This is a genomic window from Candidatus Phytoplasma tritici (assembly GCF_000495255.1).
GTDB lineage: Bacteria > Bacillota_I > Bacilli_A > Acholeplasmatales > Acholeplasmataceae > Phytoplasma > Phytoplasma tritici.
Window position 1 is genome coordinate 288,358 of record NZ_AVAO01000003.1, and the last position, 57,456, is coordinate 345,813.

Below are 57,456 nucleotides of genomic sequence, written 5' to 3' on the forward strand. Positions count from 1 at the left end.
CTTCAATTTGTTTGTTAGTGATAAAAGAACCTTCTTTGGCAACCAAAGCGTGGTTTCCGTTGGCAATAACATTTTTACCTTTAGATTTTCCTTCAAAACTAACGCGGTGAGGACGACGATATTTAGTTCTTTTTGGCATTAACATGATTATTGTTGCCTCCTTTTAAATTGCGAGAACGTATATTAGGATTGTTAGAAGATTGGGAAGCAAACGGTTTTCTAGTGTCTAGAATGGTTTGTCCTGGTAAAACTTCACCGTGGAAAATCCATATTTTAATTCCTAAAACTCCATAATTAGTGTGAGCTTCAACAGCAGCGTAATCGATGTCTGCTCTTAGAGTGTGTAGAGGAACTCTGCCTTCAGCATGTCCTTCGCTTCGAGCTATTTCAGCACCACCCAAACGACCAGAAATTAAAGTTTTTACTCCTTTAGCACCTGCTTTTAGGGCTTTTTGGATTGCCATTTTTTGAACACGGCGGAAAAACATACGATTTTCTAGTTGTTCAGCCATATTTTGAGCAATTAATAAAGCGATTTTATCAGAGTTTTTAACTTCTAAAACGTTAAGATTAACATCTTTTTGGGTAAGCTCTTTTATTTTGGCAACTAATTTGTTGCGTGTATCGCCGTCTTTTCCAATAATAACGCCTGGTTTAGCGGTGTGGACAGAAATAGTGATACTGTTTTTATTTTTTTCTTTTAGGCGTTCGATGTCAATTTGACTGATAGCGCTTTTTTTAGCAAAATTATTAATTAGTTTACGAATTAAAAAATCTTCTTTAATTAAATTAGGAATTTCTTTATCATTAACAAACCATTGAGATTCCCAAGTTCTAATAATGCCTAATCTTAAACCGTTAGGATTAGTTTTTTGACCCACTTTGTTCTTCCTCCTTTGATGTTTGCAAGTTTGTGCTAGAAGTTATTACTAAAGTAATGTGGCTGGTTCTTTTTTTAATCATATCACCAGAACCTTTAGCTCTTGGAAACATACGTTTTAAACGCAAACCTTCGTTAACAAAAACTTCTTTAACATAAAGTTGTTCGCGGTTTAATTTTAAATTATTAACAGCATTGGAAACAGCACTGTTTAAAAGTTTTAAAATAACGGGAGCAGCTACTTTAGGGGTAAAAGTTAAAATTGCTTGAGCTTGTGCAATATTTTTTCCTCGAATTAAATCAACAACTAAACGTGCTTTTCGAGGGGCGATTGAAACTTTTCTAGCAATCGCTTTGGCGTTTTTGGTTTCCATAGTTATTCCTTCCCATTATTTTATTTTTTTTGGATTTTTTTGTCTTTTTTATTGTGTCCGCGGTAAGTGCGTGTAGGGGAAAATTCACCTAACTTATGTCCTACCATGTTTTCTGTAATATAGACTGGAATGTGTTCGCGCCCGTTATAAACAGCGATTTTGTATCCTACAAAAATAGGTGTAATTGTAGAACTGCGTGACCAAGTTTGGATCACTTTTTTGTTTTTTAAGTTTTTTTGTTTTTCTATTTTTGCTAATAGATGGCTAGCAACAATAGGTCCTTTTTTAACTGAACGTGGCATATTAACAACTCCTTATTTTGTACGACGTCTAATAATTAAAGTATTAGATGCTTTTTTACGATCACGAGTTTTGACCCCGCGAGCTTTTTTACCCCAAGGTGTCATTGGTGATTTGCGTCCAATAGGAGCTCTACCTTCACCACCGCCATGAGGGTGATCGTTCGGGTTCATAGCAGAACCTCTTACTGTTGGTCTTATACCTAAGAAACGTTTTTTTCCTGCTTTACCGTAATTAATTAGTTTGTAAGATTCGTTGCCGATCTCTCCGATAGTAGCACGACAAGTTCCAAGCAATTTGCGAACTTCGCCTGATTGAAGACGTAATAGTACGTATTTTTCTTCTCTACTAATAATTTGACAAGAAGAACCAGCACTACGAGCAATTTGTCCGCCTTTGCCTGGTTTTAATTCGATGTTATGAACGGTAGTTCCTACTGGAATATTCATTAAAGGAAGGCAATTGGCAACTTTAATATCTGTTTCTTTACCAGAGACAATTTGCATTCCTACTGTAAGTCCTTTAGGAGCAAGAATGTATCTTTTTTCGCCGTCTATATAGTGAATTAAAGCGATGTTAGCACTACGGTTTGGATCGTATTCAATGGTAGCTACTTTGCCAACAATGTTATCTTTGTTTCTTTTAAAATCAATTAAACGGTATTTTCTTTTAACACCGCCACCGCGATGTCTTACTGTAATTTTACCTTGGTTGTTGCGTCCAGCTTGATCTTTATAAGATACCAATAAGCTTTTTTCAGGAGTTTGGGTGGTGATTTCTGAAAAAGCAGAAACACTCATATTACGACATCCATTTGTAGTAGGCTTATATTTTTTAATTTCCATATTTATTACCTGCCTTGTATTTTTTTAATCGTTAATTGTTGTTTTGTTTGGGTTTGAGTTTATTCGTTAGCAAGGATTTCGATTTTTTGTCCCGGAGCTACTTTACAAATAGCTTTTTTATAACCAGAAGTATAGCCTTCGAATTTACCTTTTCTTTTGAATTGTGGTAAAACGTTACGAGTATTAACTGATAAAACTTTAACTTGGAAAATGCTTTCTAAAGCTTTTTTAATTTCTACTTTATTAGTTGTTTTGGCAACTTTAAAGGTGTATTTATTTTGTCTTTCGATCAATTTATTAGTTAATTCAGTAATGATTGGTGCTTTAACTAAATCATAGTATTTATTCATTATTTTAAAACCTCTTCAAAATATTTAACAGCATCAACAGTTAGGACTAATTGTTTGCAATTAAGGATTTGATAAACACTTGCATGAGAAGCTGTTTCTAAAGTAATATAAGATAGATTGCAAGAAGCAAAAGCTAATTGTTCTGTCATTTGAGTAACTAAAATTAAGGATTTGGAAGTGATGTTTAATTTTTGTAACATTTGTTGGAAATCTTTAGTTTTGTGAGTTGCTAAATTAATGTTGTCTACAACTACTAATTGATTATTTTGAGCTTGGAGCGATAAAGCTGATTTTAGAGCTAAACTGCGTACTTTTTGGTTTACTTTAACAGAATAATCTCTTGGGGATGGTCCAAAAGTAACTCCACCACCACGCCATAAAGGAGAACGAATAGAGCCATGACGAGCACGACCAGTTCCTTTTTGTCTCCATGGTTTTTTACCTCCGCCAGCAACTAAAGCGCGAGTTTTGGTAGCATGCGTGCCTTGACGCATTGCAGCTCTTTGAGCATTTACAACGTCGTATAAAACTTGTTGATTAGGCTTAATGTCAAAAACAGTAGTTGCTAAAACCTTTTCAGAAACGAAGTCGCCTTGTTGATTAAGAATATTAATTTTTGGCATTTGTTTGCTCCTTTGTCAATTTTTTTACAGCAGATTTGATCATTACAAAACCTTTATTAGGTCCTGGGACATTGCCTTTAATTAAGAATAAATTTTTTTCAGTATCAACCGAAAGAATAGCTAAATTTTGAATAGTAACAGTTTCGTGTCCCATGTGTCCTGGTAGTTTTTTACCTTTTAATTTGCCTTTAATAGGACCCATTGAACCTGGACGACGGTGATAACGAGACCCGTGACTTTCAGGACCTCTGCTTTGATTGTGTCTTTTAATAGAACCAGCAAACCCTTTACCTTTGGAAGTTCCTGTTACATCAACTAAATCACCTACTTGAAATAAATCGTTTTTGATTAGAGCGCCTACCGCTAAATTAGCTAGGTTTGAGTTGACATCCGAACTAAAATTAATTTCTTTAATGAAGCGCTTAGGGGCAGTATTTGCTTTTTTAAAATGTCCTAACATAGGTTTAGAAGTGTTTTTTTCTTTTTTATCGCAAAAACCTATTTGAGTAGCTTGATAGCCATCTTGGTCAACGTTTTTTTGTTGTAAAACAAAGTTGGCTGCAACATCTACTATTGTTACTGGAACTAATTCTCCTTGTTCGTTAAAAACTTGAGTCATTCCTATTTTTTTACCTAAGATTCCTTTAGCCATGTTCTTACTCTTTCTTTTTTTTAATTTTGGTTTTAAAGTTTGTAAAAAGTTTTTAAAAGTGATTTTCAAAAGTTGATTGCAATTGTAATTGTGATTCAACCAAATGAAATGATTTTAATATGAATAAATATTTATTCATATTAAAATGAATATTGTCTAAATTGTTTTCTTTTGCTATTGGTTTATTTTTTTAACAAAATATCAATTGCAGATGGTAAACTAATGTGCATTAAAGATTCAATTGTTTTGTTATTAGGATTAATAATTTGAATTAAACGTTTGTGAGTGCGTCGTTCAAATTGTTCTCTTGAATCTTTGTTAACAAAAGGGGAACGCAAAACAGTAAATACTTCTTTTCTGGTAGGAAGGGGTATTGGACCTTCAATATTTACTCCTGTTTTAGTGACAATATCAATAATTTTTTTAGCTGTTTGATCAATTAAATGATGGTCATAAGCTCTTAAAATTATTTTGATAATTTCTTTTTCTTTTTTGTTCACTTATATTCTCCTTTTTTAGAAATGTTTGAAAATATTGCCTATTAGACAAATATTTTGCTTAAATAATTTTTTTCTTAGACAACTGACATTAGTGTTTTGTTTTTTTTGGATTAAAAGAAAAAATATTTAAAACAAGCCTTTTTATTATACCTTAAAAAAGATTTTATTGTAAGTCATTTAAATTACAAAAGTTAAAAAAAGTAATTAATAATGTTCTTGAAAATAAAAAAGCTGTTTCAAATAAGTAAAATTATGAAATGATTTATTTATTTTGCATTTTTGTTTTTTAAAAAATATAATAAGTTAATTTAAATATCTTTATATTAAAAGATAAAATGAATTAACAAAAAAGTTCATTTTTATATTTATTGATAACTTTTTAACAAATTTAAAAAACTGTTTAAAAGGGTTAATTTTTGCAAAAAACATATAACCCATTAAATATTATAACTAACCCAAATAATAACTAATATAATAACTCTTAAACAAATTTTTTATACATTTGTTTTTTAGCAAGTTGTAATAATAAATTATAATTTGATAATTGTATTTATATTGAATTGTAATAAATATAGATATTGTTGTAAAACTTTTTGATTATTTAGATTTTCGAAAAACGTATATATCAAAAAAAGTAACAATCATTCCAAATATACTTAATAATAAAAAAATGATTTTAATAAATAAGATGTGTTTTGTTTAATATCAGAAATATTTTTTAGTTAATTGTTTTTCTTTAAGTGTTTTGAAATCTTCGTTATATTTTTCTGTATCTTCATTTTGTTTATGTGACAATTCATCTAATCTTTTATGAAAGTATTTATTTATTTTGTTATTAACAAAGAAATAAGACAAATACACACTTAAAAGTACAAAACTAACATTAAGTAAAAGTGTGATAATGATTTTTTAATAATATTTATGTTTCTCTTTGGTTTTATTTATTTTTTATCTTATATACTTATACACTTAAAAATAAAATAATTCTTTTAAAATAAATTAAATAGTAAATATCAAAAAATAAATAAAACCAAAATAATATTAAAACTATAAATTAAATAATATCCGAATAAGGAAAAAACAATATCATTGTCTAAGAAAAAAATTATTTAAACAAAATTAATTTGTCTAATAATAATAATGGTAAATTAATTGTCAGTTGTTTTTTGAGCTTTAGAAGGTTTGTTTTCTAAAATAAGTTTTCCTTTGTAATAACAACTATTTTTAGTAACTCTGTGAGACAAAGAAAAAGTATTAGTTTCTTTGCAAAGTACTAAAGCAGGATTACTTAATTTATAATGAGTACGTCTTTTTCTTTTTGCCGTTTTTCCGGTGCGTCTAAAAGGAACAGCCATTTTATCAAATCCTTTCTTTATAGTTTTGTTTGTTTTTAGTATTTATTATAATTAATAATAAAACTTTTAACAAATAAAAGGTTAATCAAAACCCAATTAATAACTGCCAAAAAATTATTATTAGCATTTTAATCAAGTTTAAAAAAATAATAATCACAAAAAAGTGGAAAAATTAATTTTAAACCTAAGTTTATTTTATCTTAAAAAAGCTGTTTTGTCAATCTATTTTGAGCTTTTTTTTACTTTTTGTTCTTATTTATTTGTCACTTTAATTATTATTTTGTCAAATTACAATAATATAATTAAATTGTTTTATAAATAACCAAATTTAGATAATTATTTTTCCTTTTAATAATTTTATAATTGTTTTTAATTCTTTTGAATCTTTTCATAATTGTTTTTCCCTTTTGTAATTGTTTTTCCCAAATTCAAACTTATTTTCCCAAATTTTACCTAAATATTTTATATCATATTAATTTATCATTTTTAAACCATTTTTAAACATTATTTAGCTTTTTTAACCCTTATTTTTTATTAAAAACAACAAAAAATGAAAAAAGTGAGCATATTTTAACATAAAAAAGAGTTATAATAAAGTCAAACACCAATGAAAATACTGAATGTTGAAATATTATTATCTATATTTTTTTAAATATTTTTTCATGAACTCCAACTACAAAATAAAAAAAGGAAAGGCGTCAAATATAATATAAATAATTTTTTAAATTACACAACAAAATAACTTGATAAAATGCATGAAGAAAAAACAACTTGCACCAATTTTACTTAAAAATATTTACTTGATAAATACATTAAAATAATTGCTTTTTAACTGAATTTAAATACTTGATAAAAAAAACATTTATTTAATATTGATTACATAATAAATTAATTTTTACACTATTTCCAATTTTTAAACAATTTTTTAAATAATTTTAATTGTAAAAAAATAAAAGAAAAAGGAGTAAACATAATAATTATGAATAAGACGAATAAATTAAAACTAAAAGATAAAAAGGTATTTTTAATAGGAAGTTTAATTATTGTAACTTTTATTTTTGCAATGATATGGGCAGCTAAAATGGCATTACAAAAAGATACTACAACTAAAGGTGGTTTAAAATCGGAACAATTCGGTTTAACATTAGATCATGAAGTTACCCAAGCATTTGACACTGACAACAAAGTGTTAGTGGCATTGGATGAGCTATTACAAGATGAAGGCACAGAAACCAAAAAGAAAACAGAAGTTCATAAAGTATCAATAAAAAGTAGTGTTCAAAAAGATAATACTAAACAATATTTACTAAAAATAGAAAAACCAGTATTAAAAGTTAACGGTCAAGATAAAACTAATAAATTTGGATTTAATGTCTTTGTTAAAGTAGAAGGAGACAGCGATTTTAAAATATATAAAGCAAGCGAAAAACCTAAATTTGTCAAAGATAAAAAATTTGTTCCAGCAGAAATTAAAATCGTCGTAGAATTAAATACACTTGAAGACTTATTGGGTGAAGGTGTTCAATTAGATAATTTTGAATTAACTATGTCATATGAAGTAGTTGATGAAGATGGAAAACAAATTGGAACCAATGACGAAAAACTAGATGAAGCACAAAAAACTCCATCAGTATTACAAGACAGCAACGAATTTTAACAAACCACCTTCAATTAACAAAAAATCATTTATAAATTGAATAAATTACTCTTTAATAAAATTATTTTATAATCTTTCATTAACTTAAATAATTAAAAAACCATCAATTTGAGAAAGAAAGAAAGAAAAGGGGATATTTTTACAAAAATTTATCAATTTTCTAAAAAAAGGTATTAACCAAAATGTTTTTATCCAATATTTATAACAAAAAAACTTTTATTTTTAATTATAAAGAATTAATTTGTATTTATCATGATGGAAAAATGCCATTTATTAAGGATAAAACACATACCTTAGAAGCCGAATCATAAACATGAAAAAATAAAAATAAAATCAATACCTTTCTTTTGTCTTTTTAATTATATATATAAATTTATATTATTTTTTTGGTAGCTTAATAATTTATAATTATAATTAATATTAACTACCTTTTAAAAAAAGAAAGGAGTCTGTTTTTTACATTAACAAAATTAACAAGACTTCTAAAAAAAGACCAAATATAAACTTTAATTCCTTTTTAATGCTTATAATTATAAATATTTTAATACTATTACTTAACATTGATTCTTATTTTATTAAAACACATTCAACATTTAAATTAAACTATCAAATCAAAAGTACTTTTAAAATAAAAATAAAAGAAGAGACTCTAAATAATGCAATTCATAGCATTAAAGTAAAAAACAATAATAAAGCTCTTTCTTATATACATAAAAATATTGATCCTAATTATTACAAAAAAGTCTCATTTCACAAAACAATTAATCAAAATAAAGGAGAATTAATGTCTAGATCAATTCTTAATTGTCCCCAAAATATTATATTTATCTATCACGATGGAAAAATGCCATTTATTAAGGATAAAACACATACCTTAGAAGCAATCATAAACATGAAAAATAAATACAATAATTTATATATTTTTTACTATAAACCAACTTTAATCCAAAAATATCTCTATAATAAAAAAACAACTTGGTATAAACCTTATCGTAAGAAATAATCATTTCCATATTTAAAATAAATTAATAAATTATTTAAAAAAATAAAATAATATAAATAATGCAAAAACTATCCTTAAGGATAGTTTTTTTGTTTTTAAGATCTAAATATAAAAACTAAGTATTCTTTTTTACATCCCAAATTAATTGGGTTTATGTTATGATAAAAGTAAATGATAAAATAATTTAGAACTTATTTCTTTGAAAAACCAAAATAATATAACATTACAAAACAAAATTAACAATAAACTATAATTAAGTTTTTTTATATTGTTTAATCAATATTTAGATTGAAGGAAAGATTTTATGTCATCATATTATAATATATTTTTGGCTTTATTCTTAAAACGCAATAAAACATTATCAAGCGATTTTTTCTCTCCTTTTTTATCCCAATTAGCAAACAATATCACAAAACTAAAAGACACCCAAGAAAAAAACACAACACCAAACATTATTACAAACAAACAAAATCAACAATTAAATCAAAGATTACAAAACCTAAATAACAAACACAATACCCAAACAAAACAATTACAAGAAAAATACAACCACATATTATTAAACATTTACGAACAAATAGAAAAACTAAAAACAAATAAAAAAACAATCCTCCAAAAATACAACTCACAACAAAAAAAAATCCAAACTCTTTTAACCCAAGAACTTATTTATCAAAAAAACAAAAACAACAATAAAAACCTCCAATTAAAAGAAATCTTACAAAAAGAACTCCAAGAAATTACCAAAAAAAACAATCAAAAAAAAAATACTCTTATAACTAATATAAACAGCAAAAATAACAACATTAATAATTTATTAATTCAAATTGAAAAAGACAAACAAAAATTAGAACTCAAAAACCAAAAACTTAACCAAGAATTCAAACAAAACTTTTATACTACTGATTTTAACCTCAATCAAAAAAACACTAATTTATTAAAACAACTAGAAACAACTCTTAATTTGCAAGAAAAAGACAAACAACAAGCAATTAACATCTTAGAACAAATAAAGACTACTAAAGAAAAAACTTATCAAAAAAACATTACCAAAACTCACAAACTATACCAAAATAAACTAAGTATAAATGACAAAAAACTAGATATCATAAAAGAAGCTTACCAACAAGAAAAAACTATAATCCAAGAACAAATGAAAGCTTTTTTTCTCCAAATAAGACCTTTTCCTTTTATAAATATGCCAATTATTTCCAATTACCAAATTGAAACATCCAAAAAAACTCTTTTTTACAAACAACAAACAAACTGCCTTTCCTACCAAAACCAAAAATCTTTATGGAGCCAACAATATCACCTCATCAATCTTTTACACCAAAAAGCAATTAATATGTGTCATTTAGAACATTACAAACAAAACAAATACAAACACATCTACCAACAAACCTTAGAAAAAATTTATCATCTAATCCACCAAAAAACAAATTATTTATTCTTCCAAAAAATAAACGGCATCAAAGAACAAATAAAAACAGTTCTTAACTTACATCTCCAAGAAACAGCTATCTTTGATAATCAAAAAGACTATCAAGAAACTTTCTTTGCTTATCAAAAAACTCTTTTAGCCTTACAACGTAAACAAAACAATTACCAAATAGATTATCATTATCATTTCTTTGAAAAAAAACAAGAATTTGATCTTAAAACTAAAAGTATTGCCTTACAACTAAAATTAGAAAAAACCAAAATCCAACATTATTATTTAGAACAAATAACTACTTTAAAAAAAGAAATTAACAACTTCCAAAACCAATTAACACTTAATAAAATATTTCAAAAAGATGATTTTATAAACTTCAAACTTATCCAAGAAAAAGAAAAACATCTCTTTTTACAAGACATAACTTTAATGAAAAAAGATATCTATTTATTATTACAAACTCAAAATATAGAACTTTTACAAACTTTAAACAATTTAATAAACACTTATCCATCTTGGAAAAAAGAAAGTACATTATTAGAACAAATTTTAGAACAAATCCAATTACAAATTAATACTTTTACAAGCAATTATAAAACTAAAACTTGTCTTATCGAACAAACTGTCTTAGACCAAATAAAAACTATAATTGAAAACAACTTATTTCCCATCATTCAAAAACAATTTAATCAAACAATTTATCTTTTACAAAAAAAACAACAATTAAACGAAACTACCCTACAAAATGAAATTGATCTTAACGAACAAATAATAGCTTTTTATAACAAACAATTAACCTTTATCAATCAAAAAATACACATTGAAAAAAAGAAAGGAATACAAGGATTTTTCCACAAATACAAACAAAAAGGAACCGACCTATATCCCCTTTTATACCAAATAAAAACTCACAAAGAACGTTATGAAAAAATTATCAAAAAACTAATACAAAAAAAAGATAAAGCAACCAAAAAACACCAACATATTTTAGAAAAAAAAACTAACAAACATCAAAAAAAAATCAATAAAACCAAACTTAAAATAACCAAACTTTTAACTTTATGGCACTATTTAAAACCTGTCTCCAAAAACATTGCAATTACTCCTTTAATCAATTTCAAAATATCAAACAAATCTTTTTTCAATGCTTGCCAAAAAACAATCACAAATGTTATCCAAGATATTTTGTTCTATAATAATTATAAAAAAAACATTTATAAATGTTTAAATACTTTGCTCCAAGAACAAATAAAAAAAGAACAAAGATTAATTCAAACAAATACAAATACCACTAATACAATTAAACACCTTAACAAAGTTTTTTACAACCAAAATGAATTAATAAAAAATGTTATTAATGTTTCTTTAGAAAAAACATTTAAACAAAATCAAATATCTTTATTACAAGAAATCACTAAAACAATTAAATCCAAAGAAAAAAGTTTAACCCAAACAACTAATTTAATGAAAGAAAAATTAGGATTATTAAACGAAAATCTAAACGATGCTATCATCAATCTTAATTTATCATGGCAAAAAACACAAAAAGAATTACACCAAAAACTATCAAACCTCAAAAAAGAAGCCCTCCTCAATTTTGAAAAAAAAGACAAATTATTTTTCGAACACAAAAAAATAGCCATCAAACAAAAAAACAACCAAATCTTTAAACATTTCACCAAACAAAAAGAAAAAATATCCCAATCATTTACTCACAAACAAAAATCTAATTACAAAAAAATAACCAAAATAGAAAAACAAATCAAAAAAACCAAAAAAAACTTACTTACTAAAATAAAACTAACTAATTTCCAAACCAAAATCAAAACTATCTTTTTAAAATGGTCTTTTTTTTGGCAAAAACAAAAAGGAAAATTCAAAATAAAACAACAACAAAAACAAATTACGAAACAAATAAAAAAAACTATTGCCCTTAATAAACAAATTTCTTAAAGCAAAAAAATATTAAAATTATAAATTATAAATAAATATAGTAATAAAACAATTTACCAAAACCACCCAAAAACATCATTTATTAAAACAATATTTAAAATCTAATTTGCATTTTTATTTTTTTTATTGTATAATTTAAGTAATTATTATTTTGCGATAAATATTAATTTCTCAAAAACATTTTAAATAATTATTTATCAAAATGATAATAATCAAGGATTAAGGCAAAAAGTAAATTTTTCACAAAATGGAGCAAAAAAATAATAAAGGAGGCAAAAATGACATCCTCAAATCAAGTTTTAATTGAAATTAAAAACTTATCCAAAAACTTTTCTATCAAAAAAAACTTTTTAAAACCAGATACCTTACTAAAAGCCAACCAAAATATTAATTTATCCATTTTCAAAGGAGAAACATTAGCCGTAGTTGGAGGTTCTGGTTCAGGAAAATCAACTTTAGGGAAAGTTATTCTACAACTTGTAAAACCTACTTTAGGCAATGTTTTTTATCACAAAGAAACAACCACTAAAGCCAAAGAATCCAAGGAAACAAAGACAAAAGACATTGAAAAAATTGATTTAACTACTTTAAGTAATAAAGAAAAACGCTTTTTAAGAAAAGATTTACAAATTATTTTCCAAGATCCTTTTTCTTCTCTTAACACTCATCTCAAAGTATCAGATATCATTGGCGAAGGACTTTTAATCCACAAAATGACAAAAGGTAAAAAAGACCCCAAATATCAAACAATGATTATAGCTATCATGAAAAAATGTGGCATTGATACTTCTCTTTATGACCGTTATCCCCATCAACTTTCAGGCGGTCAAAGACAAAGAATTGCAATTGCAAGAGCTTTAATCATTAAACCTAAATTTGTTGTTTGCGATGAAATAGTATCAGCATTAGATGTATCAATTCAAGCCCAAATTTTAAACCTTTTAAATAATTTAAAAAAAGATTACCAAATAACTTTCTTGTTTATTACTCATGATTTAGGAGTTGCTCGTTTTTTAAGTGACCGCATTTGTGTAATGCATTTAGGAAAAGTAATTGAAATAGCACCTTCAGAAAACATTTTTAAAAATCCTTATCATCCCTACACCAAACAACTTCTAAATGCTATCCCTAAATTAAAAACCCAAAATAAAGCTTTAGAAGAAATGCCAATCACCTATGAAACTAACAAATTTAGATTTTTATTTCACACTCAAAAACAAGACCTAGATTGGTATCAAGTAGCCCCTAATCATTTTATTTCTTGCACTTTAAAAAATAAAGCTACTAAAATATAAAGGAGTAAGAATATGATTTTATTAAAAGTTAGCAATCTACATACTTATTTTGAAACCCAAAAAGGTTTAATCAAAGCAGTTCGTGGTGTTTCTTTTGAAGTCCAAAAAGGAAAAACTTTAGGAATAGTCGGAGAATCTGGTAGTGGTAAAAGCCAAATTGCAATTTCTATTCTTAAATTATTTGAAAAAAACCAAAAAATTTACCAAGGCGAAATTACTTTTGAAAATCGTATTATTTCTCAATTTAGTGAAAAAGAAATGCAAAAAATCAGAGGAAACGAAATTGCTATGATTTTCCAAGATGCCGTTTCTAGCCTTAACCCTGTTTTTAAAATCAAAAATCAAATTATAGAAGTTCTAATGCTCCATCAAAAACTTGATTATACCCAAGCTTATCAAAAAACTCTTGATATTTTAGAAAAAGTCCAAATTCCTAACGCCCAAAGAGTAATGAATTCATATCCTCATCAACTTTCAGGCGGAATGTGTCAAAGAATAATGATTGCTATGGCATTAGTTTGTAAACCTAAACTTTTAATTGCTGACGAAGCAACTACTGCCCTAGATGTAATTGTCCAAAAAGAAATTCTTAATTTAATTGCTTGTCTACAAAAAGAACAAAACACTGCTGTTTTATTTATCACCCATGATTTAGGAGTAGTTTCTGAAGTATCCGATGATATTATTGTCATGTATCAAGGACAAATTGTAGAAAGCGCCAAAACATCCCAAATATTAAAAAATCCCCAACACACTTACACTAAAAGCTTACTTAATAATTTTTTAAAAACTGGGCTTGGTTATCATAATGTTTAGTTTTGATTTATCTTAATTATATAGTTATTACAAAACATATGATTAAGATATAATTAAACTATAAATTTAATTAAACATCACAATATTTTATAAAAATTTAAAAAAGAGAATAAAATTATATGATAAAAAAAAAATTATTGATATTAGGTTTTGTAGCTATTTTGATTATTGTTATTTTTACTTATCGCTTAGTTAAAGATTCAATAGCAAATAAAGACAATACGACTATCAAAATAACTTCTAATACCGATATTAATGGTCTAGATCCAACTAAAAAAGAATTCAGCCAAACAGCTGTAGGAAATCGTTTTTTTCGTTGTATACATGATACTTTATTATCAGTTAAAATTGATGAACAAAATAATGAAAAAATAATTACTAAATTAGTTGATAAGTGTGAAAAAAATGGCAAAGAAATTACTTTTACATTAAGAAACAATGCATATTTTCATAACGGCGAAAAAGTAACATTCGAAGATATTGAATTTTCCATTAATAGAGGAAAAGACAATAAAAATGATATGTATAGTTTTGTTGAAAATATTCAAAAAATAGATAATATCCAATTTAAAATCACCTTAAAAAATGATGTAGTTTTTTGGGATTTTTATTTCACTCATTTTATTAGAATCTTAAACAAAACAGCTGTAGAAAAAAACCCTAATGAAGGTCTTAAAATTGGTACAGGTCCATACAAATTAAAAGAATGGGTACCAAATGATTTTATCTTATTAGAACGTTTTGACAAATATTATAACGAAAAAACTCGCAAAAATGCTCCTGAAAAAATATTAATAAAAATTATACCAGACCCAGATACTGTTTTACAAGAAATAGAACAAGGAAATATTGATGCTACTTTTAACTATCCATTTGAAAGAATTACAGATTTAGAATCGCAAAAATTATCAAACATTAAAATTATTGAAGGCGAAGGTATTTCTGCTCAATATTGTTATATTAATAAACAATCTACACCTTTAAAAGTAAGAAAAGCTATCACAAAAGCTTTAGATATTCCTAAATATATTAAAGATTTACAATTAAAAACAAATCCTTTAGAAAGTTATATTCCAGATGGTTTAATAGGGTATGATAAAAACTTGAAACATCATCCAACCAATGTTGAAGAGGCAAAAGAAATAATTAAAACCCTTCCAATAGAAAACAAAACATTAAAATTAGGAATAGCACAAAGCAAACCCTTAGATTTAGCCAAAAAAATAGTAGAAGGTTTAAGGGAAGTAGGCTTTACAGTCGAATTAGAACAAATAGAATTTAATGCTCTTATAGAAAAATCAATAAATACCAATGATTTAAACATATTATTTATGGGAGAAAATTACGATTTAAAATACGGTCATAAAGTTTTATGTGATTATTTTATACAAGGAAAAGGTTATAATTTTTGTCATGTAGATGAAAAAGATGAAAATGAAATAAAAAATAATTTAGAAACTGCTTTAACAGCTAAGGATTCAAAAACATTTGAAAAATCAGTTCAAGATGTAAATAAATACATCCACGACCAATTTTATATCATTCCTTTATATTCTTCAAAAAATTTCGCCCTTACAACTAACAAAATCAAAAAAGGACTCAAAACCAATAAATTTGGTCATTTTAATATTACTCAAATAAAAAAAATAAAATAATTAAATAACGCATTTGTTTTATAAATATTAAGATTGTGAGGTTTATTTTGATTCAATACATTTGTAAAAAAATTTTTTACGCTTTTACTATTTTTATTGCAGTTATAATAATTAGTTTTTTTGTTGTTGCTTTAATTCCTGGAGACCCTGTTTCTGCCATGTTTGAACAACAACAACCAAACCCAGAAGAAAGAAAACGCATAACACAAGACCTAGATTTAAATCAAAGCTTTTACCAATATATACAAAAAATATTTTATAAATTTGATTTTGGGAAATCTTATCATAAAAATCAAAGACCAGCTTTAGAACTTTTTTGGGAAAGCTTTACAAAAACCTTTCAATTAACTTTTTTTAGCTGTTTGATAGGTTCTTTATTGGGTATTTTATTAGGTACCTTATCAACCTTTTTTGATAACACCAAGAAAAGCACTCTATTAGAATTTTATGCTATTTTAATGATTTCTACTCCTGCTTTTATTATAGGATACCTATTACGCGTTTATTTAGCTACCGATAGAGGTATTCCTATTTTTGCTATTTCAGGATGGAATAATTTAAGATGCAAAGTTTTACCCATTTTAACTCTATCTTTGGTAATTAGCGGTTCGGTATTAAAAACTACTAAAACCAAAATAAAAGAATGTTTAGCACAACCCTATATTAAAATAACCTATGCTAAAGGATTATCAAAAAAAAGCATCATTTTTAAACATGCTCTAAAAAACGCTTTAATCCCTATTATTGCTCATATTGGATTACTATTTAGTTTTTTAATTGGCGGTTCTATTATAACAGAAAAAATATTTAACATAAGAGCAGTAGGAACTTTAATGTTAGAATCTTTTGAAAATAGAAATTATCCTGTACTTCGTTGTTGTATTATTTTATTAGCTTTATTTGTAGCTATTTTTAATTTATGTCTGGATTTAGTTTATTTTTGGTTAAATCCTAAAATAAGCAAAGGGGATAAAAACCAATAGAAAGAGGTAATAAATTTGAATATTAATAAAAAATATCTATTCTTTTTTTCTATCAAAAATCAAATAACTAAATTTTTGCAAAATAAAAATATTGTAATTGGATGCTCTTTTTTAACTATTTTAATTTTAACCATTTTAATAATACCTTATCTACCTTATAATTATAAACCTTTTAATTCCCAAAACCAAACACCTTTACAACAAATAAGTTGGAATCATTTAATGGGCACTGATTCTACTGGATATGATTTATTTAGTCTTATTTTAGCAGGCGCCAAAATTACTTTACAAATAAGTTTTTTTGCTATTATGATTAGTGCTTTTGTGGGTGGTTTTTTAGGAATTCTATCTGGTTATTTTCGTGGTATGTTTGATAGTATTATTAATTTTATATGTGATATTTTAGTAGTATTTCCTGATATTATTTTAGCTATTTTAATTATGTGTTTTTTTAAAAAAGGGATTCTTGCTTTAATTATTGTTTTAAGTATTTCTCATATGCCTACATTTATTCGCTCTATTAGAACTAACACTATGCAAATCAAAGCTAAAAGTTTTATTCAAGCATCTAAAGCTTTAGGAGCAACCCACACACATATTATTTCCAAACACATTTTATCCCACATATTAGCTCCTTTTATAACCAGAATAATACTTAGTATGAGCAGTATTATTTTATCTATATCAACATTAGGAATGATTGGTTTAGGTCTTGATCCTAACGTTCCTGAATGGGGCAGAATTTTATTTGAAAGTAAAAGCCATTTTAGATTCCATCCTCATTTATTTTTTGGACCTTTCATTGTCATTTTATTAACTAGTTTATCCTTTAATTTAATAGGCAAAGGCTTAATCCAACTTTTCAATCCAAAAGAAAAAAATTAAAATTTAAAAACAAAAAGAACAAACACAAAAAAAACCAAAAAAAACAACAAATTCCAAAAAGGAATCCTTATATGATATGTCAATTAATTATCAAAAATTAGAACAAAGATTCGAAAAAATTGGTCGTTTAGAAAATATTATCAATATATTAAACTGGGATATGGCCTGCAACATTAAAAAAGGATCCCAAGAAAGTCGTACTTTGGAAATCATTGATTTAAAACAAATTATCAAAAAACTATTAACTTCCAAAGAAACCAAAAATTTGCTTTCACAAGCACAACAAGAACAAGAAACTCTCAATTCTTGGCAACAAGCTAATCTACGAGAAATAACATCAAAAATACAATCAGAAGAAATAATCCCTGAAGAAATACAAAATAATTTAATTTTAGCAACTACCAAATCAGAGCTAATATGGAGACAAGCCAAAAAAAATAATGATTATAACAGCTTCAAACCTTATTTTCAAAAAGTACTCAATTACACAAAAGAAATAGCAAACCTCAGATCCCAAAAATTAGGAGTATCTTTGTATGATTCTCTAATAGATCAATACGACACTGGAATGACTACTACCAAAATCAAAGAAAAATTTAACGTAATTAAAGAAAAATTACCACATTTAATGAAAACCATTTTGCAAAAACAAGAACAAGAAAAACACCTTTACAAAGATATTGCAATGCCTTTAGAAAAACAAAAAAAATTAAATCAAATAATTATGCCAAAAATAGGATTTAATTGCAATTATGGTCGCCTTGATGAATCAATCCACCCTTTTTGTGGAGGCACTCCTTATGACGTTCGCCTCACTTCCAATTATAATATAAACAATTTTTTAGATAGCTTTTTAGCAACTATACACGAAGTAGGACATGGTTTATACGCCCAAAATTTACCCCAACAATATAAAAATCAACCAGTAGGTACTCCAAGAAGCTTTTCTTTTGATGAAAGCCAATCTTTATTAATGGAAAAACAAGTTGCTAAATCTCAAGAATTTTTAACTTACTTAGTGAATATTTTAAAAACAGAATTAAATTTTTACAATCCTTCATTAACTCCACAAAATTTATTTAAACAAGCCAACCAAGTAAAACCTGATTTTGTTCGTATTTATGCTGATGAAGTAACTTATCCTTTCCATGTTATTTTGCGTTTTGAAATTGAAGAATTATTAATTTCTGATCAGTTATCTTTGGATGATTTACCTCACTTTTGGAATTTCAAAATGAAAGAATATCTAGGAATTACCGTACCCAATGTAGGTCTTGGATGCTTGCAAGATATTCACTGGCCTCAAGGAAGTTTTGGTTATTTCCCTAGCTATTTAAATGGAGCTATTTTGGCATCCATGATAATGAAAAACGTTAAACAAGCAAATCCCAATATTAAAAATGGCTTTAAAACAGGAAAATTTGAAACTTTAAATCAATATTTAAACCAAAACATAAGAAACTGGGGTTCTTTTTATACCAACCAAGAATTTGTTTTCAAAGCAACAGGCATGCACCAAATTAACCCTGAAACCTTTTTACAATATTTAGAAAATAAATATTTGAATAATTAATTTAATAATATAAACAAAAAAGACTCTTCTTGAAAGATTCTTTTTTGTTTTTTAATATCATCTAAATTTATGGCATTTACAATGAAAAAATCTTTTTTTTATTTCTACAAATAACAAAGGAAACAAAGATAGCAATAAAATAATTACAAAATCTTTTTTTGTTAAAGAAATTAATTGAAATAAATCTCTTAAAAAAGGGACAAAAATTATAATTAATTGGAAAAACACACTAATGGCAAACGCTTTAATCAAAAAGGAATTTATTTTTAACTTAAAAACAGAAGTACAAAAACTTCGCAAATTCCATACATGAATCAATTGTGAAAATGCCAAAACCATAAAAGAAAAAGTTTGAGCATATCTTATTTTATCACTATCATGATTATAATAACCTATCAAAGAAGCTACAAAAGCCAAAAGACCAATTAAAAATCCTTCCAAAATAATTTTTTGATAATTTTTTTTATTCAGTAAACTGCCTTTAGGATTATAAGTTTTTGGCGACATAGAATTTGTTTCTTGTGGTTCTATTCCCAAAGCCATTGCTGGTAATGAATCAGTTACTAAATTAATCCAAAGAATTTGTAAAGCAGTCAAAATTTTAAAATCACACCCAAAAAAGAAAATTCCTAAAAAATTACCAAGCAAAATCAAAATAATTTCACCAACATTACAACTCAAAAGAAAAACTAAACTTTTTTTAATATTATTAAAAATATTTCGCCCTTCTTCTAAAGCATTCGTAATAGTAGAAAAATTATCATCTGTTAAAATAATATCTGATGCCATTTTGCAAACATCAGTACCTGCAATTCCCATAGCAATTCCCACATTTGCTTGTTTAATGCTTAAAGCATCATTTATGCCGTCTCCTGTCATTGCTACCACAAAACCTTTTTTTTGCCAAGCTTGCACAATTTTTAATTTATGATAAGGATTAGTTCTTGCATAAACTTTAATTTGCAATAATTTTTCCAAAAATTCTTCCTCTGGCATTTGATTTAATTCATCTCCTGTAATAGCTAAATCTTGAGGTTGAGATAAAATATTTAATTTTTTGGCAATCACAAAAGCAGTTTTTAAATGGTCCCCTGTAATCATAATCGGAGTGATGTGTGCCTGATTGCATTTAAAAATGGATTGCAAAACTTCTTTTCGAATGGGGTCTTCCATCACCACTGCCCCTAAAAAAATAAGATCTTGTTCAAAAATATCAGGATTTTTTTTAAGATTTGTTTCTAAATCAATAGAAAATACACGATAAGCAACCCCCAAAACTCGCAAAGATTGCTCACTTAATTGACTAATTTGTTTTTCTAATGTGTTTGTTATTTTAGCATCTTTTTCAATGATTTGTTCTTGATATTGAACTTGACTACATTTTTGCAATAAAACTTCTGGAGCGCCTTTAGTAATAGCATAAATAAGTCCGTCTTTATGATGAAAAGTGGTCATCAATTTCCTTTGAGAATCAAAGGCAATTTCTGCAAAGCGAGGATATTGCTTTTTGAGTGCAAAAACATCATATTGATAAAACAAAGCTAAATTCATAAAGGCTTTTTCAGTAGGATCGGCAATAATTTCTAAGTTGTTTGAAGTTGTATCTTTGGTTATTTTTGCAAAGCTAATCAAAGCATCATTACATAAAATACCAAATAAAAGTAACTTTTCAAAATTAAAGGGTTTTGGTGAATTAATATCTTCCACACAAAAAGGGGTTATTTTTTCCAAAGAATTACAAACTATAATTTTTTTAATAGTCATATTATTTTGGGTTAAAGTTCCTGTTTTATCAGTACAAATGACGTTAACAGCACCCAAAGTTTCTAAGGTTTTTAAATTTTTAACAATAGCTTTTTTAAGAGAAAGTTTTTTCATCCCCAAAGCCAAAATTAAAGTCATAATAATTAATAAACTTTCAGGAATAGCAGCAACTGCAAGAGCAATGGAATCCAAAAAAGTATGTTTCAAAATGTGGGAACTAAAAGTTGATTTATAAATGTTTTTGAAAATCGTCCATAAACCATTAAGGAAAATAATAATACCAATTATAAAAGTTAAATTTTTAGTTAATTTGGCAATATTTTGTTCCAATGGTGTTTTTTCTTGTTGAGGTTGAGTAATAAACTGGGTAATTTTTCCAATTTCGGTTTGCATTCCTGAAGCACAAACCACTCCTTTGGCTCTTCCTTTTAAAACAACGGTATTCATAAAAACCATGTTTTGATTAGTAAGAACTGCATTTTTGAAACAATCACAAGCACTTTTTAAAACAGCTTGTGATTCTCCCGTAAACAAAGATTCATCTACATATAAATTAAATGTTTCTAAAAGTATCATATCAGCTGGAATAATATCTCCAGTTTCCAAAATAACAATATCTCCTATCACTAAATTTTGAATAGGAATTAAAAAAGTTTTACTATCTCTTATTACTTTGGCATTAAGGGAAGTTTTTTTTAACACATCGGCTAAAACTTTTTGAGTTTTGGTTTCATAATAAATACTTAAAAAAGTGTTAAGAAAGACAATAATCAAAATAAAACAACCTTCCAAAAGTTCTTCTTTGTTGTTTTGTAAAATACCAATTACAAAATTAATTGTAGCTGCTAACAGAAGGACAATAACTAAAAAATCTTTAAATTGTTGTTGAAATTGATGCCAAAAAATTGGTTTGGTAAGGGATTGAATTTGATTTTTACCATTAATTTGTAGTCTTTTCAAAGCTTCTTTGTCAGTAAGCCCTTTTGTTATTTTGGTTTGTAACAATGATTGCAATTGTTCAGGGGTTTTTTGAGTAAATGAATGTTTCATTAAAATTCCTTTATTTAATATAAATATAAAAAAATGTTTTGTGCAAAGCAAAAAGTAAAAATTTTAATTTGTTTTGCATGTATTATGAAGTTGGGTTCTACAAATAATAAAAATAAGTAAAGTGTGCAAATAAAATAAAAAAACTAAACTGTTTTAGCAGTTTAGTTTCGTTTCTTTTTTGGGAACAAAAGTTATTAATCCCATAAATAAGGCAGATAATTTAATACGTAAAACAGTATAAAAAAGCGATAAAAACATTTGTGTAGTAAGTTCTTTGAAACCTGTTTCTTTATAAAAATATTCAATAATAAAAACACCCACAGAACCAAAAATCATAAGAATATAGCCAAACATTTCTACTAAAAAAGAAATATCTTTTTTCTTATAAACAGATAAATATTTAGCAATAATATCAAGTCCTCCAGTAGAAGCACCAATTCTTAAAGGAATACCATTAAAAATACCTATTAAAATACCTGCAAAAAAAACTCTGAGAAGATCACTTAAAAAATCACTTTCAGTTTTGAATATTCCAAAAAATCGTTCAGTATGATATAAAAAACCTTGTTTAACTTGATTTTCAATAAAAAACACCGAAACAAAAAGAAGGATAGTTGCAAACGCAGTAGTAATGGTAAAATATTTACCTAAATAACGACGAGAGATAAAAAACAATAAGAAAACATTAACAACAAAGTAAAAAGTACCAGCAATAACTATAATATTATGGGTTTCAATCTTTCCTGCTTTATGTAATAATTTACCTATTACATCGCCTAAACCAATAACCCCAGTAGGAAAAAGATCAGTTTTATATCCGCCATCTCGGGTACAATCAAAAGCCCAAACAGAAACTAAAACATATACTATCAAAGATAAAGATAAAAGTAATATTTTTTTAAATTCTTGACCATATTGAATTTTTTTCTTTGTTGGAGAAAATTTTTCAATATTTTCCATACCATTTTTCATAATACACCTATTTCTTTTATTTTAATATATTTTGGCAACGTGTGCACAAATGAGTAAGGGGTTTAGTGATAACTACGTTCCAACATCTTTGACAAGCATATCCAGAAGCCTTAGAAATTATAACATCAAAAGTATCTTTTAATTGAAGTGTTACTTTAGAGACTATAAAAAGTTGATGCAATTTATCTTTAATTTGTAAAACATCCAAAGCATACATTTCTTCTTGGGTTAATGATAACGCAATATGTGCTTGCAAAGAAGAATTAATAAGTCCACTTTGTCTTGCTTTTTCCAAATATTGTAAAACTTTTTTTCTTAATGTTAAAAATTTATGATATTCTAATAAAAGATGAGAAGTTGAACGTGTTTTGGGTTGTGGCATTTTTTCTAAATAAATATCTTTTTCCACAGTAAAAGGAAAAAAGCCGTAAACTTCAGAAGTAGTATGAGGAATGATTGGAGTTAAAACTTGTAAAAGTGATAACAACAAATCATAGATAGTTGATTGAATCATCTTTCTTTCTTTGTGATCTTCTTTTTCAATGTATAAAATATCTTTGGAAAAATCTAGATAAAAAGCACTAATTTTATTAGTAATGAAAGGGAATAAATGTCTTAACACACCTTCAAAATTATAAGTATCATAAGAATGTAGTACGTTTTTTAAAACTTCTTCAAAATCTAGCATCATTGCTTGATGGATAAAAGTTCTTTGTTCAAAGACAATATAATTAGTGTCTTTTTTAAAATTATATAAATTGCCTAACATAAAACGAAAAGTGTTTCTAATTTTGCGATAAATATCTTCTACTTGTTTTAAAATGGAAGGGTTAATGCGGACATCCAGATTATAATTAGTGTTTGCAACCCATAAACGAATAATATCTGCTCCTTTTTGTTCAGCAACAGTTAATGGATCAATGACATTGCCCAAAGATTTAGACATTTTTTTGCCTTCTCCGTCAAAAACAAAACCATGAGTAATAACAGTTTTATAAGGAGCTTGATTTTGAGTGGCTACAGAAGTAATTAAAGAAGAATTGAACCAACCACGATATTGATCAGAACCTTCCAAATAAACATCACTTTGTAAAACTTGATTACGTTTTTGAAAAACACTATAAGAAGTTCCTGAGTCAAACCAAACATCCATAATATCTAGTTCTTTGGTAAATAAATTGTTAGGATTTTGGGGATGGGTGTAGTTTTCAGGAAGTAGTTTTTTAACATCCCATTCATACCAAATATCCATTCCGTGCTGTTCGAATAAATTAGCTACATGATTAATTAATTTTAAATCTAGAATAGGTTGTTGGGTTTCGGTGTAAAAAATAGGAATGGGAATTCCCCAAGTTCTTTGACGACTAATATTCCAATCCTCGCGATTAGCAATCATATTAGTCATTTTTAATTCTCCCCAACGTGGAATCCACTTAACTTTTTGGGTTTCTTCTAGCAAAAGAGATTTAATTTTTTTAATAGAGACAAACCATTGAGGAAGTGCAAGAGAAATAACTGGTTTTTTAGTGCGCCAATCATGAGGATAGGAGTGCAAAATCACATCTGATTTAAGCAAAGAATGATCTTTTTCTAAATCAGAGATGATAGCTTCGTTGGCTTTGGTATAAAATAGACCTCGATATTTAGAAACATTTGTCATAATACCTTTTTTATCAACACTACAAACAACATCTAAATTATATTTTTGACCTACTAAAAAATCGTCCAAACCGTGTCCTGGAGCGATGTGGACTAGCCCTGTTCCTTCTTCATCCAAAACGTGTTGTGATAAAATAATTTTTCCGGTTTTGGAAACAATGTGATTTTGGTAAGTTAAATGTTCTAAAGTTTTTCCTTCAAAAGTAGCAATAACTTTAATGTGTTTTGGGTTCCAAGCAAAAACTTTTTGAAGAAAAGGAATGTTTTTAGTTCCTACCAAATAGCGTTTTTGTAAAATTTCAATTAATTGATATTTTTTTTCAGGATGCACCGCAATTGCTACATTGGCAGGCAAAGTCCAAGGAGTAGTTGTCCAAATCACCAAAGCCACATTATCGAAAATATCTAGTTTTTTCATGATAAAAGCAACATAGACAGAAGGAGATTGGTGATTGTGGTATTCTAATTCTGCTTCTGCTAAAGCAGATTCTAAAGTAGGTGACCAATGAATGGGTTTAAGGGCTTTAAAAATTAAACCTTTGGCAACCATTTGTCCAAAAATTCTTACCTGATCAGCAACAAAAGTTTTATCCAACGTTAAATAAGGATTTTGCCAATCTCCCAAAATACCTAATCTTTGAAATTGATGTTTTTGATTATTAACATTTTCCAAGGCAAATTCTTGGCATTTATCTAGGAAAGATTTTCTGGTAAAAGCATTTTTGGAAGTTTTTTTAAGAACTGCTGCCTCAATTGGCAAACCATGAGTATCCCAACCAGGAATTAAAGGAGTGTAAAAACCTTGCATACTGCGCAAACGAACAATAAAATCTTTTAAAATTTTGTTTAAGGCATGTCCCATATGAATATTGCCATTAGCATAAGGAGGTCCATCGTGCAAAATAAAAGGGGTATTGTCTTGATTTTGTTGTAATTTTTTTTGATATAAGTTAAGTTTTTGCCAATGTTTTTGAATGTTGATTTCGTTTTTGCCTAAATTTCCTTTCATAGGAAAATCGGTTTTTGGCATCAAAAGAGTTTTTTTATAATTTGTTGTCATATCCTTTTTTATCTCCTTATTTTTAGGTTGTTAAATTGCTTTGTTTGTTATTTGGACTTAAAGTTTAAAATAAATGAAAAAATCAAAAATCAAAATTAAATATTAAATCTAAAAGTAATAATATCGCCATCTTTAACTATGTATTCTTTACCCTCAATGCGAACTTTGCCTTTTTCTTTACTTTTTTGAAAAGTTTGAGCTTCTAATAAATCAAGGTAAGAAACAACTTCAGCTTTGATAAAACCTTTTTGTAAATCAGTGTGAATAATACGAGCACATTCGGGAGCTTTAAGACCCTTTTTAAAAGACCAAGCGCGAACTTCTTTAGGTCCTGCAGTAAAATAAGTTTGGAGCTCTAAAAGAGCATAACTTTCTTGAATTAATTTAGTAAGTCCTGATTCCACAAGACCATAGTCCTTTAAAAAAAGTTGCTTTTCTGCAAAATCTAAAGACGATATTTCTTTTTCTAATTGAACACACAAAGGAATTGCTTTTTTGGATTCTTTAGTAGCATACGCTAAAACTTGTTGGTAAAAAACGTTGGAATCCAAAGATAATAAATCATGTTCTTTAATGTTGGCTAAATAAAGGGAAGGTTTTAAAAATAACAAATTAAAGGTTTTGACAAGCTTTAATTCTTCATCCGAAAAAACCAATTTTTTTAAATCTTGGGTAGTTAAATGAGTTTTAATTTTGGTTAATAAAGCTTTTTCTTGCAATAATTCTTTGTCAAGTTTATTTTTTTGTTTACCCAATTTAATTAAGCGTTTTTCAATTTGTTCTAAATCTGCTAAAGCTAGTTCTGTTTGAATAATATCAATTTCTTCTACAGGATTATTCGTTTCTTTCACATGAGTAATATTTGGATCTTCAAAACATTTAACCACATGACAAATAGCATCTACATCGCGAATATGATTTAAAAATTGATTGCCAAGCCCTTCGCCTTTAGAAGCTCCTTCCACCAAACCTGCAATATCTTTGAATTCTATCAAAGCAGAAATGGTTTTTTGAGATTGAAAAATTAGAGATAAAGTTTGAAGACGAGAATCTGACACTTCTACAACGCCAACATTAGGTTCGATAGTGGCAAAAGGGTAATTAGCTTCTAAAACTTGCATTTTAGTTAAAGCATTAAATAAAGTAGATTTGCCCACATTTGGCAAACCAATAATTCCGACTTTCATTTTTGAGTTTCCTTATGTTATTTTATTTTGTAAAAAATAGGTAGTAGTTTTTTGTTGAGGGGGCAAAATATGGTTATAAAATTGTGTAAAAAAGATAAAAAATAATCTTATAGCAATTCTTAAATCGATTTCTGAAATGATGCTATAAAAATGTGTAAAAAAAACTAATATTTGGGTTGGTTTTTGATTTCTTCGTAAAAGCTCACATAATTTTGATATCGAGAGGGAAGTATTTGACCGTCTTCTAAAGCTTTTTTGACGCCGCATTTTTCTTCTTGTAAATGAAAACAACTTTCACCAAAAAAACAATCACAAACATGTTCTACAAAATCAGGATAAAAATTCTTTAAAGTCCTAGTGCAAAAAGTAGTTAAGTCTAATTTGGAAAAACCAGGAGTATCCACAATAAATCCGCCATTAAAATCGTATAATTGGGCGTTTTTGGTGGTATGTTTGCCTCTGCCAAGACTTTCGGAAATTTCTTGTGTTTTAAGTTTGGCATCTGGAATTAAAGCTTTTAGTAAAGTAGATTTTCCTACTCCGGTTTGTCCTGCCAAAACTGTAATTTGATTAGCAAAAATGTGTTTAAGGGCATCTATTCCTATTTTTTGCTTAGAGTTGATATAATAAAAGTTTTGAAATTTTTGGTAATAAGATAATTGTTGTTTCATTGTTGTAAGGTTTTTGGGTTCTAACAAATCTATTTTAGAAAAAACCAAAACTACATCTAATTTTTGTTGTTCTAAAATTAATAAAAACTTATCTAATAAAAGAAATTGAAATTTGGGCTTTACTAATGAAAAAACTAGCAATACCTGGTCAATATTGGCAACATTAGGTCTTTTTAATTCATTTTTACGAGGTAAAATAGATTGAATTAAATAAGTATCACAAGAAAGTTCATAAAGCACAATATCACCTACTTTAATAATAAAGTCAGAGACAGAACTATTTTCTTTTTGGGTAGTTTTGATATCGGGTTTTTTTAATTTACCTCTTTTTTTAGCTTCCAAAATGATTTGAGTTTCTAAATCTTTAATATAATAAACTCCAGCCAAAAACCTTAATACTAAAGCTTTTTCCAAATAATAACTCCTTTTTACATTTTGAAATCTTTTTTAATTATTTTTTTCTGATTTTGTATAAATTACTTTTTAAAAAATTTTAAATTGTCTGTGTGTGTGTGTGTATGTAATAAAAAATGCTAGATACTAATTTATTCTAATTTGAGTAACTTTTTTTAATTAATTAAAAAAACATTAATTATTTTTATTATAACATATAAAAAAAAAATAATTACATATAAAGATAAATTGGTTTTAAATAAGCAAAAACAGAGTTTATTTGCTAATTTTTTTTATGGATATGACTTTGACAAATGGGATGTTTGTAACAAAAAAAAAATAAAAAGGGGTTGACGTTTCTGGCAAAAATTGTTACATAAAAAAGGAAGGACCCCTTAATAATAAGGAGTCTTTTTTTGATGCTTTATTAATATTGAGTCAATATAATTAGGCAAGGGTAAAATTGTAGGATTACAAAATAATTATTTTTATGATTGAAAATAAGGATGTCGTTTTTTATTTATTAAATTTACTTAATAAAGCCAAAACTTGTTGTTTAATTTGGGATAAATAAGACTCATTGTCCAAGTGATTGATAGCTTTGTCCATCAAGTCTGCAACTGCAACAAAATCATTTTCTCTAAAACCTACTGTTGTCATAGCAGGTGTGCCAATTCTAATACCGCTTGTCACAAAAGGTTTTTCTTGATCAAAAGGAATGGTATTTTTATTGACAACAATATTTATTTTTTCTAATGTGTTTGCGATTTTGGCTCCTGTAAACTCAGGATTTGTATGTTTAACATCAATTATAAATAAATGATTGTCAGTGCTTCCACTTACAATGCGATAACCTTTTTGTTGGAAGGATTTAGCAAAGGTTTTTGCATTTTTGATAACTTGCTTTTGATATTCTTTAAAGGAAGGCATCATCGCTTCTTGAAAAGCAACAGCTTTAGCAGCAATAGTATGAATGCAAGGTCCTCCTTGAATACCTGGAAAAATACCGCGATTGATTTTTTTAAATACTTCTTCTTTATTAGTTAAAATCAAACCTCCACGCGGTCCCCTCAGCGTTTTGTGAATAGTAGAAGTAACAACATCGGCGTTAGCTTCAAAGGGACAAGGATGAAGACCACAAGCAACTAAACCTGCAATATGAGAAATATCTGCCATTAAATAGGCATTGACTTCATCAGCAATTTGGCGAAACTTTTTAAAATTAATAGTTTTAGAATAAGCCGAATATCCTGCAATAATTAATTTAGGTTTAACTGTTAAGGCAACTTTACGAATTACATCATAATCAAGCATTTCAGTTTGGGGATTGACATTATAAAAATGAGCTTCGTAAAAACTACCAGAAAAACTTAATTTATGACCATGAGTAAGATGTCCCCCATCCATTAAAGATAATCCTAAAATTTTATCACCAGGTTTTAATAAGGCTTGAAATACTCCCATATTTGCTTGTGAACCTGAATGAGGTTGGACGTTTGCATATTTAGCACCAAACAACTTGGTTGCTCTTTGAATGGCGATTTTTTCTATTTGATCTACATTTTTACAACCATTATAATATCTAGCTTGAGGATATCCTTCTGCATATTTGTTAGTCAAAATACTTCCTTGAGCGTCTAATACTGCTTGAGAAACAAAATTTTCCGAAGCAATTAATAAGATATTTTCTTTTTGTCTAGTTTTTTCTTGTTCAATAAGATCAAATATTTCTTGATCTTGGTCTTTTAATCCTAACTTTTGATTCATTTTTGGGCACAACCTTTTTCTTTTTTTATTTTTGGGTATTCAATGTAATTATTGAAAAAAACAAAAGTATTTATAAAATCATTTACAAATTTATTTGATAAACAATAAAGCAAAAATGATAATTATGGTTATAAAATCAAGTATTTTCCAACGATAAATAATCATTTTAGTACGAGAAGCTCCCAAAACATAACCTCTTACTTCCATAGCATTGGAAAGCACCAAAGACCTTTTAAAAACCAACACAAAAATAGGAACCAATAAGGCTAAAAGATGATTAATTCTTTTAAAAATATTTTTTTTGTGCAAATCCATGCCTCTTGCTGTCTGAGCTTTTAAAATTCTATTGGTTTCTCGCAATAAAAAAGAATTAGCCATAAAAATTAAAGAAAGCATCAAAGTAAAAGTTTCAGTAGCAATTTTGAGTTTTTTTAAAGGAGACAAAATAATATCTAGGCCATCTTGAATTTCGATAAAAGAAGTTATTTTATTGAATAAAAAAAACAACATCACAATTAAAAACAATCTTGTCATAATAAAACAAATTCTTAGAAAAGAAGTCGTTTGCAATATATATTTTTTAGGTTCGCATCCCAAAATATTTTGTATATTGGAAGGAAAATATGAAGGAATAACAAAGACACACAAAAGCAAAAATAACAAATAAGATAATTTAAAAGGGGTATATTTTTTAGTAAAATTATATAATAAAATACATATTAAAAACAACCAAAAAGAATTGATGGCATAACTTAAAATAGGAATGGAAACTTGCATAAAAGCATCATAAGAATCAGTTTCCAAAGGAACTAAATTTATTACCAAAGAAATAATAAAAACAAATCTTAAATGTTTAATTCTTTGCCAAAAATAACTCCAAGTTACTCCAAAAAAGAAACAAAGGCTCATTAAAACTACTATAAAACAAATATAAAATAAAGTAATGTATTTGGGGTTTGCAAAAATAAAAGCTTGATTTTGGGCAATATTATTAACATTAATAGGAAGTTTTAAAATAAAAACTAACAGCAACACAAAAGAAAGAATTTTGATAGAAGGATGGAGTTGGTACAAAAAACAACGAGATAAAGGGGTGCGGGATAAATTATTATTTGTAAAATCATTATTTTCCATTAATAATACCTTTTAACAATAAAACTCTTTTAAATATTGGGCAAGGGTGCTAAAACAATAGTGTGCTTTAAAAGGGATTCCTAAAGTTTGATTTAAATATTTTAAAATTTTAAAAGTATCAGGAATATCTAAGCTAAATTGCTCAAATTGGGGATGTTCAAAAAAAGTTTCTTTTGTACCATCAAAAAGCAATTTTCCTTGAGACAAAACCAAAACACGTTTTGCATATTGGGTAATCAAATTCATATCATGAGTAATAATAATAATAGTTTTGTGAAATGTTTGATGCAAAATTTGTAAAAAATCCATAATATCAGAACTACTTTCCAAATCAAGACCACGCGTAGGTTCATCAAGGATTAAAATATCAGGCTGCATGGCTAAAATACCTGCAATAGCTACTTTTCTTTGTTGCCCATCGCTAATTTGAAAAGGAGATTTTTGATGTAAAGTGGGAGGAATATTGATTTGTTCTAAAGTTTTGAGAGCTTGCTTTTGGGCTTGTTGTTTGTTATTTAAAAAAACTTCAGCTCCAAACATTACATCTTTTAAAACAGTTATTTCAAATAATTGATATTCGGGGAATTGGAAAACTAAACCTACTTTTTGACGCAAAGGCACTAAGAGCTCTTTTTTGGTTTTAGAAGTTATGGTAGTACCACAAACTGTTACTTTTCCTATATTTGTGGTAAGCAAAGCATTCATTAATTGCACTAAGGTCGATTTGCCTGAGCCGGTTTCCCCCACTAAAGCAATAAATTCATTTTGAGAATTAATTTTTAAATTAATATCAGATAAAGCGGCATCAGTTTTTTGATTGGTATGGTTTTTTTTATTATAATAAAAACTTACTTTTTCAAATTGTATTGCCATAAAATATCCTTTAAATTTTCTAAAATTTGATTATTTTTAATTTTTTTGGTGGTGCTGTCTTTTAAAATTTCATAGTAAAGCTGTAATGATAAAGGGAGTTTTAATTTATATTGTTGCAAAAATAAAGGGTCTTGAAAAAGGTTTTGGGGTGGTCTTTGGGTAATTAATTTTCCTTGATCAAGAACAATAATTTCATCACTTTTAGAGGCAAACTCCAAATCATGAGTAATGGTAATCAAAATTTTATTTTTAATGGTTTGAATAATTTTTTGCACTTCCAAAGCACCTTGAGGATCTAAAAAAGAAGTTGCTTCATCAAAGATAATAATTTCAGGTTCCATCGCTAAAATGGAGGCAATTGCTACACGTTGTTTTTGTCCTCCTGAAAGTTGATTCACGTTTTCATCTAATAAATCATCTATTTTTACCATTTTTGCATATTGCAAAACTTTGACTATAATTTCTTCTCTACAAACATTATAATTTTCTAATCCAAATGCAATATCTTCTCTTACAGTAAGTCCTGCAAACTGATAATCAGGATTTTGGAAAACCATACCTATTTTATGTCGCAAAAGAGGCAAATTTTTTTCATTTAAAACGATATTGTCAATTAAAATTTGTCCTTTGGTACAAGCCAGCAGTCCTACTAAAATTTTAGCTAAAGTAGATTTTCCCGAGCCATTATGACCAACAATAGAAACCCAAGAATTATTTTGAATAATTAAATTAAGGTCTTTGAGAATAGGATTACAACCGTAATAAAAAGTTAAATTTTGAATAGATATCATAACTTTAAATTTTTTCTTTCTTTGTTTTAATATTTGGTAGTTTTGATGGGGCATTTTTGAGATATTTGATTTATTTTGAGTGGGGATAAGTTTAAAAAAAAAGAAAACCACTTTTGCAACGAATCGTAAATTAAAATATAAAATAAAAAATAAGATTGAGTTTTTATGAAAAGGTGGAAAAATTGTTATAAAATAGAGTAATTAAATTTAGTATCATCAATTTTTTGCAAATAACAAGTTACAAAAGAAACGATGTTTTTTAAATGATTAGGTTCAAAAGGATTAGTAAGTCCTGTAGTTTTTAAAAGGTTTAAAAAAGTTTGTGAACCACCTAATTGACATAATTTTAAGTACTTTTGCCAAGTATGGGAATAATCTTGTTGACTTAAAAGCCAAATTTCTAAAGCACAAACTTGGGCTAAAGTATAATCAATGTAGTAGAAAGGAGTAGAAAAAATGTGGCTTTGGCGAAACCAAAAAGTACCTTTTTCTAAAAAAGGGTCGCCTTCATAAGTTTCTAACAACAAATATTTTTTTTCCAAATTACGCCAACATTCTTTTCTTTGGGCAGGAGTCATTTGAGGATTTTGATAAACTTCATGTTGAAAATGATCCACTAAAGCACCATAAAGTAAAAAATTAAGGGATTGCGATGAATGTAGAAATTGATATTTGTCTACATCTTGAGCAAAAAAATCTTTTAACCACGGATAAGCTAAAAATTCCATTCCCATAGAACTAATTTCAGCTGCTTCAAAAGTAGGCCAACGATATTCGGGAATTAAATGACGACTTTGATAAACTTGGAAGGCGTGTCCTATTTCATGAGTCAAAACGTCTACATCATGGCTTGTGCCATTAAAATTAGCAAAAACAAAAGGAGCGTTATATTTAGGCAGGTAAGTACAGTATCCTCCGCCTGTTTTGTTGGGTTTACTATTTAGATCTAATAAGTTTTTTTCTAAGAGAAAATCAAAAAATGGTTTGGTTTGGAGAGACATTGCATGATACATTTTTTGTGCTTGAGTTAATTGAAAAGCAACTCCTCCTTGAGGTTTGGGATTGCCACTTACAAAATTAAAACTTTTGTCATAGCTTTCCAATTTAGCAATACCTAAACGTTTGGATTTACGTTTTTGAGTCATGGCATAAAACGGCAAAACATGTTTTAAAATGTTGGTACGATAATCTGCAATTTGGTTAGCATCGTAATCAGTTCGTCCTAAAAGATCATAACCTAAGGCAACAAAGTTAGAATATCCCAATATTTGAGCCATCTTAGTGCGCGTTTGGACTAATTGGTCATAAATAAGGTTGTATTCTTGTTCGTTTTTAGCAAAAAATTGCGAAACAGCTAATTGGGCATTTTTTCTAGTTTGCCTTTGGGACGATTCCAAAAAAGGAGCCATTTGACTTAAATTATAAAGTTTGCCTTCAAAATCAACAGAAAGATCGGAAATTAATTTTTGATATTTGGTTGTTAAAGTATTTTCTTCTTGTAAATAAGGAATAATTTTAGGGTCAAATGTTTTTAAAAATAGTTTGGTTTGGTCAAATAACAAGGAACCAAATTCTTGCACTAAGGCGTCATAATGTTTACTTTTTACCATAGTTTGACTAAATTGATGTTGCAATTCGGTTATCAAAGGAGCATTTTGGTCGCAAAAATTTTTTTCTTGTTGATAAAAAGTATCTTTTACATCTAAGCTATGCCTAATTTCTGCCAAAGTAAACATGGAATTGATGTCATCCATTAATGAATTAAGACGGTTAATAATTTTAATTTGTTCTGATAAGGAAGCATCCAAAAAAGCCTCCATCATAGGAAAAATAGTTTGTTTGGTTTGAGCAATATCAACTCTTTGATATTTAAAATCTTGAAATTTCACTTTGGTTTAATCCTATTTTTTTAATTTTTATGAAACAAATATCTAAATAGCAATTGTATGGTAAGTTGAATTTTATTTATGTTGGTTTGAAAAAATATTTTATTGTCGAATAAATATATTTTAATTATAAACTAATAAATTTGATTATTTCTTATCAAATTCGTAAGTATCTGCTAAAAATTGCAATCTTTTAAACAGCTCTTTTAAAAGGATAACTACAAAAATAGAAGTCACAAAAACTAATGATAATCTAATAAACAAATCTGCTTTAAGTATTTCAATCAAAATTGTTTTCATTGGAGTTTTAGCTTGCCAAGTTGTTTTTTTAAAAAGATCTATTTTTAAACGATATTTTAATACATTATACCAATTACATACTTGATATAATCCAGAAACAAGGATAATTACTAAATAAAATTTTAAAAAATGGTCTTTTTTTTGCAACAATAAACCAGGCAACAAGGCAAAGCAAACAAAACAAGAAAGATTGGCAACAGGTTCAAATCCAAAACTTTGAGTTTTGGGCATTAAATAAAAACCGATAACCTCTGCCAAAGAAGCTCCCATAAAAGAAAGATACCAAGGAACATAAAAAGACATTACAATTAAAGGCAAAAAACGCACATAGACAAGAAAATCAGTATGGGTTCTAAAAATATTTAACCCTGGTATAGTTGTAAAAGTGGTTGTTTGGTTACCAAATGTATAAAAAACTTTAGTTAAAATAATTGATAAAGAAGTTAGATAAGAAGTGAGGATGATTTGTCTTAAAAGTTTTTGATTGCGATTAAAATTATTATTCATAGTTTTTCTCTTTTCTTTGTGTATGTAATTTTATTATTTATATTAATAAAATGTTCTTTGACAACATTGAGGAAAAAAAAGAGGAGGAGGAGGAGCAAAAAAATTATCTATAATAGTTAAGATAAGTTTTAATTCTAGGATTTAAGAAAAACAAAAAAATAAAAATAAAGGCAAAAGTAGCAAAAACAGGGATTAAATTATAACACAAACACCAAATAATAGGGTTATGGTTTAGGGGAGCTAAAAAGGGGAAATAATTTTGTTTATTTGTAATAAGGGGCAACCAAACAAAATAAGAAGCTAAACATTTAAAAGCAAAAACAAAGGTAAAAACTATTAATAAATTAATTAAAATTCTTTTATAATTATCAAAATATTTTAAATTAGGGTTGTAAAAAACAAAAGAAAGACTATAAGATAAATCAACTAAAAGATAATCCAAAAGCAAAACTGCAATTTGTTGTAAGGGACGCATTTGTTGGTCTTGCATATAAGCTAAAATATTGGTTGATTCACTTAAAAAAATAGCTTTAAATAGGTGAAACAAAGCATAAAGAGAACAAAAAAGAAAGCTATGTTTTTTTCCCAATAAAAAACCAATTAAAATTAAGGGAAGGAGAGAAACTTTAATAAAAGAACCGATATTTGATCCCATTTTGGCAATTCCTAACTTATCATAGGTAAATTCTAACACAATTGTTAATCCTAACAAAGTAGAAGCAATAATGTGTTTTTGCAAGGGAGAGAAAAAAACTTTTGTTTCTTTGTTTTTGATTTTTAGCATATGAGATTAATTTTTTTTCTAAAGAAATATCCAAATTATTTTTCATCAGGCAAAATAATTAATTGAGGTAAAAAAAATAAAAATAAAGGCAAAAGGAGGGGAGATATTTTTAGTAAGGGGATAATTATTGGTTTTTATAATATTTTATAATAATATAATGTTGCAAATAAAAATATAAACTAAGGATAAAAAGTGGAGAAAGCAAAATAATGGGGATGATCGCTAATAGAAAATCATTAATAAAAGATATTGATGATAAATTTAATTAATAATAAGGTGATAATGATATTTTGTAAGGGTTGAAAAGGAGAGAATAAAGAAAGTAGACCACTTTCAAAAAAATGGTCTAAAGAGTTTCATTTGTAAAAAAGATAGATTCAAAAGTGATTAAACTAAAGTTGCTACTTTGTGAAGCAATCTTACTAATTGACTAACATAACTCATTTCATTGTCATACCAAGACATTAATTTAATAAATTTAGGTTTTTCTTTGAGGACTTGCAAAGTGTGAGAATCATATAAAGAACCATAACTTGTTCCAATAACATCTGAGGAAACAATAGGATCTGTAACGTATGCTAAAGTTTCATTAGCAGCTTTTTTGAAAGCTTCATTGATGGTTTCTGGAGTAGTTTCTTGTGTCAGTTCTGCAGTAAGATCAACTAAAGATCCTGTAATTGTAGGAACTCTAATTGCTGTACCATCCAGTTTTCCTTTTAATTCGGGAATAACTAAACTAATAGCTTTGGCAGCTCCAGTAGAACTTGGCACCATATTAAAGGCTGCAGCTCTACCGCGACGTGTCCAAATGCCTTTGGGATGGTTTTGATCAATTAAACTTTGGTCGCTGGTGTAACTGTGAACAGTAGTCATAAAAGCTTGATTGATGCCAAAATTATCATTTAAAACTTTAACAACAGGTGCCAAACAGTTAGTAGTACACGAAGCTCCACTTACAATGGCATCTTCTTTGGTTAGGATTTGATCGTTAACATTGTAAACAACTGTTTTTACATCCCCAGTAGCAGGAGCACTAATTAATACTTTTTTAGCTCCAGCTTCTAAATGAAAAGATGCTTTTTCTTTGCTAGTAAAAAAACCTGTACATTCTAAAACAATATCTACTCCTAGTTTTTTCCAAGGTAAATCCTGAGGGGTTTTTTCTTGAAATACAGGAATTTTTTGTCCTTCAACTACTAAATAGTTGTCTTCAAAACTAACAGCGTCTAATTTGTAAGGTTTTTGAATGCTGTCGTATTTTAATAAATAAGAAATAGTTTCTAAAGTTGCTAAATCATTAATAGCTACTACTTCAAATTTAGGATTTCCAAAAATAAGACGAAAGGCTAATTTACCGATACGCCCAAAACCATTAATTGCTACTTTAACTTTCATAATTAATAATTAAACCTCTTTTTCTTTTTTTATCCTTTTTTAATATAAATAATGGATCTATTTATTGTTTTTTGTGAATTATTTTATTTTTGTGATGTTTGTAATATTTGGTAATTTTAAAAATAATGATTGAAAAATAAAATAAAAATAAGGGGGGGATTGTGATTACAGATTTTCTATACATGCAATCCCCGGCATGGGTTTACCTTCTAAAAATTCTAAAAAAGCGCCTCCACCCGTAGAAATATGGCTGAAATTTTTGTCTAGACCGAATTTAAAGACTGCAGCAGAGCTATCGCCACCACCAATAATGGTAGTTGTATTGTTCGAAAGATTACTTATTGTTTGGGCTAAAGCTTTTGTGCCTTTAGAAAATTGTTCAAATTCAAACACTCCTACAGGACCATTCCAAACAACTGTTTGAGCCATTTGTAAATGAGTTGTGAAAAGTTCAATTGTTTGAGGTCCAATATCAAGTCCTATTACATCATCAGGAATATTATCATAACTATAAACAGCTGCTTGTGTTGTTGGCGAAAATTCTTTTCCACAAACAAAATCTTTAGGTAAAACGATTTTTTTGCCTTCTGGAGAAGATAATAATTCTTTTACTAAAGGAATTTTGTCTGCTTCTAGCAAACTGGTGCCTATGTTAAAACCTTTGGCTTTAAGAAAAGTATAGATCATTCCTCCACCTATCAAAAGAACATCAACTTTTTGCAAAATACTGCGAATAACTCCAATTTTGTCAGATACTTTGGAGCCACCCAAAACAGCAACCAAAGGTCTTTGAGGAGTTTGTACAATTTTTTTTAAAAAAGATATTTCTTTTTCGACCAAAAAACCAAAACATTTTTCCTTGATATATGTTGCAATGCCTACATTGGAAGCGTGGGTGCGATGGCATGTGCCAAAAGCATCATTGACAAAAATATCACCTAAAGATGCCCAATATTTACCTAATTCGGGGTTGTTTTTACTTTCTTTTTTGAAAGGAACATCTTCAAAACGAGTGTTTTGGACTACTAACACATCCCCTGGAAGCATCTTGCAAACAGCTTGGTTTAAGATTTTGCCTTGTGTTTCTGGAACAAAATTTACTTTTTGTTGCAAATAAAAAGAAATTTTTTCAGCTACCACTTGCAAGCTAAAATGGTCTTTATCAGATTCAGTTTTGACGCGTCCCAAATGAGAAAAAATAATAACTTTAGCTTTTTGCTTAACTAAATATTGTAAAGTAGGTAAAATAGCTTTAATTCTGTTGTCATCTGTAATAACGCCATTTTCTAAAGGAACATTTAGGTCTGCTCGCAATAAAACTTTTTTATTTATAATATTCATATTAGTTAAGGATTTTGTCATTCATTTATGGCCTTTCACTTAGTAAATATTAATTATTTTTAAATTAATTTTTAATCTAAATTAGTAAAAATAGTTAGTTTTGGTTGTGTCATTGTTATAATAATTTTTATTATAAATTTGTTTTATTTTATTTATTTTATAAAATGTTTATAGGAATAATAATTTTTAAATTATTGGTATTATTTTAGTGTTTGTTTTTTAATTTTTTCGATTATTGATTCTGGCAATTCGTCTCTAATGGCATTTAATTCTTCCAAGTATTGATCAAGTTCACCTTCTATAAGGTTATATTTGCGATTGGTAAAAGCTCCTATTACAAAAGTTAAAACATTTCTTGCCTCCCATTAACCGTTGCTTTTCAAAATCATTAATTATTTCCACAATAAATTGAATTTCTAAAGAAAATTGTTCTTTTAATTTGAAATTATCGCATTCAATTAACCTAATTTTAATATCTTTAATTAACCACTTCATAAAACAAAGTTTGATTTCGATTTTTTTGCCTTTAAAATAACTGTGCAAAGCTAAATTTAATTTATTTTTTACCCACAACAAAACACAATAGAGGGCACAAGTGTATTTTATATTGCTAATAACACAATAACTATGGTGTTGTTGGTGTTCATATTTGTATTAGAACTTTCCATATTTTGGACCTTTCTTCTCTAAAATATAAAAAAGAAGTTTTTTTATAATAGTAGCTATATTTTATTAAGGGAGTGATTTAAAATTAGAAAATATGGATATTAAATAATTAGGCTTTGTTGATTGAACCAAAAAGAGCTAATTTATGCCTCATTAATTCTTTAATAGCTAAAAATCCGGGATTTAATAAATTGCGCGGATCAAAACCTTTGTCTGTTAAATCTTTTTTTTCTTCGATGTATTGTCTAGTAGCTTTGGCAAAAACTAATTGAAATTCAGTGTTAACGTTGATTTTCACTACTCCCAAAGAAATAGCTTTTTTAATCATATCTTCAGGAATACCAGTGCCTCCATGCAGTACTAGGGGTGTTTGTTTGTTGGTAAGTTCTCTAATTTTGGCAAAAACACTAAAATCAAGTCCTGTCCAATTATAAGGATATTTACCGTGCACATTACCAATTCCAGCAGCAAGAATATCAACACCTAAATCAGCAATTTGTTTGCATTCTTGAGGATCTGCAATTTCTCCTTGACCAATAATGCCATCTTCTTCACCACCGATTCCCCCAACTTCTGCTTCTATTAAAAGTCCTTTTTGATGACATATTTCGGTGATTTCTTTGGTTTTACTTAAATTTTGTGTAAAATCATAATGACTGCCATCAAACATAACAGAAGTGAATCCTGCCTCCATTGCTTGTTTGACACCTTCATAAGAACCGTGATCTAAATGCAAAATAACAGGAACAGATACCTTATAAAAGGCGTCTAGTTCTCTTACCATTGCAACGACTGTTTTAAGTCCTCCCATATATTTTGCAGCCCCTTCAGATACTCCTAAAATAATAGGTGATTTTAGTTCTTCAGCAGTTTGTAAAGCAGCTTTGGTCCATTCTAAATTGTTAATATTTACTTGAGCTATAGCGTATTCTTGTTGATGCGCTTTTAAAAGAACATTTTTATCGGAAGTTAACATTTAACTTAATCCTTTCTTTGGTTTTAGATTTGCATCTAAATTGTAATTAATGAGTTTTTTTAATTAACTTTTTGGACTAAAAAATAATTTAGGAATTTAAGCGGTTTTTTAGGTATAATTGCAAAAAGAGAAATCTATTTTATTATTGTCAAAAAGAATGCAAATTAACGGTTTTAAAATCACAAAACATAGAAGAAAAATATAAAAATTATAAAAGCAAGTAAAAATTAATGCTTTTTTTAAATTAAAATCCAAAAGAAAAAATTAAACTAAATGATTTAGTTTTAAAAAATCATAGAATTTATCATCGTCGATATGAGGAGCTAAAAGATTACAATTATCTTTTATTTCTTGGCAATTGGTGTTTTCCAATCCGATGCCTAAATCAGCTAATTTAAGCATTTCAACATCATTATAGCCGTCTCCTACACAAACTAATTGATGATTGCAGTAAAACTCTTTTAATTTTTTAATACCACAAGCTTTATTCACGCTTTGAGGCACTAAATCAACACCACCATTAGTTCTCCAATAATACGCTTGCAAGTCTTTCAAATCTTTAAGAAAATTTTGCAATTTTTCTTTATTGGGTTCGAATAGCCACACTTGATAAACATTGTTGTGTAAATGGAATTCGGGGTCAACTACAGATTTTTTATTGGTGCAGTAAAACTCTCCTAATGAAGGCGGAATTAAGTCTTGTGGGCTTGGCACAATTTCTTGTGTCATTCCTGTAAGACCTATGTGAATGTTGGCTTGATGGGCTTTTTCGATTAGTTCTTTGACTACTTCTTTTTTAAAAGGCCTATCATCAATTACTTTATCAAAATATTTAGTAAGACCGCCGTTAAAAAACACAAAATGTTTGAAATAAGGTAGCAAATCACCTAAAACATCTATTCTTTTAATGTTTCTTCCTGTGGCAACTGCTAAAACATTATCAGGGTTTTGGGCTAAAGTTTGGATGGCTTTGATCGTTTGAGGAAAGATTTTTTTATATTTAGAACTTAAAAGGGTTCCATCAATATCAAAAATAAATAAAGATTCTTTTTTTTGTTTCATTTGAAACTCCTATTATCCTATCGTATTTGAGAAACACAAAAAAATGATGAAATGCAAAAATGAAAGAAAAAATGCAATTAGAAAAAAGGGGTATTAATTAATTGTAGCAAATTTAAATAAAAACATTTACAAAATATTGGTTTTATTTTCCTAAATGTAAATTATAATTATCAACAAAAAGGACAATCATTTTTTTGAAAAATATCTTTAGTAGAAACTAAAACTTGTTTACTTGCTATTTGAGCAAAAAATAAAAAATCCTCAGTTTGGAGGGAAGCTTTTCCTGCTAAAATACCATCAATAGCGGGTTGTTCTAAAATGGCTTTAATGTTGGCAACAGACACTGAACCGCCATAAATAATTCTCATGGCACAAGTTGCTTGGGAAGAATAAAGTGCAGTGACTTTATCTCGGATTTGTTCAATGGTTTTGTTAGCGTCTTGGGGAGTTGCGCTTTTACCTGTACCGATTGCCCAAACCGGTTCATAAGCGATAATGATGTTTTGTAATGCTTCTTCTGGAACACCTGCAAAAATGTTGGTTAATTGTTGGTCTAAAAACACTTGAGTTTGGTTGTTTTCTTTGGTAGGAAGTGATTCGCCCACACAAATAGTAGGAACTAATTTGTGTTTGAGAGCTGATAAAAGTTTTAGATTAACTGTTTGATCAGTTTCTCCAAAAAGAGTTCTTCTTTCGTTGTGTCCTAATAAAACGTGTTTGACACCTAGTGAAAGCAAATTTTGTGGTGAAACTTCACCAGTAAAAGCACCTTCAGTTTCATAAAACATATTTTGAGCCCCTACTTGTAAATTGGCGCCTTGTAATTGTACTAAGAGATTCAATAAGGTAAGTTGGGGGAAAATTAGAGTTTGGACTTGGGTTCGATCAGGAACTTGCAAACTTACTTTTTGGATAAATTCTAAGGCTTCGTCTTTGCATTTGTACATTTTCCAATTACCTGCAATCACTTTTGTTCTTGATTTGTAATTCATAAATTACTCCTTTAATATTTTTTTGCAAAAAAATAGATGATTTAAAAAATTAGTTCAAATTTTTTAAATCAATATTTTGGAAGTGGAAATTATTAAAAAAAAATAAAATATTGAATTTAAATTTATAATAAAAAAGAAAGGAAAAACCCGAAAAGAGTTATTATTTTATATTAACATTTACAAATAAAATTATATCATAACAAAGCAAAGGAAAAAATTAAATGTTGAAAAAATATAAATAAATATAGTAATTTGGGGGGGAGGATTTGTTTAAAAAGGTAAATTAAAGAGTATGAGAGCAAAAAAAGAACTCAAAAGCCAAGAATCAAATCTATCTAAAAGACCACCATGACCCGGAAGGAAACTTCCAAAGTCTTTGATGCCATAATCTCTTTTAAATTTGGAAGCTAACAAATCGCTGATTTGAGAAATAATAGAAATTAAAAAAGTATAAATAGAGAATCTAATACAAGAGTCACATTTAAGAAATAAAAAGGCAATTAAAACTGTTATAGTAGAGCCAAAAGTACCTAAAATAGCACCTTTTTGAGTTTTTTTAGGACTTAGGTGAGGGGCTAGGGGTCTTGTTCCCAAAAAGGGACAAAAACGCGGGAAACGTGCTAAAAAAGCAAAAGAATCAGTGAGCATAACTGATAAAACAAACAAAAAAAAATAATGCCAATGTAGGAAAAACAAAGAAAAAAGACAAGCCATCAAAAAACCGATATAAAAAGTTATAAGAAAGGTTTTGCTTGCATCTTTAGTTTGAAAAAAGGGTAAAAAAACTAGCATTATTAAAACTAACACAAAAGGCAAAAATAAAAAAAGAAAAAAATAATAATTAAATGACGGTTGTTTTAAATGTGATAAAAAACTTTTGAAAGGTAGCAAAAAATCATTTGTTAATTTATTATTTTGACAAATATTTTGATACAACATCAAGCAAACACCTGTAAAAAATAATAAAGTAGAAGTGGCAACTAACCCAAATTTAATAAAGGTTTGTTTTTGGGTGTCTTTTGGATATTTGAGTATAAAAAACATTTCTTGGACTGCTTTTATTGCTAAAATGGCAAAAACTACAAATTTGATTTCTAAAGGAACGCAATAATAAAAGAAAAAAGAAAATAAAACTAAGGTCCCCCCTGTTATTATTCTCTTTTTTATCATATAAACCTCCATTTTTTAAAAGCGAAAGGTAAAAATTAGGTGAAATTGTTATATTTTAAAAACGAAATCATTTTAAGCTTTTAATAATTCAGTATTTTTAGTGGTAGTATGTTTGTCAATAAGTTTAATGTTTTTATCAGTTAATGTTTGGATTTGATTTAAATAAAAAGTTTCTAAATCTTTAGTAAGTTCAACTTTTTTGATTTTGTCATTGCCTTCGCGACGCACGTTTCTAATAGCTACTTTAGTTTTTTCTGCTATTTGATCTACTTCTTTCATTAAAGCTTTTCTTCTCTCTTCGGTTGGTTTGGGGAAGACAAGTCTTACAACTACACCATCAGTTTGAGGAGTGATTCCTAGATTAGAAGCTAAAAGAACTTTTTTAATATCAGGAATTAAAGTGCTATCGTAAGGTTTGATGTTAAGTTGGTTACCTTCAGAAACGCTAATAGAGGCTAACGTTTTTAAAAAAGTGGGCGCTCCATAATAATTAAAAGTAATTTTATCTAAAATATTAGGATTAGCAGTTCCAGTACGAATATCACAAAAGTTTTTTAACATTACTTCTTGGGCTTGAGTCATTTTATTTTCTAACGACGCAAGAATATCTTTAGCAAGTTGTTGCATATTTATTCTCCTTTTGAACTAATAACAGTACCTATGTTGCCTTCTTTGAGTACAACTTTTTTGATGTTACCTTTTTTTAACATATTAAAAACTAAAATATCGATTTTATTTTCTAAACAAAGAGAAGCGGCTGTAATATCCATAACTGACAGTCTTTGAGATAATATTTGTTGGTGTTTCATGTGTTTGATTAAAACGGCATCTTGGTATTTTTTGGGATCTTTATTATAAACACCTTCAATATTGTTTTTAGCCATTAAAATAACATCAATGTTTAGTTCGGCAGCTCTTAGGGCAGCAGCAGTGTCGGTGGAAAAATAAGGAGAACCAGCTCCTGCACCTAAAATAACTACTCTGTCTTTTTCCAAATGACGAATAGCTTTGCGGCGAATATAGGGTTCAGCTACCGAAGAAACAGGAAAGGCAGTCATCACGCGTGTGATTGTGTTTGTTTGTTCTAAGGCATCTTGCAAAGCTAAAGAATTCATGATAGTTCCAAGCATTCCCATGTAATCTGCCTGAGAACGATCCATACCAAGTTCTTCACCAGTGCGTCCACGCCAAAGGTTACCTGCTCCTACAATAATGGCAATTTTAACTCCTAAGTCTTTTATTTCTTTGATTTCCCAAGCAATTTTTTTAATAGTGCGAGGATCAATGCCGTATGAAGACTCGCCTTTAAGAGAATCACCACTTAATTTTAAAAGAATTTTTTTATGCATATCCACAAAACCTTTCTTCATAAACATCTGAAAAAACTTTAAAAGGGTCTAAATTTAAGTTTGTTAAATAAAGTATGAAATAAAGATTTTTGAATTATTAGTTGCCCATTTCCCAACGCACATAAGAAACTACATCAGTGTTGTTGGCTTTAAGATAATCTTTTACTTTTTGATATACATTTTTGACAAAAGGTTGTTCTGATAAACACATTTCTTTTAACATTTTGCCTAAACGATTTTCAACAATTTTTTCTATCATTTGTGTGGGTTTGTCGGATAATTCTTTGGCAGTTTGTTTGTGTAAAATCTTTTTTTCTTCTGCTAAAAATTTAAGGTCTACTTTGTCAGGAGTTAAAAATTGTGGTTTGGAAGCAGCTATATGCATCGCTATGTCTTCTGATACAGAAGGGCAGTCGTTTTTTAAAACTACCAAAACAGAAATACGTCCGCCTTGGTGTTTGTAAGTTCCAAAAGATTCTTGAGGATTTTTAGTAACTTTTAAAACACGTTTAAGAGTAATATTTTCGCCCAAAACTGAAGTTTTTTCTAACAATAATTCTTGAACGGTTTTATTTTGATAATTAAAGGCTAAAAGATCTTTGGCGTTAGATAATTGGTTTTTTAAAATAATTTCTCCAAGTACTTTTACTAATTGTTGAAAATGTTCATTTTTGGAAACAAAATCAGTCTCAGAATTGATTTCATATAAAAAAGCGTTATTTCCAGCAAAAACAATGTTAGTAATGCCTTCAGAAGTTACCCGTCCTTGTTTTTGAGCTGCTTTAATTATGCCTTTTTCTCTTAAAAACATAATTGCTTTTTCAATGTTGCCTTCAGTTTGTTGTAAAGCTTTGTGACATTCATTCATTCCAGCATGCGTTTTTTGACGTAAATCCTTAATCATTTCAGCTGTAATTTTCATTTGCTGCTCCATTCTAAATTTTAATGAATTTAATTACTTTTAATTATAAATTATAAAAATAAAAATTGTGTATTTATTAGTTAAGAACCAAAAAAAAATAATTATCTTTAGTTTTGATTTTGACTTTGGTAAGATGGTTTTCTTGTTGAATCTTGGTAAGGGCGTTTGTTAGGGGTGTTATAATTTTGAGATTTTAATGGGTTTTTAGCATCAAAAGTTTCTGCTTTTTCAGCAACGCCACCAATGCCTTCAACACAAGCATTAGCCATTAACCAAATAATTAATTTCACTCCTCTAATAGCATCATCATTAGCAGGAATAATGTAGTCTACTAAATCAGGGTCACAATTAGTGTCTACAATCCCAAAAACTTTGATTCCTAATTTGCGCGCTTCAGCAACTGCGATGCTTTCTTTTTCTGGGTCAAAAACAAAAATAGCTTGAGGCAAGTCTTTCATGTCTTTAATGCCACCTAAGAATTTTTCTAATTTGTCTCTTTTACGCTTTAATTGCACTACTTCTTTTTTAGGAAGTTTTTTCCAAAGTCCTTCTTCTTCTTGTTTGTGGAGCAAATGAAGTAATTCGATTCTTTTTAAAATAGTTTTGAAATTAGTTAGTGTACCACCTAACCAACGATGATCCACGTAGTATTGTTGTGAACGTTGCGCTTCTTCTCTAATCGATGATTGAATTTGTTTTTTGGTGCCTAAAAATAAAGCTTTTCCGCCTGAAGCAATGATGTTTAGTAATTCTTTATAAGCTTTTTCAATTTCTTCTGAGGTTTTTTTCAAGTTGATGATATGAATGCCATTTCTAGAAGTAAAAATATAGGGTTTCATTTTGGGATTCCATTTGCGAGTGGCATGACCAAAATATACTCCTGATTCTAATAATTGTTTTGTTGTAACTACTGCCATTGTTATTAAAAACTCCTTTTTTATTTTGATTAATATATTTTTTGAGATGTTGTGTAATTAATTGTGATAATAAATAAATGATAATTTTGTTTGTGTTTAGGTTTTTGTTAATTTTAAGTATTTAATACATTTTTTAATTGTGAATTGTGTATCAAAATTGATCCAAAATGATGTGACGAATCATCAAGTTTTTATTTCTATTTGCAAATATTGTGCCAAATTACTAAATTGCTAAATTTTTTAATTGTGTTATATAAAATGTTTGATCAATGTATTTATACATCCATTATAATTAAATAAAAGCTTTTTTGAAAGTTTTTGTTTTGGGAAGGAAAATGAAGTTTTAATAATTATTTGATAATTATAAATTTATAAATCACAAATATAACAATTAAAAAAATAATTAAATAATCAAAATTAACGGACAAAATGGTTTGCCTGGTAGCAAAAACGGCAACAAACAAACAAATGAATTAAAAAAAACAAGAATAAACAATAAAATGTTTTTTGAAATAATAAAAATAAATAAATTTTTTCCTAACGTATTTTACCATATTTAAAACCATTTAACAATGTTTTTGTTGATTGGAGTGCGATTTTGTTACTTTGTGCTACCAAAACCGCCTTTTCTGGCTAAATTATTTTCTTTTTCTTGAGTAATTTGGAAAAAGGGTTGAAAAATCCCTTGTGCAATTCTTTCGCCTTTGCAAACTTGAACTGGGTTTTTAGAAAAATTATACAAAGCAATAAAAATATGACCTTCATTTTGCAAATTATTATAATAATCACTATCGACTACTCCCACTCCGTTGGCAAGGGTAAGTTGTTTTTTTAAGGGCAAAGAAGACCTTAAATAAATTAATAAAACTTCGTTCCAAGGAAAAGATGCTTTAATTCCTGTGGGAACCAAAATAACTATTTGCGGTGGAATTTCCATGCTTTGGGCTGCTTCAAAATCATAACCAGCGCTGAATTTGGTTTGGCGTTGGGGAAGATTGATTTCTTGATTTTGATAACTGCTTACTTTTTCAAAAAAACGGTTTGTTTTATTCATAAAATTAAACCTTGGCTTTCTTTGGGGGTAGTTTTAGTAATTTTACTTTTAAATTAATAAATGCAAATCACAAAATAAAAGTAATACAAAACGAGAGAGAAAAAATAATTAAAAAAGAGGTAAAAATATCAAAAAAATGAGTTTAAATGTTATAAAATAAAAATATTATAAAAAAGTTAAAGATTCCAATCAACAACTTTAATTCCACAAGTTTGCAAATAAGTATTAGCGCGAGAAAAAGGTTTAGATCCAAAAAAACCTCTATAAGCAGAAAAAGGGGAAGGATGAGGACTTTTAATTATGCAATTTTGGGATTGACAAATGTATTGTTCGTAGTTTTGAGCAAATTTGCCCCACAAAATATAGACTATATTTGGTTTAGCTTGCAAAAATTGAAAAATAGTTTTGGTAAATTCTTGCCAACCAATTTGGTGGTGACTTAAAGGTTTATCTTTTTCAACAGTCAAAATAGCATTAATCATCAAAACGCCTTCTAGTGCCCATTTAGTTAAATTATTGGTGCAAGCAATAATTTGTAAATCATTTTGTAATTCTTTAAAAATATTGAATAAGCTAGGTGGTTTTTGGAGGGTTTTTACACTAAAAGACAAACCGTGAGCTTGATTTTTGCCATGATAAGGATCTTGCCCCAAAATAACTACTTTCACTTTTTCAAAAGGAGTTAAATTAAAAGCTGCAAAAATATCTTCTTGATTGGGATAAATAATTTTGTGATTAGTTTTTTCTTCTTGCAAAAAAGTAAATATTTTTTTAAAATAAGGTTTAGTTTTTTGATTATTAATGATTTGCCACATTAATTGTTCACCTTTTAATTTGTTATTATCAAAATTATTGTTGTATTATTTTATAATTCGGTGTTATTTGATTGTATTTTTATAATTATTTGGCTGCTTTTAGTTCTTTAATTAATGCATATAAGAGATACGCCATAATCATTAAATAAACGATTATTAAAAACAAATATAAGGGATGTTCGAATAAAAAAACAAAGAAAGAACGAATATAAGCAAATAAATTTCTGATGGATGAAAAAATATAACGGTCTTTAAAAATATATTTTCCTACAATTTTGTTATAAGGAATTTCTTTTTCGTATGAAAGTTGGGGTTCGTTTGCATCACCCCAAGTGCCAATTAATTTTTTATTTGGGTCATTAGAAACAACTCTATGAATAATAAAACGTGTTTCTTTGGCTTTTTGTCTTTCTTGTTCAGAAACATTAGGATTATTATAACAAGGGTGTTCGAAAATTACAATATCGCCGTCTTTTGGATTATTTATGCCTACTTTATAAGGTTTTGTTGTGGGATTTTTGATAATTTGTTTCCCACCAACAGGCATAAGTTTAGAAGCATCCCAAACACCTATAATAAAAACTTCATCTCCAGGACCATGTATAAAAGGTTCCATACTACCAGAAGCCACAGGAAAATGAGCAATACCTAAATATTTGGCTGAATATGTAGGGAAAAAAATATTACCCAAAGAAATAATAAAGAGATAAATTAGAAAAAAATCTAAAATAATAATCATACTTTTTTTAAAAATTAAAAAGATAGATTTGGTTTTTTGATTTTGTGGCGGAGTTTTTGTTTTATTTTTTAACATAAATAATTACCATAATAATCCATTATTTTCCTTTTTTTATTTATTAAATATGAATTATTTTCAACTATACAAATTAATTATAACATAGAACAAGATTTTTTTTTGATGAATCAATTATAAGTTCTAAAAAATATTATTATTATAAAAAATTAATGTTATAATATTATTGAAAATATTATAAATAATCAAAAGCTATTAGTTAGCTATTATAAAATAATTATTAATATCATAATAAATTAAAATAAATGAAAGATAAATTAAATTACATATAAGAATTTCCCAATAATAAATTAAAAAATATGAAAATTACAAAATTAAGATCTAGATTCGCAAATATTACAACTACTTTTGCATTATTGTTGTTAGTGATGTTGATTTTTAAATCTTTTGAAAATATCAATAATATAAGCCCAACAAAAAAAGAACCTAATCATAATGTGGATGTTATTCAAGAAAAAATCTATAACATGGATGGAAACATTGACCATATTTTTGATTACGATAGCAAAACAAATCAAAAAATTAAACTCACAGCATTTAATGAAAGGGAGGAGTGTGTTTGGTATATCATAGAATATGATCTGCAAACTGCCAATAAAATTAAACACACTGTCTTTGGAAATGATGGAAATATCTTAAATATTAAAAAATACGATCCACATACGCAAAATTTAATTAAAGAAATAAGTTTCGCAGAAGGAACATCAAATATTTTATATATGTATGAATACGATGCTAAAGGTGGAAATATCATAAAAGAAAATCATCATAATAGTCAAAATGGCAAAATAGAATATATTTTGGAATATGATCCTCAAACCCAAAATAAAATCAAACATACAAAGTATTTTCCTAATGGAAATATTGATTATATAAATAAATACGATACCAAAACAGAAATAAGAATTTGGTTTGCAAAATACAAATATCAGAACAAAAATAATGTTAAAGAAATTTATAATTATGATCCTAATAGTGGTGATATCATAAAAAATAATGGCAATTAGAATTGTTAAGAAAGATATTTCAATGAAAAAAATCAGGTAAGAAGATGTTTTTTTGCAGGTAAAAGCAAGACTGGTTTAAAAAAGGTAGTTTTTTCGAAATAATAAAAATAAAAAGTATGCAAAAGGGGCTTTTACACATATTTTCATCCTAATATTTTATTTAATTTCTTAATTGTTGTTGTTTTTTATATCCTAAAGCTTTATTGATGTGCAAAAAGTCTTCTGGATGAACGTATAAAACTCTATCATCAGAACTATAATAAGTTTTTTTAGTATAATCTTGTAGAATTTCGAACTGCATTTCTTCGATGTTATTTAATTTTTCTAAAACTTGTTTCAAAGTTTCTGGAATTTCATTCCAAAAATTCTTTTGTGAGTTAAAAGTTTGGGCATTATTAGGAATGGTATCAGCTTTGGATTTATGTTGTTTTTCTTCTAATTCTTTAATTTTTTGTTTCATTTCTAATTCAAAGATCTTTTGATTAAAATAAGTTTCAAGCATTTTATGCTTTAATTCTAAAAGATCAGTTTGTGAACGGTTATTATCTTTTTTATCCATCATCTCCATTAATTTTAAATTAATTAAACAATTAGAATCAAAGTCTTTGTTATTAATTAAAACATTGGGTATTTGAGGTTGTTCGTTTTTATTGTTGTTGTTTTTGCTCTCTTTAGACGATTTAGAAGGACTAAAGATAGCTGCAATACGAAAATTAATAACATAAATGAAAATTAGTGTTTTAATTACTAATTTTACTAAAAGAAATATCAATACAGGAAAAAAAATAGCTCCAAAAAACCAAATCCAATGGTTATTGGAAACCCAAGTTACCAATTCTTCAAATCTCAAAAAACCAACCTCCTAATAAAAGCGTTTTTAAAACTTTTATACTTTATTTTTGTTAGCTTCATAAAAACTTAAGTATAGCTTATATTTATTTTTATTTTATCATAAAACTTTATATATATCTACACCTTTATTTAATCAAAAAAATAAACAATTGTCAATTGATTTTGGTGGTTTTTTAAGATAAAGTTATTTTCTTTGGAGTGGTTTAGAAAAAAGATAAATAAGGTTTTTTGATATTTTAAGGACAAAATGATTGAAAAAATGTTTTAAAAATATCTTAATAAATTAAAAAATGTTTATAAGAAAAAATTAATTGATATTTTTATTTTATTAAAATATTTTTATTGGTGTAATTTTTTTGGCAGGGATATCAGGATTCGAACCCGAACGAGCGGTTTTGGAGACCGTTATGCTACCATTAACATCATATCCCTTAATTTATAATTAGGTTGAATGGTACGGGTGACAGGATTTGAACCTGCACGCCTAAGCGCTAGATCCTAAGTCTAGTGCGTCTTCCATTCCGCCACACCCGCGTCGTTTACCTTATGTTATTTTCGTTCGTTAATCACTAATAAATACTTATAAAATGGCAGACCCAGCTGGATTTGAACCAACGAATCACGGAGTCAAAGTCCGTTGCCTTACCACTTGGCTATGGGCCTAAATATAAATCTTTATAATCTGGATATTTTATTATTAAATAATGTTTATAATAATTTTTATATTTTGTGAAATATATTCTGGGGCGGCTAGTGGGAATCGAACCCACGCATATCGGCGCCACAAGCCGCCGCGTTAACCACTTCGCCATAACCGCCAAATAATCTTAATAATTAAAATTCCATAACATAAAATATTATACCTTGATTTTGTTAATTTGTAAAGTAAAAAAGTTAAGTGAGTTGTTTTTTAATGATAATTGAGTATTTTTATAAGTTTTTGTAGTCAATATTTTTTGTGAAAATGTTTAAAAAAGATTTTAGGGTATAAATTGAGATGAAAAATATGCATACAAAAAAACTCAAAAAAAGGATAAGTCCAAAAAAGTTTCAAAAAACAAATTACCAAAATAATATTCCCAACAACAATTTCTTAAAAACAATATAAGCGATGAAATTATGGAAAATTATTTTTATCAAAATGAAACTGACTTTGCAAACAAGTAAAAAAAAGCTAATTTTAGTTGGCGGAGGAAGAGGGATTCGAACCCTCGCATCTTTTTTGGATCTACACGCTTTCCAAGCGTGCCTCTTCGGCCACTTGAGTATTCCTCCAAAAATCCCAAAAACTATAAAAGTTTAATTGGATTTGTGATTTAATTATTAGCCGCAACAGCAAAAACATTCTTGCTGATCGTCTTTATCTTGATTAGTTTGGTTGATTTTTAAACGCAAAACATCTTGAGCAATAGCGAGTTCTTCGTTGGTAGGAATGACAAAAGCTTTAATGGCAGAATCAGGAGTTGTAATAATTTCTTGTTTGCCTTGAACTTTGTTTTTTTCTTCATCTAACTTAATTCCTAAAACTGATAAACGTTTAATGATTTCGGAACGAAAAAAAGAACAATTTTCGCCAATACCAGCTGTAAATACTAAAGCATCAACTCCTTTTAATAATACGTAATAACTAGCAATATAATCAACTATACGCTTAACTTGGATGTTGTGTGATAAAATGGCTTGCTGATTACCTTCTTTAATGCTTGCTAAAATATCACGAGCGTCATTAGAAATACCTGATACTCCTAAATAACCTGATTTTTTATTCAAATCATCGATAACACAAGCAACAGTTTTTTTTTCTTTTTCAGCTATAAATTTCACTACTGCAGGATCAATATTGCCACTACGAGTTCCCATAGGAACCCCTTCTAACGGAGTGAAACCCATAGAAGTATCAACTGATTTACCAGAATCAACTGCACACAAAGAAACGCCATTGCCAGCATGACAAATAATGATTTTGGCGTTGTCTTTACCCAAAATTTGTTGCATTTGCTCAGTTATGTATTTATAAGATGTACCATGAGCTCCGTATTTTCTAATTTGGTATTTTTGGTACCAGTAATAAGGAGTGGCATATAAAAAATTAACTGCAGGAATGCTTTGGTGAAAAGTAGTATCAAAAACAGCTACTTGAAAAGCTTGGGGAAGTGCTTTTTGAAAAGCTTTAATACTTATGATGTTGGCAGGATTGTGTAAGGGAGCTAGGTCGCATAAACTTTCAATTTGAGTAAGGGTTTGTTTAGTTAAAACGGCAGAATCACTAAATATTTCTCCACCTTGAACTACGCGGTGCCCTACTCCTTCGATTTCTTCCAAAGTATTAATAACTTTTTTTTGAATCAAAGCATCTAGCAATAACTCTACTGCTGTTTGATGGTTTGGCACTTCTAATACTTGTTTTTCTTTTTTGTCTTTGGTCTTCATTGTTAAAACAGCTTGATTGCTACCGATTCTTTCAACTAAAACTGAAACAATTACTTTTTGTTGTGGCATTTCTAATAATTGAAATTTTAAAGAAGAACTACCAGAATTTACCGACATAATTTTCATATATTTTTCTCCGATTTTTGATTTGTAATAATTTATTTGTTGTTTGTATATTAATTTTTTTTGGTTGGGTTTGTTTTAATTGATAATTTCTTTTAATGGGTGGAATTATTTTTTGAATTTATAATTATTTGTTTGCAAGTTTAATTTCTTTTTATTGTTGGTAATTTTTTATTTTTTTTAATTGTTTGGAAAAATTTCAAGCAAACGATATATTCCCCAAGCATGAAAACAAGTTCCTGCCATAACAAAAAGATGCCAAATAAAATGAAAATATTTTTTATTATCTTTAACATAAAAATAGATACCTAAACTGTAAAAAACACCACCAAATAAAACGAAATGAAAAATATTGGCTTTCCACATTGCAGGCACTAACAAAAGCCCACTCCAACCAAGCAAAGCATAAAAGATTAAATGAATAATTTTCCCTTTATTCATCCAAAAAACTTTGCATATTATACCTGAAAAAGCTAAAATACATTGGCAAAAAAAAAAGTATTGTCCCTTGGAAATTGACACAATTTCTAAAGGAAATAAGGGTTTTTGCAATTCTGGCAAAAGCAACAAAATAGGTGCAAAAGTTCCCCAAATTAATAAATAAATACTAATATGATCTGTCTTTTGAAAAAAATTATGAGCTTTGGTAAAGGATAAAGAATGATACAAAGTACTCATCAAATAAAGAATAATCATCGATATGCTAAAAACAAGTACAATATAACCGTTGGGATTTGACATTGCAGAGGCTTTAAGACAAAAAAAAACAAGAATAAAAACTCCTAAAGGAATCATTAAACCATGGGAAATGGCGTTGGCAATTTCTTCGCCCAAAGTTTGTTTATCACTTGTTTTAGTAGACCATTTCACAATAAAACTCCCTTCTTGCTTGGAATATGTAGCAATATTACTAAGATTATTAAAAAAGTTTAGAAATTTATACAAGTTATAAAAAAATAAGGAAAATAAGTAAAATAAGGCAATATTTAAAAATAATAATTCACTTTATTAAATAATTTATAAATTAGATTAAATTGTAATAAAAACTAATTCTTATATATTTTATCACATAAAAATAGTTGCTAAACTAAATTTGTAAATTGACAAAAGATAAAATATGGAATTTCACAACATACTTCAAAATACAATAATATATTATCAGTAAATAAGAGTATAATATTTAAGGCAACTGGTTTTCCATAGAAAGGAATATTTTTTTATTTTTCATGAAATCTATTCAAAATGGCTAGACGATCATTTTCTAAGTGGTTTGTTGCTTTTGTGATTTGTAAATGATCGATTACGATGATTTCATCTTTGTTTTCTAAATGTAAACGATAAACTAAATCAATGACATAATCGATGCTTTTGCTTTTATCGTAACTAAATGATAAATTAATTTGTGAAAAAAATCTTTGGCTATTTCCATTTTTAACAAATATTCAGAACGATGAATTATCACGTCATTTATTGTATAATCTTCTAAATTTTTGTCTAAAATTAAATCTAATGGAAAACGTGTAATGTTTGCAAGCAATCTGCTTAAATTTTCTTCTAAGGTCATTTCATATGAAAATACTAATATATTTGGATGTTTGTTTGTTTGTTGATGTTTGGTTTTTGAAATGTCTATTAAAAGGTTGTAGACAAAAGTGGTTTTTCCTAACCCTGTATAACCACCAATGATGATGATTTGACCCTTTTTAAAGCCTTTCGTAGCTTGATTTAATCCTTTGAAGGTTTCCACTAAACGGTAATATTCTTCTTGGATTTTTTGTTTGGCTTGTTGATCGAACTGGAAAAATTCAGGATGACAAGAAGCCATTTGATTTAAAGTTAATAAGGTTTTATCTGATGGATGAGGAATAAAAGCCATAAATTTTCTTCATTTATCAAAGATTTTTTGGTAGTATAGATATTTATAATAAGGATCTTTATTTTCAAAAGAAGGGCTAATGATTTTTAAGAGTTGTTGAAAACATTTTTCGGGTATAGGTATGTTTTAAGTTAGCTAAGAAATCAAGGTTGTTTTCATCATTAAAATTATCACTTAAAAAAGATAGTGATTCTTTCGTAAAGTGATCTTGGGGAAAATGGGTTTGGAGATAAGTGAGTAACTCTTGGATAATCTCCGTTTGAGATTTGATTTTATCAAAGGGATGAGTATTTGTCTGGTTTAAAGTTAAATATTTTAAGGCCTGAAAGATTTTTGTATGTTGTTTATCTAAAAAAGGTTGTGGTTCAATGAGCTGAAAATAAAAACTTAATTGGTCAGTTTTATTTTGGTTCATATAGGAAATGATTTGTTTTAACGCTTTTTGTTCGTTTTAAGTGTTCCAAAAGTTTAGACACTTTTTATTTTTTAAAAAATCTTTTTAAGACTAACTATTAAGTTAGTCTTTTTTTTGTTTTCAAGACTAAAATCATTTTCATATCTTTTCTAAAAAATGTTTTTAGAGAGGATTCAAATGTTAAGACAAAATTTATTTAAAGAATTTTTAAAAAACAAAAAGAATTTTGAAATAAGAGATCAATTAATTGAACTTCATTTACCATTAGTAAAAAAAATTAGTTCAAAATTCAAATATTACCCTAAATTATTAACTAGAGAGGATTTATATCAAGAAGGAATTTTAGGATTAATTAAATCCCTCAATAATTACCAAGATTTAGGTTACGATTTCATCGCTTATGCAACTCCAACCATAAAATCAGCAATTAACGAACTAATAAGAAAAAGACATTCACCTTCAATACCTCAAAAAAACCACCAAATCAAACAATATGAGTTTCAAAGAAGAACAATATGAGCCTGATAGAATAATTAATCTAAACCCACATCAATTATGGATTAAACAATTAAACTATGAACAATTCATAAAAAAACTAAAAACAAAGTTGAGTAAAAACGAATTAAAAGTTGTTTGTTTAAGTTTCGGCATCACCCTAGAAAACATAAACGAAACTTACCAACCCATTTTCACTAATCAAGAATTAGCCCAAAAACTCAATTTAAAAATTTCACAAATTGAAGATTTAAAAGATAAAGCAATACAAAAACTAAAAACAAACAATAAAAAATAAGGAGAAACCCAAAAATGTTAAATAAAGTTCAATTAATCGGAAATATTACCCACGACTTAGAAAAACAATATATCAACAGTAATAACGAACAAATCGCAAAAATAGATTTTAATTTAGCAATCAACAACAAAGATAAAGTCCAATACATCCCTTGTGTTGTTTTTAGAACGCAAGCCGAAAACTGCCACAAATACCTACATAAAGGTTCAAAAATATATGCAGAAGGCACCTTGTCAATCCAAAAATATAAAAATAACGAAGAACAAATGCGAACCACAAACAAAGTAATCATCCAAAACATCATCTTTTTAGACAACAAAACTAAATAACTTCGCACAATTAAGTCCCCAAAAGGGGCTTTTTTATACACCAATATCAACATAACATTAACAAAATCAAAGGAGAAAAACCAAATATGACAAAAAAAGAATTAATTAAATCAATAGCTGAGGCAACCAAAACCTCAATAACCCAAACCGAAGAATTTTACAATTCATTTGAGTATGCTCTAATTAAAGCGATTACAAACAACGCGGAAGTAGTTTTATCATC

Annotated in this window: 53 protein-coding genes, 5 tRNA genes and 1 pseudogene (1 of these 59 only partly in view); 14 read left to right on the forward strand and 45 right to left on the reverse strand. The window is 27.7% G+C overall.

What is annotated here, in order from left to right; translation table 11 throughout:
- The 10 genes from rplP to rpmF form a co-directional block, all read right to left on the reverse strand.
- A protein-coding gene (gene rplP, locus N747_RS0102730) for a 50S ribosomal protein L16 (RefSeq protein ID WP_024563684.1) crosses the window boundary here: on the reverse strand, positions 1-145 show its 5' end (the start). Its footprint begins 278 nt before the window's first position; only the first 145 of its 423 coding nucleotides appear in the window; the start codon lies at positions 143-145; its stop codon lies off the left edge, out of view.
- Positions 123-881 carry a 30S ribosomal protein S3 gene (gene rpsC / locus N747_RS0102735; RefSeq protein WP_024563685.1) on the reverse strand — a complete coding sequence of 253 codons (759 nt, stop codon included), beginning with the start codon at positions 879-881 and terminating at the stop codon, positions 123-125. The genes rplP and rpsC overlap by 23 nt, the downstream gene beginning before the upstream one ends.
- Positions 865-1,254: a 50S ribosomal protein L22 gene (gene rplV, locus N747_RS0102740; protein ID WP_024563686.1), complete on the reverse strand. Its 390-nt coding sequence runs from the start codon at positions 1,252-1,254 to the stop codon at positions 865-867. The genes rpsC and rplV overlap by 17 nt, the downstream gene beginning before the upstream one ends.
- A gap of 20 nt (positions 1,255-1,274) precedes the next feature.
- On the reverse strand, positions 1,275-1,556 hold the full coding sequence (rpsS, locus tag N747_RS0102745; protein WP_024563687.1) for a 30S ribosomal protein S19: 282 nt from the start codon (positions 1,554-1,556) through the stop codon (positions 1,275-1,277).
- 12 nt (positions 1,557-1,568) lie between these two features.
- Complete coding sequence (gene rplB / locus N747_RS0102750) at positions 1,569-2,399, reverse strand: 50S ribosomal protein L2 (RefSeq protein WP_024563688.1); 831 nt, start codon at positions 2,397-2,399, stop codon at positions 1,569-1,571.
- A gap of 59 nt (positions 2,400-2,458) precedes the next feature.
- Complete coding sequence (gene rplW, locus N747_RS0102755; RefSeq protein ID WP_024563689.1) at positions 2,459-2,749, reverse strand: 50S ribosomal protein L23; 291 nt, start codon at positions 2,747-2,749, stop codon at positions 2,459-2,461.
- Entirely contained in the window at positions 2,749-3,372 is a 624-nt protein-coding gene (gene rplD, locus N747_RS0102760; protein ID WP_024563690.1) for a 50S ribosomal protein L4, read from the reverse strand. The genes rplW and rplD overlap by 1 nt, the downstream gene beginning before the upstream one ends.
- A complete protein-coding gene (gene rplC / locus N747_RS0102765; protein ID WP_024563691.1) occupies positions 3,359-4,024 on the reverse strand; it encodes a 50S ribosomal protein L3 in 666 nt (221 codons plus the stop codon). Before rplC ends, rplD begins: the two co-directional genes overlap by 14 nt.
- A 182-nt stretch (positions 4,025-4,206) precedes the next feature.
- The gene (gene rpsJ, locus N747_RS0102770; RefSeq protein WP_024563692.1) at positions 4,207-4,524 is read right to left on the reverse strand and encodes a 30S ribosomal protein S10; all 318 of its coding nucleotides are present in this window, start codon (positions 4,522-4,524) and stop codon (positions 4,207-4,209) included.
- A 1,148-nt stretch (positions 4,525-5,672) separates the two neighbouring features.
- Entirely contained in the window at positions 5,673-5,879 is a 207-nt protein-coding gene (gene rpmF, locus N747_RS0102780) for a 50S ribosomal protein L32 (protein WP_024563693.1), read from the reverse strand.
- A 979-nt stretch (positions 5,880-6,858) separates the two neighbouring features.
- Between rpmF and N747_RS0102785 the strand changes: the two genes are divergently transcribed.
- The 10 genes from N747_RS0102785 (at position 6,859) to N747_RS0102830 (ending at position 19,137) form a co-directional block, all read left to right on the forward strand.
- Positions 6,859-7,536, forward strand: a complete 678-nt coding sequence (locus N747_RS0102785) for a hypothetical protein (protein ID WP_024563694.1) — start codon at positions 6,859-6,861, stop codon at positions 7,534-7,536.
- Positions 7,537-7,718: 182 nt separating this feature from the next.
- Positions 7,719-7,847 (forward strand): hypothetical protein, encoded by a 129-nt coding sequence (locus N747_RS04235; RefSeq protein WP_275039431.1) that lies wholly within the window; start codon positions 7,719-7,721, stop codon positions 7,845-7,847.
- 209 nt (positions 7,848-8,056) lie between these two features.
- Positions 8,057-8,539, forward strand: coding sequence for a hypothetical protein (locus tag N747_RS0102795; protein ID WP_024563695.1), 483 nt, complete (start codon positions 8,057-8,059; stop codon positions 8,537-8,539).
- 304 nt (positions 8,540-8,843) lie between these two features.
- Positions 8,844-11,930 (forward strand): hypothetical protein, encoded by a 3,087-nt coding sequence (locus N747_RS0102800; protein ID WP_024563696.1) that lies wholly within the window; start codon positions 8,844-8,846, stop codon positions 11,928-11,930.
- A 278-nt stretch (positions 11,931-12,208) separates the two neighbouring features.
- Entirely contained in the window at positions 12,209-13,225 is a 1,017-nt protein-coding gene (locus tag N747_RS0102805) for an oligopeptide/dipeptide ABC transporter ATP-binding protein (RefSeq protein ID WP_024563697.1), read from the forward strand.
- A 12-nt stretch (positions 13,226-13,237) separates the two neighbouring features.
- Positions 13,238-14,041: an ABC transporter ATP-binding protein gene (locus N747_RS0102810; protein ID WP_024563698.1), complete on the forward strand. Its 804-nt coding sequence runs from the start codon at positions 13,238-13,240 to the stop codon at positions 14,039-14,041.
- A 119-nt stretch (positions 14,042-14,160) separates the two neighbouring features.
- Positions 14,161-15,696, forward strand: a complete 1,536-nt coding sequence (locus N747_RS0102815; protein WP_024563699.1) for an ABC transporter substrate-binding protein — start codon at positions 14,161-14,163, stop codon at positions 15,694-15,696.
- A 47-nt stretch (positions 15,697-15,743) separates the two neighbouring features.
- Complete coding sequence (locus N747_RS0102820) at positions 15,744-16,679, forward strand: ABC transporter permease (RefSeq protein ID WP_024563700.1); 936 nt, start codon at positions 15,744-15,746, stop codon at positions 16,677-16,679.
- 15 nt (positions 16,680-16,694) lie between these two features.
- Positions 16,695-17,564, forward strand: a complete 870-nt coding sequence (locus tag N747_RS0102825; protein ID WP_024563701.1) for an ABC transporter permease — start codon at positions 16,695-16,697, stop codon at positions 17,562-17,564.
- A 76-nt stretch (positions 17,565-17,640) separates the two neighbouring features.
- Positions 17,641-19,137 (forward strand): carboxypeptidase M32, encoded by a 1,497-nt coding sequence (locus N747_RS0102830; RefSeq protein ID WP_024563702.1) that lies wholly within the window; start codon positions 17,641-17,643, stop codon positions 19,135-19,137.
- A 57-nt stretch (positions 19,138-19,194) separates the two neighbouring features.
- On the opposite strand, the gene N747_RS0102835 is transcribed toward N747_RS0102830, so the two are convergent.
- The 25 genes from N747_RS0102835 to N747_RS0102975 form a co-directional block, all read right to left on the reverse strand.
- On the reverse strand, positions 19,195-21,951 hold the full coding sequence (locus N747_RS0102835; RefSeq protein WP_024563703.1) for a cation-translocating P-type ATPase: 2,757 nt from the start codon (positions 21,949-21,951) through the stop codon (positions 19,195-19,197).
- A gap of 153 nt (positions 21,952-22,104) precedes the next feature.
- On the reverse strand, positions 22,105-22,923 hold the full coding sequence (locus tag N747_RS0102840; RefSeq protein WP_024563704.1) for a YitT family protein: 819 nt from the start codon (positions 22,921-22,923) through the stop codon (positions 22,105-22,107).
- Positions 22,924-22,939: 16 nt separating this feature from the next.
- A complete protein-coding gene (ileS, locus tag N747_RS0102845) occupies positions 22,940-25,642 on the reverse strand; it encodes an isoleucine--tRNA ligase (protein ID WP_024563705.1) in 2,703 nt (900 codons plus the stop codon).
- Positions 25,643-25,737: 95 nt separating this feature from the next.
- Positions 25,738-26,829: a redox-regulated ATPase YchF gene (gene ychF, locus N747_RS0102850; protein WP_024563706.1), complete on the reverse strand. Its 1,092-nt coding sequence runs from the start codon at positions 26,827-26,829 to the stop codon at positions 25,738-25,740.
- 164 nt (positions 26,830-26,993) lie between these two features.
- Entirely contained in the window at positions 26,994-27,914 is a 921-nt protein-coding gene (gene rsgA, locus N747_RS0102855) for a ribosome small subunit-dependent GTPase A (RefSeq protein WP_024563707.1), read from the reverse strand.
- Positions 27,915-28,409: 495 nt separating this feature from the next.
- Positions 28,410-29,660 (reverse strand): serine hydroxymethyltransferase, encoded by a 1,251-nt coding sequence (glyA, locus tag N747_RS0102860; RefSeq protein WP_024563708.1) that lies wholly within the window; start codon positions 29,658-29,660, stop codon positions 28,410-28,412.
- Positions 29,661-29,750: 90 nt separating this feature from the next.
- The gene (locus N747_RS0102870) at positions 29,751-30,794 is read right to left on the reverse strand and encodes an energy-coupling factor transporter transmembrane component T (protein WP_024563709.1); all 1,044 of its coding nucleotides are present in this window, start codon (positions 30,792-30,794) and stop codon (positions 29,751-29,753) included.
- A 12-nt stretch (positions 30,795-30,806) separates the two neighbouring features.
- Positions 30,807-31,667, reverse strand: coding sequence for an ATP-binding cassette domain-containing protein (locus N747_RS0102875; protein WP_024563710.1), 861 nt, complete (start codon positions 31,665-31,667; stop codon positions 30,807-30,809).
- On the reverse strand, positions 31,643-32,458 hold the full coding sequence (locus N747_RS0102880) for an ATP-binding cassette domain-containing protein (protein WP_024563711.1): 816 nt from the start codon (positions 32,456-32,458) through the stop codon (positions 31,643-31,645). Before N747_RS0102880 ends, N747_RS0102875 begins: the two co-directional genes overlap by 25 nt.
- Positions 32,459-32,643: 185 nt before the next feature.
- The gene (locus tag N747_RS0102885) at positions 32,644-34,347 is read right to left on the reverse strand and encodes a M3 family oligoendopeptidase (RefSeq protein ID WP_024563712.1); all 1,704 of its coding nucleotides are present in this window, start codon (positions 34,345-34,347) and stop codon (positions 32,644-32,646) included.
- Between the two features lie 144 nt (positions 34,348-34,491).
- Positions 34,492-35,151, reverse strand: coding sequence for a hypothetical protein (locus tag N747_RS0102890; protein ID WP_024563713.1), 660 nt, complete (start codon positions 35,149-35,151; stop codon positions 34,492-34,494).
- Between the two features lie 103 nt (positions 35,152-35,254).
- Positions 35,255-35,935 (reverse strand): hypothetical protein, encoded by a 681-nt coding sequence (locus tag N747_RS0102895; RefSeq protein ID WP_024563714.1) that lies wholly within the window; start codon positions 35,933-35,935, stop codon positions 35,255-35,257.
- A gap of 387 nt (positions 35,936-36,322) precedes the next feature.
- Positions 36,323-37,330 carry a type I glyceraldehyde-3-phosphate dehydrogenase gene (gene gap / locus N747_RS0102900; protein WP_024563715.1) on the reverse strand — a complete coding sequence of 336 codons (1,008 nt, stop codon included), beginning with the start codon at positions 37,328-37,330 and terminating at the stop codon, positions 36,323-36,325.
- A 165-nt stretch (positions 37,331-37,495) separates the two neighbouring features.
- Positions 37,496-38,692 (reverse strand): phosphoglycerate kinase, encoded by a 1,197-nt coding sequence (locus N747_RS0102910; protein ID WP_024563716.1) that lies wholly within the window; start codon positions 38,690-38,692, stop codon positions 37,496-37,498.
- A 754-nt stretch (positions 38,693-39,446) separates the two neighbouring features.
- Positions 39,447-40,313, reverse strand: coding sequence for a class II fructose-1,6-bisphosphate aldolase (gene fba, locus N747_RS0102920; RefSeq protein ID WP_024563718.1), 867 nt, complete (start codon positions 40,311-40,313; stop codon positions 39,447-39,449).
- Positions 40,314-40,577: 264 nt separating this feature from the next.
- Positions 40,578-41,375 (reverse strand): HAD-IIB family hydrolase, encoded by a 798-nt coding sequence (locus N747_RS0102925; protein ID WP_024563719.1) that lies wholly within the window; start codon positions 41,373-41,375, stop codon positions 40,578-40,580.
- Between the two features lie 170 nt (positions 41,376-41,545).
- Entirely contained in the window at positions 41,546-42,367 is an 822-nt protein-coding gene (gene tpiA / locus N747_RS0102930) for a triose-phosphate isomerase (RefSeq protein WP_024563720.1), read from the reverse strand.
- 270 nt (positions 42,368-42,637) lie between these two features.
- On the reverse strand, positions 42,638-43,537 hold the full coding sequence (locus N747_RS0102935) for a phosphatidate cytidylyltransferase (protein ID WP_038251783.1): 900 nt from the start codon (positions 43,535-43,537) through the stop codon (positions 42,638-42,640).
- Between the two features lie 72 nt (positions 43,538-43,609).
- Positions 43,610-44,164 (reverse strand): ribosome recycling factor, encoded by a 555-nt coding sequence (gene frr / locus N747_RS0102940; RefSeq protein ID WP_024563722.1) that lies wholly within the window; start codon positions 44,162-44,164, stop codon positions 43,610-43,612.
- 2 nt (positions 44,165-44,166) lie between these two features.
- Positions 44,167-44,892 carry a UMP kinase gene (pyrH, locus tag N747_RS0102945; protein WP_084193805.1) on the reverse strand — a complete coding sequence of 242 codons (726 nt, stop codon included), beginning with the start codon at positions 44,890-44,892 and terminating at the stop codon, positions 44,167-44,169.
- A gap of 91 nt (positions 44,893-44,983) precedes the next feature.
- Positions 44,984-45,808: a translation elongation factor Ts gene (tsf, locus tag N747_RS0102950; protein WP_024563724.1), complete on the reverse strand. Its 825-nt coding sequence runs from the start codon at positions 45,806-45,808 to the stop codon at positions 44,984-44,986.
- A 107-nt stretch (positions 45,809-45,915) separates the two neighbouring features.
- Positions 45,916-46,725 carry a 30S ribosomal protein S2 gene (gene rpsB / locus N747_RS0102955; RefSeq protein ID WP_024563725.1) on the reverse strand — a complete coding sequence of 270 codons (810 nt, stop codon included), beginning with the start codon at positions 46,723-46,725 and terminating at the stop codon, positions 45,916-45,918.
- Between the two features lie 601 nt (positions 46,726-47,326).
- Positions 47,327-47,779, reverse strand: a complete 453-nt coding sequence (gene dut, locus N747_RS0102965; protein ID WP_024563726.1) for a dUTP diphosphatase — start codon at positions 47,777-47,779, stop codon at positions 47,327-47,329.
- A 176-nt stretch (positions 47,780-47,955) separates the two neighbouring features.
- On the reverse strand, positions 47,956-48,594 hold the full coding sequence (locus N747_RS0102970) for a uracil-DNA glycosylase (RefSeq protein ID WP_024563727.1): 639 nt from the start codon (positions 48,592-48,594) through the stop codon (positions 47,956-47,958).
- Between the two features lie 85 nt (positions 48,595-48,679).
- Positions 48,680-49,408, reverse strand: coding sequence for a S26 family signal peptidase (locus N747_RS0102975; RefSeq protein WP_024563728.1), 729 nt, complete (start codon positions 49,406-49,408; stop codon positions 48,680-48,682).
- Between the two features lie 299 nt (positions 49,409-49,707).
- Between N747_RS0102975 and N747_RS0102980 the strand changes: the two genes are divergently transcribed.
- Positions 49,708-50,415 (forward strand): DUF2963 domain-containing protein, encoded by a 708-nt coding sequence (locus N747_RS0102980; protein WP_024563729.1) that lies wholly within the window; start codon positions 49,708-49,710, stop codon positions 50,413-50,415.
- A gap of 160 nt (positions 50,416-50,575) precedes the next feature.
- Here the strand turns inward: N747_RS0102980 and N747_RS0102985 are convergent, their stop codons facing one another.
- The 10 genes from N747_RS0102985 to N747_RS03875 all read right to left on the reverse strand — a co-directional run bounded on the left by N747_RS0102985 (position 50,576) and on the right by N747_RS03875 (position 56,111).
- Entirely contained in the window at positions 50,576-51,265 is a 690-nt protein-coding gene (locus N747_RS0102985) for a hypothetical protein (protein WP_024563730.1), read from the reverse strand.
- Positions 51,266-51,624: 359 nt separating this feature from the next.
- A tRNA-Trp gene (locus tag N747_RS0102990) sits at positions 51,625-51,699 on the reverse strand.
- Positions 51,700-51,719: 20 nt separating this feature from the next.
- Positions 51,720-51,801, reverse strand: a tRNA-Leu gene (locus N747_RS0102995).
- Between the two features lie 54 nt (positions 51,802-51,855).
- Positions 51,856-51,930, reverse strand: a tRNA-Gln gene (locus tag N747_RS0103000).
- A 79-nt stretch (positions 51,931-52,009) separates the two neighbouring features.
- Positions 52,010-52,085, reverse strand: a tRNA-His gene (locus tag N747_RS0103005).
- Between the two features lie 367 nt (positions 52,086-52,452).
- Positions 52,453-52,542: transfer RNA gene (locus tag N747_RS0103010), tRNA-Ser, on the reverse strand.
- A 48-nt stretch (positions 52,543-52,590) separates the two neighbouring features.
- Positions 52,591-53,823, reverse strand: coding sequence for an acetate kinase (locus N747_RS0103015; RefSeq protein ID WP_024563731.1), 1,233 nt, complete (start codon positions 53,821-53,823; stop codon positions 52,591-52,593).
- Positions 53,824-54,000: 177 nt separating this feature from the next.
- A complete protein-coding gene (trhA, locus tag N747_RS0103020; RefSeq protein ID WP_024563732.1) occupies positions 54,001-54,690 on the reverse strand; it encodes a PAQR family membrane homeostasis protein TrhA in 690 nt (229 codons plus the stop codon).
- A gap of 472 nt (positions 54,691-55,162) precedes the next feature.
- Positions 55,163-55,696: a DnaB-like helicase C-terminal domain-containing protein gene (locus N747_RS03870; protein ID WP_024563733.1), complete on the reverse strand. Its 534-nt coding sequence runs from the start codon at positions 55,694-55,696 to the stop codon at positions 55,163-55,165.
- A 76-nt stretch (positions 55,697-55,772) separates the two neighbouring features.
- Positions 55,773-56,111 (reverse strand): hypothetical protein, encoded by a 339-nt coding sequence (locus N747_RS03875; RefSeq protein WP_024563734.1) that lies wholly within the window; start codon positions 56,109-56,111, stop codon positions 55,773-55,775.
- 177 nt (positions 56,112-56,288) lie between these two features.
- Here N747_RS03875 and N747_RS03520 point away from each other — a divergent pair.
- The 3 genes and pseudogenes from N747_RS03520 to N747_RS0103040 form a co-directional block, all read left to right on the forward strand.
- Positions 56,289-56,929 (forward strand): annotated as a pseudogene (locus N747_RS03520) (sigma-70 family RNA polymerase sigma factor).
- Positions 56,919-57,233, forward strand: a complete 315-nt coding sequence (locus N747_RS0103035) for a single-stranded DNA-binding protein (RefSeq protein ID WP_024563735.1) — start codon at positions 56,919-56,921, stop codon at positions 57,231-57,233. Before N747_RS03520 ends, N747_RS0103035 begins: the two are co-directional and overlap by 11 nt.
- An 86-nt stretch (positions 57,234-57,319) precedes the next feature.
- Positions 57,320-57,456 (forward strand): HU family DNA-binding protein (locus N747_RS0103040; protein ID WP_029783899.1); only part of this gene is annotated, 137 nt, incomplete at its 3' end.

Excerpts from the sequence above, each read along its gene's own strand:
- rplV (WP_024563686.1), bottom strand. The coding sequence starts at position 1,254 with ATGGAAACCAAAAACGCCAAAGCGATTGCTAGAAAAGTTTCAATCGCC.
- rpsS (WP_024563687.1), bottom strand. The coding sequence starts at position 1,556 with ATGCCACGTTCAGTTAAAAAAGGACCTATTGTTGCTAGCCATCTATTA.
- rplB (WP_024563688.1), bottom strand. The coding sequence starts at position 2,399 with ATGGAAATTAAAAAATATAAGCCTACTACAAATGGATGTCGTAATATG.
- rplW (WP_024563689.1), bottom strand. The coding sequence starts at position 2,749 with ATGAATAAATACTATGATTTAGTTAAAGCACCAATCATTACTGAATTA.
- rplD (WP_024563690.1), bottom strand. The coding sequence starts at position 3,372 with ATGCCAAAAATTAATATTCTTAATCAACAAGGCGACTTCGTTTCTGAA.
- rplC (WP_024563691.1), bottom strand. The coding sequence starts at position 4,024 with ATGGCTAAAGGAATCTTAGGTAAAAAAATAGGAATGACTCAAGTTTTT.
- rpmF (WP_024563693.1), bottom strand. The coding sequence starts at position 5,879 with ATGGCTGTTCCTTTTAGACGCACCGGAAAAACGGCAAAAAGAAAAAGA.
- N747_RS0102785 (WP_024563694.1), top strand. The coding sequence starts at position 6,859 with ATGAATAAGACGAATAAATTAAAACTAAAAGATAAAAAGGTATTTTTA.
- N747_RS04235 (WP_275039431.1), top strand. The coding sequence starts at position 7,719 with ATGTTTTTATCCAATATTTATAACAAAAAAACTTTTATTTTTAATTAT.
- N747_RS0102795 (WP_024563695.1), top strand. The coding sequence starts at position 8,057 with ATGCTTATAATTATAAATATTTTAATACTATTACTTAACATTGATTCT.
- N747_RS0102800 (WP_024563696.1), top strand. The coding sequence starts at position 8,844 with ATGTCATCATATTATAATATATTTTTGGCTTTATTCTTAAAACGCAAT.
- N747_RS0102805 (WP_024563697.1), top strand. The coding sequence starts at position 12,209 with ATGACATCCTCAAATCAAGTTTTAATTGAAATTAAAAACTTATCCAAA.
- N747_RS0102810 (WP_024563698.1), top strand. The coding sequence starts at position 13,238 with ATGATTTTATTAAAAGTTAGCAATCTACATACTTATTTTGAAACCCAA.
- N747_RS0102815 (WP_024563699.1), top strand. The coding sequence starts at position 14,161 with ATGATAAAAAAAAAATTATTGATATTAGGTTTTGTAGCTATTTTGATT.
- N747_RS0102830 (WP_024563702.1), top strand. The coding sequence starts at position 17,641 with ATGTCAATTAATTATCAAAAATTAGAACAAAGATTCGAAAAAATTGGT.
- N747_RS0102835 (WP_024563703.1), bottom strand. The coding sequence starts at position 21,951 with ATGAAACATTCATTTACTCAAAAAACCCCTGAACAATTGCAATCATTG.
- N747_RS0102840 (WP_024563704.1), bottom strand. The coding sequence starts at position 22,923 with ATGAAAAATGGTATGGAAAATATTGAAAAATTTTCTCCAACAAAGAAA.
- ileS (WP_024563705.1), bottom strand. The coding sequence starts at position 25,642 with ATGACAACAAATTATAAAAAAACTCTTTTGATGCCAAAAACCGATTTT.
- ychF (WP_024563706.1), bottom strand. The coding sequence starts at position 26,829 with ATGAAAGTCGGAATTATTGGTTTGCCAAATGTGGGCAAATCTACTTTA.
- glyA (WP_024563708.1), bottom strand. The coding sequence starts at position 29,660 with ATGAATCAAAAGTTAGGATTAAAAGACCAAGATCAAGAAATATTTGAT.
- N747_RS0102870 (WP_024563709.1), bottom strand. The coding sequence starts at position 30,794 with ATGGAAAATAATGATTTTACAAATAATAATTTATCCCGCACCCCTTTA.
- N747_RS0102875 (WP_024563710.1), bottom strand. The coding sequence starts at position 31,667 with ATGGCAATACAATTTGAAAAAGTAAGTTTTTATTATAATAAAAAAAAC.
- N747_RS0102880 (WP_024563711.1), bottom strand. The coding sequence starts at position 32,458 with ATGATATCTATTCAAAATTTAACTTTTTATTACGGTTGTAATCCTATT.
- N747_RS0102890 (WP_024563713.1), bottom strand. The coding sequence starts at position 35,151 with ATGAATAATAATTTTAATCGCAATCAAAAACTTTTAAGACAAATCATC.
- N747_RS0102895 (WP_024563714.1), bottom strand. The coding sequence starts at position 35,935 with ATGCTAAAAATCAAAAACAAAGAAACAAAAGTTTTTTTCTCTCCCTTG.
- gap (WP_024563715.1), bottom strand. The coding sequence starts at position 37,330 with ATGAAAGTTAAAGTAGCAATTAATGGTTTTGGGCGTATCGGTAAATTA.
- N747_RS0102910 (WP_024563716.1), bottom strand. The coding sequence starts at position 38,692 with ATGACAAAATCCTTAACTAATATGAATATTATAAATAAAAAAGTTTTA.
- fba (WP_024563718.1), bottom strand. The coding sequence starts at position 40,313 with ATGTTAACTTCCGATAAAAATGTTCTTTTAAAAGCGCATCAACAAGAA.
- N747_RS0102925 (WP_024563719.1), bottom strand. The coding sequence starts at position 41,375 with ATGAAACAAAAAAAAGAATCTTTATTTATTTTTGATATTGATGGAACC.
- tpiA (WP_024563720.1), bottom strand. The coding sequence starts at position 42,367 with ATGAATTACAAATCAAGAACAAAAGTGATTGCAGGTAATTGGAAAATG.
- N747_RS0102935 (WP_038251783.1), bottom strand. The coding sequence starts at position 43,537 with ATGATAAAAAAGAGAATAATAACAGGGGGGACCTTAGTTTTATTTTCT.
- frr (WP_024563722.1), bottom strand. The coding sequence starts at position 44,164 with ATGCAACAACTTGCTAAAGATATTCTTGCGTCGTTAGAAAATAAAATG.
- tsf (WP_024563724.1), bottom strand. The coding sequence starts at position 45,808 with ATGAAAATTACAGCTGAAATGATTAAGGATTTACGTCAAAAAACGCAT.
- rpsB (WP_024563725.1), bottom strand. The coding sequence starts at position 46,725 with ATGGCAGTAGTTACAACAAAACAATTATTAGAATCAGGAGTATATTTT.
- dut (WP_024563726.1), bottom strand. The coding sequence starts at position 47,779 with ATGAATAAAACAAACCGTTTTTTTGAAAAAGTAAGCAGTTATCAAAAT.
- N747_RS0102970 (WP_024563727.1), bottom strand. The coding sequence starts at position 48,594 with ATGTGGCAAATCATTAATAATCAAAAAACTAAACCTTATTTTAAAAAA.
- N747_RS0102975 (WP_024563728.1), bottom strand. The coding sequence starts at position 49,408 with ATGTTAAAAAATAAAACAAAAACTCCGCCACAAAATCAAAAAACCAAA.
- N747_RS0102980 (WP_024563729.1), top strand. The coding sequence starts at position 49,708 with ATGAAAATTACAAAATTAAGATCTAGATTCGCAAATATTACAACTACT.
- N747_RS0103015 (WP_024563731.1), bottom strand. The coding sequence starts at position 53,823 with ATGAAAATTATGTCGGTAAATTCTGGTAGTTCTTCTTTAAAATTTCAA.
- N747_RS03870 (WP_024563733.1), bottom strand. The coding sequence starts at position 55,696 with ATGGCTTTTATTCCTCATCCATCAGATAAAACCTTATTAACTTTAAAT.
- N747_RS03875 (WP_024563734.1), bottom strand. The coding sequence starts at position 56,111 with ATGAACCAAAATAAAACTGACCAATTAAGTTTTTATTTTCAGCTCATT.
- N747_RS0103035 (WP_024563735.1), top strand. The coding sequence starts at position 56,919 with ATGTTAAATAAAGTTCAATTAATCGGAAATATTACCCACGACTTAGAA.